Source organism: Tsukamurella serpentis, from assembly GCF_054780975.1.
This window is the reverse complement of record NZ_BAAGVH010000009.1, coordinates 115,344-171,240: the sequence shown is the minus strand read 5'-3', so window position 1 is coordinate 171,240 and position 55,897 is coordinate 115,344. Positions and strand designations below refer to the sequence as shown.

The following is a 55,897-nucleotide window of genomic DNA, read 5'->3' as shown; positions in this document are numbered from 1 at the left end:
ACGACGGCGCGATGTACCGCAACGTGACCGCACCGGCGAAGGATCAGGTGGCGCAGACGCTGGAGCAGTTCCGCGGCAACTACGCCTACAACCTCACCGACCAGCACTACCGGCGGTTCGCCGCGAACGTCCCGCAGTTGATCCAGTGGGACGATCACGAGATCGTCAACAACTGGTTCCCGGGCGAGTCCCTGGCCGGACAGAATCGCAAGGGCTACACCGAGACCGATGTGAACAAGCTGGCCGATTTCGGTTATCGGGCGTGGCGCGAGTGGCAGCCGGTGCAGCCCACCGAGGCCGCCGACGGCCGGCTGTACCGCAAGATCTCCTACGGTCCGTTGCTGGACGTGTTCGTGCTGGACATGCGCTCGTACAAGGATCCGAATCCGAACGCCTGGGCCACCGCCAACGACGGCGGCATCCTGGGTGAGAAGCAGACCCAGTGGCTGATCGACGGACTGAAGTCGTCGACCGCGGTGTGGAAGGTGGTGGCCAACGACCTGCCGTTGAGCATCGTGGTGCCCGATTCCTCGACGAACCCGCCCAACGGGCCGAAGTCGATGGAGGCGATCGCGCAGGGTGACGCCGGTGCCCCGCTGGGGCGGGAGATCGCGTTCTCCCGCATCCTGTCCCAGACCAAGGGGGTGCCGAACATTGTGTACCTGACCGCTGATGTGCACTACACCGCCGCGATCTCGTACCACCCCGATCGGGCTGGTTTCCAGGACTTCTCACCGTTCTGGGAGTTCGTCTCCGGCCCGCTCAACGCCGGGGCCTTCCCGCAGAGCCCGCTCGACGGGACCTTCGGCGCCCAGTACGAGTTCGTGCGCGCCCCCGACAAGCCGAACGTCTCGCCCGCCGAGGGTTTCCAGCACTTCGGACAGGTGACCATCGACGCCGGCACCCGGGCGCTGACGGTGAACCTGCGCGATGCGAAGGGCGCCGTGCTCTACACCAAGGAGCTCACGCCGGCGTAGCCACCGGACTCCCCCTCCGCGGCCGGCGGCGCGTCACGGCAGGTTCAGCTGCCAGGACACGCCGAACCGGTCGCCCACCCAGGCGAACGCGGTGGAGAAGCCGTAGTCACCGAGCCGCATGTAGGTCGGACCGTCGGCGCCGAGTTCAGCCGCCAGTCGTTCCAGCTCGGCCCGGTCGTCGCACTCGACGAACAGTGAGGTCGACGGAGTGAAGTCGAAGGCGTGATCGACCGCGCTGTCACTGACCAGTACGTGCTGGCCCTTGAGGTTCAGCTCGGCGAGCTGGATGCCCTGTGCGGGCGCCTGGTGCGGCACCGATGACAGCACCGACCCGCCGAAGGCACCGGTGTACAGATCGATCGCCTGGGCGGCGACGCCGCCCTGGAACATGAGGAAGGGCCGGATCGAGGTCATGCCGTCACCCTACGGCGGCCGGCGACCGTAGGGTGCGGGCATGACATCGGTGGTCGTGGTGGGCAGCGTGAACCTGGACGCGGTCACCGTCTGCGAGCGATTCCCGGCCCCGGGTGAGACGGTGGCCGGCCGATCGGTCTCGTTCGGCCAGGGCGGTAAGGGCGCCAATGCGGCCCGGGCCGCGGCGCGGGCCGGTGCGCGGACGGTGTTCGTCGGCGCGGTCGGTGACGATGCCGCCGCCGAGACCGTGCTGGCCCCGCTCGCCGCGGCATCGGTGGACCTGTCCCTGGTGGCCCGCACCCGTGGTAGCACCGGCTTCGCGAACGTCACGGTGGACGCATCCGGCGAGAATCACATCGTGGTGGTGCCCGGAGCGAACGACGCGGTCACCGTGGACGACGGCGCGCGCCGCGCGATCGCCGACGCCGACGTGCTGTTGCTCCAACTGGAGATTCCGCAACCGGTCGTACTCGAAGCGGCCCGGGCCGCGCGGGAGGCGGGCACCGTCGTACTGCTCAACCCGTCACCGGTGGCACCGCTACCGGACGAACTGGTGGATCTGGTGGACGCCGTGATCGTCAACCGCGCCGAGGCTCGGGCCCTCGCCGACATCCTCGGCCGGGTACCGCGAGTGGTCACCACGCTCGGCCCCGACGGTGCCCGCGCCACCGGCCCGGAGGGTGAGTGCACCAGCCCGGGTCTACCGGTGCAGGTGGTCGACACCACCGGAGCGGGCGACGCCTTCACCGGAGCACTGGCCGCGAACTGGCATCTTCCACCGTCGGAGCGCCTGCTCCGGGCGAACGCCGCGGGCGCTCTGACCGCAACCGCACCGGGTGCCTCCGCGGCACCGTCGGTGCAGCAGGTCGAGGCCTTCCTCGCCACCCGTGCAGCGCAACCCCCACACGCTTTGTGAGCCATCTCACATCGGCCCGGCTCGCTGGGGATACTCAGCGCTTCGAAGCTCCCTTTCCCGAGCTCGGGTGACTTCCGCATTCGCCGTTGTTAGCGTCGTATCCGATGAGCCCGTCTCCTAAGAGCGATCCCATTACCACCGCCGATGCGGTGGTCACCACCCGCCGACCGTCCATCGAGGACGGCGTCAGACTGTGGGAGATCGCGCGAGACACCCAGGTTCTGGACGTCAACTCGACGTACGCGTACACGCTGCTGTGCCGTGATTTCGCCGCCACCTCGATCGTCGCCGAGCGCGACGGCCGGATCGGCGGATTCGTCACCGGCTACCGCCGGCCCGACCGCCCGGACACCCTGTTCGTGTGGCAGGTCGCGGTGGACGCCGCTCACCGCGGGCACGGTATCGCCTCACGCATGCTCATCGACCTGTTGGACCGGCTCGCGCCGGACGGCGTCTCACGCCTCGAGACGACTATCACCGCATCCAACACGGCGTCCCAGGAGCTGTTCGGCTCCGTGGCGAAGAAGCGCGGCTCCACCCTCGTGGTGAGCGACCTCTTCTCGTCGCAGAACATCTCCCCCACTGATTCCGAGCCCCACGAGCCCGAGCAGCTTTACACCATCGACCCCGCCTGACGCGGGAAGCTGCCGGCCGATTAGGAGGATCACCATGTCGACCGTGACGAACGAGAACACCAGCGATCAGACCAGCACCACCGATTTCGAGCAGCCCTCGATCTTCACCACCCGCGAATCGCAGGTGCGCAGTTACTCGCGCGGATGGCCGGCGCTGTTCGACCGCGCCGAAGGGTCGTGGCTGATCGACGCCGACGGCAAGCGTTACCTCGACTTCTTCGCCGGTGCCGGTGCCCTGAACTACGGGCACAACCACCCCAAGCTCAAGGACGCCCTGGTCCAGTACATCTCCGAGGGTCACATCACCCACTCGCTGGACATGTCCACCGTGGCCAAGGGCGAGTTCCTGCAGACCTTCGAGGACAAGATCCTGCGGCCCCGCGGACTCGACTACAAGGTTCAGTTCCCCGGCCCCACCGGTACCAACACCGTGGAGGCTGCGCTGAAGCTGGCCCGCAAGGTCAAGGGCCGCGAGTCGATCATCAACTTCACCAACGCCTTCCACGGCATGACTCTGGGTGCGCTGTCGGTCACCGGTAATTCGATGAAGCGCGGCGGCGCCGGCATCCCGCTGGTGCACGCCACGCCGATGCCCTTCGACAACTACTTCGACGGGGTCGCGCCGGACTTCCAGTGGTTCGAGGCCGTGCTCGACGACTCCGGCAGTGGCCTGAACAAGCCGGCCGGTGTGATCGTCGAGACCGTGCAGGGTGAGGGCGGCGTGAACGTGGCCCGCCCCGAGTGGCTGCGCGCACTGGCCGATCTGTGCGAGCGGCACGACATGCTGCTCATCGTCGACGACGTGCAGATGGGCTGCGGCCGCACCGGCCCGTTCTTCTCGTTCGAGATCGCCGGCATCACCCCGGACATCGTCACCCTGTCGAAGTCGATCGGCGGCTACGGCCTGCCGATGGCGCTGACTCTGATGAAGCCGGAGCTGGACGTGTGGGGCCCGGGCGAGCACAACGGCACCTTCCGCGGCAACAATCCCGCGTTCGTGACCGCCAAGCACGCGATCGACGAGTTCTGGTCGGACGACGTCCTGGAGAAGGAGACCCTCCGCAAGGGTGCACGCATCGAGGAGCGCTTCGAGCAGCTGTGCGCCGAGTTCCCCGAGCAGGTGACGCACCGCGGCCGCGGCATGGTCCAGGGGCTGGTCTTCGCCGACGCGGAGAAGGCCGGTGAGGCCTGCGCCGCCGCCTACCAGCAGGGACTGCTGGCCGAGACCTCGGGCCCGTCGGACGAGGTGGTCAAGCTGCTGCCGCCGCTGACCATCAGCGACTCCGACCTCGACCTCGGCCTGGACATCCTGGCCACCGCTACCCGGAAGGTGCTCGCATGATCGTCCGTACCACTGACGAGATCACCGGTACCGAGCGGGACGTGGCTGCGGGCAATTGGCGCAGCAAGCGGATCGTCCTCGGCGGCGACCGGGTCGGCTTCTCGTTCCACGAGACCACGATCGAGCCGGGCACGGTGAACGAGTTCCACTACGCCAACCACGTCGAGGCGGTCTGGCTGGTCGAGGGCGAAGGCACCCTGCTCGACCGGGAGACCGGGGTCGAGTATCCGCTCGCGCCGGGCACGATGTACCTGCTGGACGGGCACGAGCGGCACACCGTCACCACGCGCACCCGCATGCGGATGCTGTGCGTTTTCAACCCGCCCGTCGTCGGCACCGAGGTGCACGACGAGAACGGCGTGTACCCGCTGGTGCCCGTTCCCTGACGACGCGCGTTCACCCGACGATGCCTCCGCCCGCCCGGCCATGCCGGGCGGGCGGTGCGCTCAGCGCGCCGTTCCGGCACCGTCCGGGATGAAGGCGCTGCCGCGCTCCCGGTCCAGGAAGGTCTCGGACTTATTGCGCAGCACGAACACGTACACCGCCAGCGAGATCGCGATGGTCACGGTGACGTAGACGATGAACCAGCCCACGTTTCCGGACTTCTTGGCCGCCTCGTAGATCAGCGGTGCGGTACCGCCGAACACCGAATTGGCCAGGGCGTAGCCGATCCCCACACCGAGCGCGCGGATGTGCGACGGGAACAGCTCCGCCTTCACCAGCGCGTTGATCGAGGTGTACCCCGAGATGATGATGTAGCCCACGCACACCATGGCCAGCGAGCCGAGCGCGTAATCGATCGTCGGCAGGTAGGTGATAAGGAAGTACGTGTAGAGCACTCCGCCGACACCGAAGAACACCAGCATCGGCTTGCGACCCACCTTGTCGCTGATCATGCCGCCGACCGGCTGGATGACCATCAGGAAGATCAGGCCGATCAGGTTGACCCAGGTGGCGGTGACCGCGTGCTCGGCGTACGTGGACTTCACGATCGCGGGCGCGTTCACGCTGTACACGTAGAACGCGAGAGTGCCGCCCATGGTGATCAAGAAGCACAGCACCAGTTGACGCCAGTACCCGCTCAGCAGCTCACGCATCGTGCCCGACGAGGTGTCCTCACCATCACGCACGGCCTTGAGCTGCTCCTCGGAGAGCGACTCGTCCATCGTGCGGCGCAGCCAGAAGACGACGATGGCCGCGATACCGCCGACGAAGAAGGCGATCCGCCAACCGAAGTCGGAGACCTGCGCCTTGGACAGGAAGCTGAGCAGCAGCAACAGCATGAACTGCGCCAGCACATGTCCGCCGACCAGGGTCACGTATTGGAACGAGGAGAAGAAGCCGCGGCGTTCCCGGGTCGCGGCCTCCGACATGTAGGTGGCGGAGGTGCCGTACTCGCCGCCGGTCGCGAAGCCCTGCACCAGCCGGCACAGCACCAGGATCACCGCTGCGGCGGCGCCGATGGTCTCCCGTCCGGGCACCACGGCGATGATGAACGAACAGGCCGCCATCAACGACACGCTCACCGTCAGCGCCGCGCGCCTGCCGCGACGGTCGGCGAACCGGCCGAAGTACCACGATCCCACCGGTCGCATCACGAAGGTCACCGCGAAGATCGCGTAGACGTACAGGGTCGAGTTCTTATCGGCCTTGTCGAAGAAGTGACTTTCGAAATAGGCGGCGAACACCGTGTAGATGTACACGTCGTACCACTCGACGAGGTTTCCACTGGAACCTCGCAACGTGTTCCAGACGGCGCGGCGGGTCTCCGCCCGCGACGACGCGCGCGCCCGCTTCCGCACCGCCGAACTCGATTCGGTCATGGTCACCTTCCCTGCCGGCATCCCGGCGTCAGCACATCGGGACATGGTAATCGAGGTCGGGGAGCGGAAATATCGGACACCGATATGCGTCGATCAGCGCTAGCCTGAACTGGTGCAGACCGCTGTACCCGCGTGGGAACCCGCGCTACCCACCTCCCCCGATCCGGATTTCGGAGACCGTCTGGCGCAGGCCCGGCGAGTGCTGCGCGGCCGCCGAGTGGTGGCGCTGACCGGCGCCGGGATCTCCACCGCATCCGGTATTCCGGATTACCGCAGCCCAGGAGCGCCGCGCCGGACTCCGATGACGCTGCAGCAGTTCCTCGGCAGCGCCGAGTTCCGGCGCCGGTACTGGGCCCGCAACCACCTCGGCTGGCGGCACATGGACTCCGCGGTCCCGAACGCCGCCCACCGCACCCTCGCGGCCTTTCCGGAGGTGGCCGCGGTGATCACGCAGAACGTGGATCTGCTGCACCTGAAGGCGGGCTCGGTCGGCGTGATCGACCTGCACGGGAACTACGCGCAGGTTCGGTGCCTGGGCTGCGAACGCCGGATCAGCCGGCACCGTCTGCACGAACGGCTCGCGCCGATCAACGCCGGTTTCGTGGCGCGGATCGCCGGGCGCGGCGCCCTCGAAGTGGCGCCGGACGCCGACGTCGTGGTCGAGGACACCACCGACTTCACCATGGTCGACTGCGACACCTGTGGCGGCATCCTCAAACCCGACATCGTCTACTTCGGCGAATCCGTGCCCAAGCCGCGTGTCGCCCGCGCCTTCGAGGTGGTCGACGGTGCCGACGCGCTCCTCGTGCTGGGTACCTCGCTCACCGTGATGTCCGGGCTGCGCTTCGTGCGGCAGGCTCACAAGCGCGGTACCCCGATCGTGATCGTCAACCGGGGTCGCACCCGCGGCGACGACCTGGCCACCGTCACCGTCGACGTGGACGTGGCGGTGGCGCTCGACGCCCTGCGCCGGTGACCGGCCCGCGCCGGGTGTACGCCTGTCGAATCCACGTCTGCTCATTCCCCCAGCCAGCCGTGTCCGGACGACGCGGAGGCCGCCCCGGAGACCTCAGTGAAATGTCCGTTTGGTGAACAGTCTCAGTGCACCGGCACCAGATCGTCGGCGTGCACCACCGGGCGGCGCATGTCCGGCGGCAGCACTGTGGTGTCCCGGCCCAGCATGGCTTCCAGTTCGGAGTGGTCGTAGGCCACCACGCCCCGGGCTCGGACGGTTCCGCGCAGATCGCGCAGGTTCACCACGTCACCACCGGAGAAGGATCCGACCGCGGCGGTGACACCCGCGGGGAGCAGCGAGCGACGCCGGTCGACCACGGCGGCGACGGCACCGTCGTCGAGGGTGAGATCACCGTGCACATCCGCCGCGTGACGCACCCAGAACCGCCGCGCGGACAGCCGCACCGCCCGGGGCCGGAACACGGTGCCCACGTCCGCGGCGTCGAGCGCCAGGTCGGCGCGCGCGGCAGCGGTGAGCAGTACCGGCACTCCGGCGTCGGCGGCGAGCCGGGCCGCGGAGAGCTTGGAGGCCATCCCCCCGGTGCCGAGCGCTCCGCCGGAGCCCGCGACCACACCGTCGAGGTCCTCCGGTCCGTCGACGGCGTTGATCAGCGACGCCCCGCCCTTGCGGGGGTCGCCGTCGTAGAGACCGTCGACGTCGGAGAGCAGCACCAGGGCATCGGCGCCGGTCAGGTGCGCGACCAGGGCGGCGAGTCGGTCGTTGTCGCCGAAGCGGACCTCGTTGGAGGCCACCACGTCGTTCTCGTTGATGATCGGCACCGCGCCGAGGGTGCGGAGCCGGTCCAGGGTGCGCTGGGCGTTCGCGGCGTGTACCCGCAGGCCGATGTCGTGCGCGGTCAGCAGGACCAGTGAGACGGTGCGCCGGTACCGGGCGAACGATGCGCCCCAGGCATTGGCGAGCTGCAGTTGCCCCACCGATGCGACGGCCTGCTTGGTGGCCAGGTCCGTGGGCCGGCGCTTGAGCCCGAGCGGCGCCATTCCGGCACCGATCGCGCCGGACGAGACCACGATGACCTCGGTACCGCGGTCCAGTCGGGCGACGATCGCATCGGTCAGCGCATCCAGCCGATCGGAGGCGAGACCGTGTTCGAGATCGGTCAGCGCGGAGCTGCCGATCTTGACCACCAGTTTGCGGGCGCCCGCGACGAGTGCGCGGATGTCCCCGTCCAGGAGATCGCCCGCGATCGCCCCGGGCGCCTCGGTCACTGGTCGTCCTCGTCGTCGTCGGCCAGGCCCCGTCGCACGTCGTGCTGGTGGCGGCGCTCGGCGGCACCGACGCGTTCGTTGCGTTCGAGCCGGATATCGGTGCCGCGGCCGGTGACCGGGACGTCCTCGATGGTGCCGAGCGTGGGCTCCCAATCGAAGCAGACGGTGCCGATGGTGACCGGGCAGCCGGGCTTGGCGCCCAACTTGACCAGCTCCGCTTCGACACCGAGCCGATTGAGCCGGTCCGCGAGATAGCCGACGGCCTCGTCGTTGTCGAACTGGGTCTGCTTGATCCACCGCTCGGGCCGGGGGCCACGGACGATGAATCCCCCCGGCTGATCAGGATCGGAGATGACCTCGAAACCGGATTCGTCGATCGGCAGCGGACGGATGACGGGGCGCCGCGCGACCGGGGTGCCGCGCTCGGCGCGGTACTTCTGCACCAGGTCCGCCAGGGCGAACGTCAGTTCCCGCAGACCGGTATGGGCGACCGCGGAGATCACGAACACCGGCCAGCCCCGGGCCTCGAACTCGGTGCGCACCATCTCGGCCAGTTCCTCGGCGTCCGGCACGTCGGACTTGTTGAGGACCACGATGCGGGGACGTTCGGCCAGGTCACCGAGGCCGGTGTCGGCGGCGAGCGCCGGCTGGTAGGCGGCCAGCTCGGCTTCGAGAGCGTCGACGTCGCTGACCGGATCACGACCGGGCTCGAGGGTTGCGCAGTCCACCACATGGGCGAGCACCGCGCAGCGTTCGAGGTGACGCAGGAAGTCCAGCCCCAGGCCGCGACCCGACGAGGCCCCGGGAATCAGTCCGGGCACGTCGGCGACGGTGAAGGTGGTCTCCCCCGCCGAGACCACGCCGAGGTTCGGGGCGAGCGTGGTGAACGGGTAGTCGGCGATCTTCGGCTTGGCCGCGGACAGCACCGAGACCAGGGAGGACTTACCCGCGGACGGGAAGCCGACCAGCCCCACATCGGCCACCGATTTCAGCTCCAGCACCAGATCGCGGGTCTGCCCCTCCTCGCCGAGCAGGGCGAATCCGGGTGCCTTGCGGGCCTTGGAGACCAGTGCCGCGTTGCCGCGGCCACCGCGTCCGCCCTGGGCGGCGTCGAACCGGGTTCCGGCGCCGACCAGATCGGCGAGCATCCGGCCGTCGGTGTCCAGCACGACGGTGCCGTCCGGAACCTTGAGGATCAGGTCCTGCCCGGACTTGCCCTCGCGGTTGCCGCCCTCGCCGGGCTTGCCGTTGGTGGCTCGCAGGTGCGGGCGGAAATGGAAGTCGAGCAGGGTGTGCACCTGCGGATCGACCTCGAGGATCACCGATCCGCCGCGGCCGCCGTTACCGCCGTCCGGGCCACCGAGCGGCTTGAACTTCTCCCGGTGGATCGAGGCGCAGCCGTGGCCACCGTTACCGGCCGTGACGTGCACCGTCACCCGGTCGACGAACCTGGACATGGGGAACCTCTTTCTACCGTTGTGCCCGCCGGAGGGCGGAAAGACGAAAGCGGGCGGGTCTCACAGTTGAGGAGACCACGCCCGCCTTCGCGAAGATGTCGTGCTGCTGCCGCGGACTAGGCCTCCGCAGCGACCGGCACGATGTTGACCGTCTTGCGGCCACGCTTGGTGCCGAACTCCACGGCGCCCGCCGCGAGAGCGAACAGCGTGTCGTCGCCGCCGCGGCCGACGCCCACGCCCGGGTGGAAGTGGGTGCCGCGCTGGCGGACCAGGATCTCACCGGCGCTGACCTTCTGGCCACCGAACCGCTTGACGCCCAGTCGCTGGGCGTTGGAATCACGACCGTTGCGCGAGCTGGACGCGCCCTTCTTGTGTGCCATCTGGCTACTCCTGTTACTCGGGTGTTGAGTGGTCTGGTTCGCCGATCAGGCGATCGCGGTCACCTTGAGGACCGTCAGGTTCTGCCGGTGGCCCTGACGCTTGTGGTAGCCGGTCTTGTTCTTGAACTTGTGGATGCGGATCTTCGGGCCCTTGACGTGCTCGACGACCTCGCCGGTGACGGCGAGCTTCTCCAGTGCGGCGGCATCCGTGGTGAGGTTCGCACCGTCGACGACGAGCGCCACGGGCAGCTTGACGCTGCTGCCGGGCTCTCCGTCGATCTTCTCGACCTTCACCAGGTCGCCGACGGCGACCTTGTACTGCTTGCCGCCGGTCTTGACGATCGCATACGTGGCCATCTTCGGGCTTACCTCTTCTTACACTTCTCGTAGTTCAGCGCGCGCCAGGTGCGCGGCTCGTCTTCAACGCGGGTAGTCCGGTGCCGCGCACGCACGAGCGCGCCGCCGGAAAAGCGACCTTCCCAGGTTACGGGAAGGCCACCAACACGGTCAAACCGGCTGGTCCGCCTTGTCGGCACCGTCACTGTCTCCACCACCGGCGGCCGGGCCCGCGGGGCGCGCCGCCGCACGGCGCCGGGCCCGCTTGCGCGCAGGTTCCGCGGCGGACTCCCCTCCCGCAGCACTCACCGAGGGGGGCGCGGGCTCGGCGACCGGAACCGTCATATCGACGACGATCGTCTGCGCCGACGCCGACGTGGTGGTGGGCGCCTTGCGGGCGACCCGCCGCCGGCGGGTCGACGGAGCCTTCTCCTGGTTCGCCGCCTTCGCCGCCCCGGCAGGCTTCGCCTCGGGTTCAGCCGCGGGCTCGGCCTGACCAGGCTGCTCCGCCGGCTCGGCCTGCGCCGTCTGCTCGGCGGCATGCTCGGCTGGCGTCGTCTGTTCGGCGGCAGGCTCGGCCTGCGCCGTCTGCTCGGCGGCCTCGCCCTCGTCGTCGTGGTGCGCGGCCATGGCCTTGAACATCGGGTGCTCGCCCTTGTGCGCGGGCTTGTCCTCCTTAGGGGCCGGCTGCGCAGGCGCCGCCGACTGGCCACCGTCGGACTTGGAACGCTTGCGCTTCTTGCGACCGCCCTCCGGCTTGTCGCCCGAGCGACCGCCCTCCTCGCCGCCGCCACCGGACTCCACCGGCGCCTCGTGGACGATCAGGCCGCGTCCGCCGCACGCCTGGCACGGGGTGGAGAACGCCTCCACCAGGCCAGTGCCGATCCGCTTGCGGGTCATCTGGACCAGGCCGAGCGAGGTGACCTCGGAGACCTGGTGGCGGGTGCGGTCCCGGCCGAGCGCCTCGGTGAGCCGGCGCAGCACCAGGTCACGGTTGGACTCGAGAACCATGTCGATGAAGTCGACCACGATCATGCCGCCGATGTCGCGCAGGCGCATCTGCCGCACGATCTCCTCGGCCGCTTCGAGGTTGTTGCGAGTGACCGTCTCCTCGAGGTTGCCGCCGGCACCGGTGAACTTGCCGGTGTTGACGTCGACCACCGTCATCGCTTCGGTGCGGTCGATCACCAGGGTGCCGCCCGAAGGCAGCCACACCTTGCGGTCCATCGCCTTCGCCAGCTGCTCGTCGATCCGGTACGTGGCGAACACGTCCGGAGCATCGGCATGAGCCCTCTCGAACCGCTCCACCCGCGACATCAGATCGGGGGCCACCGTCTCGACGTACTTCGAGGTGATGTCCCAGGCCTTGCTGCCCTCGATCACCAGCTTGCTGAAGTCCTCGTTGAACAGGTCACGGACCACCTTGACCAGCAGGTCGGGCTCCTCGTAGAGCGCCTTGACGCCCTTCTGCGAGGACGCGGCCTCGATCTGCGCCCACTGCGCCTGCAGCCGCGCGACGTCACCCGCGAGTTCCTCGGCGCTCACACCTTCGGAAGCGGTGCGGATGATCACGCCGGCCTCTGCGGGCACGATCTCCTTGAGGATCTCCTTCAGACGCTTGCGCTCGGTGTCGGGCAGCTTGCGCGAGATGCCGGCCGAGCCGCCACCGGGCACGTACACCAGGAACCGTCCGGCCAGCGAGATCTGCGTGGTGAGCCGGGCTCCCTTGTGCCCGACCGGGTCCTTGGAGACCTGCACCAGCACCTGATCGCCGGGCTTGAGCGCCTGCTCGATCTTGCGGGCACTGCCGTCGAGTCCGGCGGCGTCCCAGTTCACCTCACCGGCGTAGAGAACACCGTTGCGGCCACGGCCGATGTCGACGAAGGCGGCCTCCATCGAGGGCAGCACGTTCTGCACCCGGCCCAGGTAGATGTTGCCGACCATCGACGCCGAACTCGACGAGGTCACGAAGTGCTCCACCAGAACGCCGTCCTCGAGGACGGCGACCTGGGTGTAATCCGACGGGTGCGCGATGGTCTGGCCGTCGTGGCCCTGCGACGGGGTCACACCGGTCCGCTCGCGGACCACCATCACCCGGTCGAGGGCCTCACGGCGGGCGAGGAACTCCGATTCGGTGAGGATCGGCGGGCGGCGGCGGACGGTGTCGCGCCCGTCACGTCGACGCTGGCGCTTGGCCTCGAGCCGGGTGGAACCGCTGATGCCGCGGACCTCGTCGCGACGCGACTTCTGCCGCGGCTCACGCTCGTGCACCACGGTGTTCGGCGGATCGTCCGACGAGCCCGCCTCGGCGGCGTCGTCGCCGGATCCGGCACGACGGCGGCGACGGCGCCGGCGCCGGCGGGAGCCGCCGTCGGTCACGTCCTCGACGTCATCCTCACTCTGATCCTCGGCCTGATCCGAACCCCGGTCCGGCGATGCAGTGGCGGAACCGGCGGAGCCATCGGCACCGTTGCCCTCGGCGGACCCGCCGCCGTCACCGGCGCGCTCGGCGGCCTTGTCCGGCTTCTCGCCCGAGTCCTGACCGTCCTGATCGTCGGCGTTCTCACCCCGGCCGCGACCGCGGCCCCGGCGACCACGCCGCCGGCGACGGTTACCGGTGGATTCGTCGTCGGTGGTGTCGTCCTTGGGCTGAGCCTGCGGCTCGGCCTGCTCGGCGTCACCGGACTCATCAGCTCCAGAAGCAGCACCGTCACCGGCGGTAGCGGAAGCCGCCGTCGCATCGGCACCGGATTCAGTGGCGGTATCCGGCTCGGTCTCGTTCTCCGTCTCGGCCTGAGCCCGGCGGGTGCGCCGGCGCTTGGGCGGCTGCTCGACCTGCTCGGGTTGCAGGAACAGCGGCATCACCGGATCGACGGCGGCGGCCGGCTCCGACACCGGCGCGGGCGGAGCCGACGCGGAGAACAGCGACGGCGTCGGGTCGGCTTGCGCCGCAGGTTCCGCAGCCCCTTCGCTCTGAGCCGCTTCGGCCTGAGCCGGCGCCGCCTCAGCGGCCTCGGTCTGCTGTGCGGTGCCCGCAGAGAGTTCGGCGAGGCGGTCGCGAACCCGCTCGGCGGCGCTGCGATCGATGCTCGAATGCGCACTGCGTGCCACGAAGCCGAGTTCACCGAGATGCGCCAGCACCTCTTTGCTGGTCAGCCCCAGCAGACGAGCCAGCGCGTGAACGCGCAGCTTCTGCGGGAACTCCTCCCGAGCTTCGTTGTTCTGTTCTTCCGGCGACGTGTTGTCGGCCACTCAATCTCCTACCGACCCCCGGGCGCGATCACAGATACGGTCGCGGCCACGCGAGGGCGTGTCGTGTGGTGCGGGCTTCAGTCTCCTGCCGCCCCACGTTTGTCAAGGTCTGCACGTTTCTCGTGCGTGGCGCACGCCCACTCGAAGTTCTACCGAGCGAGCCGGGCCGGTCGGCAGCACGCGGTTTGCGCGCGCCGACGTGCGTCGGTGCCATTGTCCCACACCGGGGCGCCGGGTCGGAAAAGGGTCTGCAAAGCCCTGGAGAGTCTGGAAGGGACTCGAAGGATTGGAAGGGACGGGAATCGAACTGGGCCCGCACCGCGCGTCTCGCGCGGTGCGGGCCCAAGGATCAGATCTCGGTGCAGCTCAGGACAGTCCGGGGAACCACAGGGCGATCTCCCGCTCGGCGGACTCGGGCGAGTCCGAACCGTGCACCAGGTTCTCCTGGGTCTGGAGACCGAAGTCGCCGCGGACGGTGCCGGGGACGGCCTTCTCCACCGGGTCGGTACCTCCGGCCAGCTGCCGGAACGCGGCGATCGCGCGGGGTCCCTCCACCACCGCGGCCACCACGGGCCCGGAGGTGATGAACTCGACCAGGGAGCCGAAGAAGGGCTTCTCCCGGTGCTCGTCGTAGTGGCTCTGCGCCACCTCGTTCGAGACGTGCTTGAGCTCGAGGGCCGCAAGGGTGAGGCCCTTGCGCTCGATGCGCGCCAGGATCTCTCCGGAAAGGCCGCGCCGCACGCCGTCGGGCTTGATCAGAATCAGAGTCCGCTCAGTCACGGCAACAGACTAGCCGCTGCCCTCGATCGGCTCCTGCCCGGGCAGGCGTCCCTCCGCCATCCGCTTACGCACGTCGCGCTCGATGAACACGATGTAGGCCCAGACGATGCCGAAAACGATGCCGACACCACCGATTCCGGGGTGCACGATCCACCCGGCGATCACGGCCACCTGGAGCACGCAGAATGCGGGGATGGCCCAGCTCTTCTTGACCACCATGCACCCGGCGAAGCAGGCGGCCGCCAGCAGCAGGACGTAGCTCACCTTGAGCCAGGTCAGGCCGGGCGAGAGGCGGAAGACCACCGGCAGCGCCAGCAGGATCACGATCATCTCGAGGATCAGGGTGCCGGAGAGGATGCCGCGGAAGCTCTTCCACGGGTCCTTCGTGGGCGGAGTGAACCGCTGGGGCGCCGTCACTGGGGTTCCTTTCCGAACAGCGAGCGCGCCGCGCCCGCGGTGACCACCGATCCGGTGATCAGCACACCGACGCCGGAAGCGGGTCCGGCGGTGTCGAAGCCGTCGTCGGCCTCCTGGTCGGCCAGGGCCACGGCGGTCTCCACCGCGTCGACCATGGTCGGCGAGGTGGCCACCCGGTCCTCACCGAAGATCTCCTCGGCGATCGCGGCGAGCCGTTCGACCTCCAGCGCGCGGGGTGAGCCGTTGTGGGTGACCACAACGGTGTCGAGGACCGGTTCGAGGGCGGTCAGCAGTCCGACGGCGTCCTTGTCGGCGAGCACCGAGACCACTCCGATCAGCTTGTGGAAGCCGAACTCGGTCTCGATGGTCCGAGCCAGCGCCTGTGCGCCGTGCGGGTTGTGCGCGGCGTCGATGAGCACCGTCGGCGCACTGCGGACGCGTTCGAGCCGGCCGGGCGAGGCCGCCTTGGCGAATCCCTCGCGGACGGTGTCGACGTCGAGCTGCTGCTGCGAGCCGGCGCCGAAGAAGGCCTCGACCGCGGCGAGCGCGACGGCCGCGTTGTTGGCCTGGTGCTCACCGTGCAGCGGCAGGAAGATCTCGTCGTAGACGCCGCCCAGGCCCTGCAATGTGAGCTGCTGCCCGCCGACGGCGACGCGGCGTTCGATCACCGCGAACTCGGAACCCTCGCGGGCCACCGCGGCGTCGGCCTCCACCGCCCTGCGCAGCAGCACCTCCATCGCCGCCGGCTCCTGCTTGCCCACCACCATCACGGTGTCCTTCGGGATCAACCGCTCGGGGCCGCGTTTGACGATGCCGGCCTTCTCCTCGGCGATGGTCGGGATGTCCGGTCCCAGGATCTCCACGTGGTCCAGGCCGATCGGGGTGATCACGGCGACCTCCGCGGTGATCACGTTGGTCGCGTCCCAGGTGCCGCCCAGGCCCACCTCGACCACGGCCACGTCCACCGGAGCCTCGGCGAAAGCGGCGTAGGCCATGGCGGTGAGCACCTCGAACTTGCTCATCCGGGGTCCGTCGGCGGCCTCGGACTGCCTGTCGACCAGTTCGATGTACGGCTCGAGTTCGCGGTAGACCTCCACGTACCGCTTGGCCGGGATCGGCGCACCGTCGATCGCGATCCGCTCGGTGGCCAGTTGCAGGTGCGGGCTGGTGATCCGTCCCGTGCGTCGGGAGAACGCGAGCAGCAGCGAGTCGATCATCCGCGCCGTCGACGACTTCCCGTTGGTGCCCGCGACCTGGATCGACGGATAGGCGTCCTGCGGGGAGCCGAGCAGTTCCATCAGCGCCGAGATGCGGGTCAGCGAAGGCTCGATCCTGGTCTCGGGCCACCGCTCGTCCAGTTCGGCCTCGACCTGGGCCAGTTCGGCCAGGTCATCGGGGTCGGCGGCGAAGACGGGAACGCTCACGCTCCCCCACCCAGCTGCGCGATCCGCGCGGTGAGACGCTCGACCTCGTCGCGCGCGACGGCCTGCCGGGCCCGGATCTTGTCGACCACGTTGTCCGGCGCCTTCGCCAGGAAGGCCTCGTTCCCGAGCTTGGCGGAGGTACCGTCGAGCTCCTTCTGCGCGGATTTGAGGTCCTTCTCCAGTCGCGCCCGCTCGGCCCCCAGGTCGACGGTGCCGGAGGTGTCCAGTTCGACGGTGACGTTCCCGCCGGTGAGCCGCACCTCCAGCGAAGCGGTGGCGGCGAAGCCCTCCTCGGGCGGAGTGAGGCGGCACAGGTTCGCAGCGGCGCCGGCGAGTGACGTCAGGCCCGCCCGGTCCAGGCCGATCAGGCGGGCGGCGACCCGCTGGCCCGGTTTGAGCAGTTGATCGCTGCGGAACCGCCGGATCTCGGTGACCAGGCGCTGCAGGTCGGAGAACCGACGAGCGGATTCGACGCCGTCGACGGGGATCTCGGACGGCGCCCAGTCCCGGGTGGGCCAGTCGGCGGTGACCAGCGTGGTCTCACCGGTCAGCGCCTTCCACAGCACCTCGGTGACGAAGGGCATCGTCGGGTGCAGCATCCGCAGCACCGTGTCCAGGGCCTTCCCCAGCACCAGGCGGGTGTTCGCGGCGCGTTGCGCGGCGGCCGGGTCGCCGTCGTCCTGCAGTTGCAGTTTGGCGACCTCGAGGTACCAGTCGCACAGCTCGTCCCAGGCGAAGTGGTACAGCGCCTCGCAGGCCTTGCCCAGCTCATTGGCATCGAACGCGGCGTCGGCCTCGGCCTGCACGGCGGCGAGCCTGTCGAGGATCCAGCGGTCGGCATCGGTGAGGCCGGAGCGGGCGGGCAGGTCACCGACGTGTGCGTCGTTCATCAGCGCCAGCTTGGTGGCGTTGAACAGCTTGGTGGCGAACTTCTTGCTGCTCGCGGCGGCGTCGGCGCCCACGTTCAGATCGGAGCCGGGGATGGTGCCGCGGGCGAGGGTGAAGCGCAGCGCGTCGGCGCCGTACTCGTCCACCCAATCCAGGGGGTCGATACCGTTGCCCTTGGACTTGCTCATCTTCCGGCCGAACTCATCGCGCACCAGGCCGTGCAGGAGCACCTCACGGAACGGGACCGGTCCGGGGGAATCCTGCTGCGCGCCGATGAAGGTGCCGAACATCATCATCCGGGCGACCCAGAAGAAGATGATGTCGTAACCGGTGACCAGCGTGGACGTCGGATAGAACGTGTCCAGGTCGGCGCTGCGATCGGGCCAGCCCATGGTGGAGAACGGGAACAGACCCGAGCTGAACCAGGTGTCCAGAACGTCCGGATCCTGCTCGTAACCTGGCGGCGGGGTGTCGTCCGGGCCGCAGCAGATCACGTCGCGGTTGCCGTCTGCGTCGGCCGGGCCGTACCAGACGGGGATGCGGTGGCCCCACCAGAGCTGGCGGGAGATGTTCCAGTCGTTGAGGTCGTCGACCCAGTCGAAGAACCTGGGTGCGAGATGCTCGGGGACGATGGTGGTGTCGCCGTCCCGGACCGCGTCACCGGCCGATTTCGCGATCGAATCGACCTTCACCCACCACTGCATCGACAGCCGCGGCTCGATCGGCTCTCCGGAACGCTCGCTGTGACCGACGCTGTGCCGGTACGGTCGCACCTCCTTGACGATGCGCCCCTGCTCTGCCAGTGCGTCGCGGATGGCCTTACGCGCGGCGAATCGGTCCATGCCGTCGAACTGCGTACCGGTGCCGGTGATGTGCGCGGTCTCGTCCATGATGGTCGGCATCGGCAGCGCGTGCCGCTGACCGAGCGCGAAGTCGTTCGGATCGTGCGCAGGCGTGATCTTCACTGCGCCCGAGCCGAATTCGGGATCGACGTAGTCGTCGGCGACCACCGGGATCCGGCGATCGAGGAAGGGGTGCTCGAGGCTGCTGCCGACCAGGGCGCGGTAGCGCTCGTCCTCGGGGTGGACGGCGATCGCGGTGTCGCCGAGCATCGTCTCCAGGCGGGTGGTGGCACAGACGATGTGCGGCTCGGAATCGTCGAGGGAGCCGTACCGGAAGGAGACCAGCTCACCGTCGACCTCCTTGTGGTCGACCTCGAGATCGGAGATGCCGGTCTGCAGCACCGGCGACCAGTTCACCAGCCGCTCGGCGCGGTAGATCAAGCCGGCGTCGAAGAGCTGCTTGAAGATGGTCTGCACGGCGCGGGAGAGCCCCTCGTCCATGGTGAAACGCTCGCGCGACCAGTCGATTCCGACGCCGATCCGGCGCATCTGGCCGGTGATGTTGCCGTGGCTGGCGTCCTTGAACGCCCAGGCCCGCTTGAGGAACTCCTCGCGGCCGATGGTGCGGCGATCGGTGCCCTCGGCGGCGAGTTGCTTCTCGACCAGACTCTGGGTGGCGATACCGGCGTGGTCGGTGCCGGGCAGCCACAGCACCTCGTACCCCTGCATCCGCTTACGGCGGCACAGCGCGTCGGTGATCGTCTGGTCCAGCGCGTGGCCCAGGTGCAGGCTGCCGGTCACGTTCGGCGGGGGCAGCACCACCGAGAAAGCGGGCTTGGTGGAGGTGTTGTCGGCGGTGAAGTAACCGGCATCGACCCAGCCGTTGTAGATCTCGCTCTCCACCGCGCCCGGTTCCCATGCGGAGGGAAGGCGGTCGGTGGCATGTCCCGGCTGAGCCGGGGCGGCGTTCTGCGGCTGAGTAGTCACTCCCCGATTCTAGTCAGTGCCCGCGGGCACTCCGCGCCGGTGGTCAGGCGCTCTTGTTGCGACGCTCGTCGCGGGAACGCTTGCGCGGGACGATGGTGGGCAGCACGTTGTCGCGCACCGTCTCCCCCGTGACGACGACCTTGGCGACGTCGTCCCGCGAGGGGATGTCGAACATGACGGGATTGAGGACTTCCTCCATGATCGCGCGCAGGCCGCGGGCGCCGGTGCCGCGCAGGATGGCCTGATCGGCGATCGCACCGAGCGCGTCCTCGTCGAACTCGAGCTCGACGCCGTCCATCTCGAAAAGCCGCTGGTACTGCTTGACCAGGGCGTTCTTCGGCTCGGACAGGATCGAGACCAGCGACTCCTTGTCCAGGTTGGACACCGAAGCGATCACCGGGAGACGGCCGATGAACTCGGGGATGAGGCCGAACTTGATCAGGTCCTCGGGCAGCACGTCCGCGAAGTGATCGACGGTGTCCACCTCTGCCTTGGAGCGCACCTCGGTACCGAAGCCCAGGCCGCGCTTGCCGATGCGGTCACCCACGACCTTCTCCAGTCCCGCGAACGCGCCCGCCACGATGAACAGCACGTTCGTGGTGTCGATCTGGATGAACTCCTGATGCGGGTGCTTGCGGCCGCCCTGCGGCGGGACGCTGGCCTGCGTGCCCTCGAGGATCTTCAGCAGCGCCTGCTGCACGCCCTCACCCGAGACGTCGCGAGTGATCGACGGGTTCTCGCTCTTGCGGGCGATCTTGTCGACCTCGTCGATGTAGATGATCCCGGTCTCGGCGCGCTTGACGTCGTAGTCGGCGGCCTGGATCAGCTTGAGCAGGATGTTCTCGACGTCCTCACCGACGTACCCGGCCTCGGTCAGCGCGGTTGCGTCGGCGATGGCGAAGGGCACGTTGAGCATCTTCGCCAGAGTCTGCGCCAGGTAGGTCTTGCCACAGCCGGTGGGGCCGAGCATGAGGATGTTCGACTTGGCCAGCTCGACGGCCTCACCGCGGGCGTCCTTACGCTCGCCGGCCTGGATGCGCTTGTAGTGGTTGTAGACGGCCACCGCCAGGTTGCGCTTGGCCGAGTCCTGGCCGATGACGTAGTTGTCGAGGAAGTCGCGGATCTCGATCGGCTTGGGCAGCTCGTCCAGCTTCACATCGCTGGATTCGGCGAGCTCCTCCTCGATGATCTCGTTGCACAGGTCGATGCACTCATCGCAGATGTACACACCCGGTCCGGCGATCAGCTTCTTGACCTGCTTCTGGCTCTTTCCGCAGAAAGAGCACTTCAGCAGGTCTGCGCCGTCCCCGATCCGTGCCATGCCCTGTGCCCTACTTCCCTTGACGGTGGCCCGCCCGCTGGATTCTCATCCGCGTCGATGCCTGGTAACGACGGTACCCGCGAACCGAAGTCCCGGCGACCGATATGAATAGCTTGCTGCAGCCGACTCCGGGGGCCACGGAACCCGCTCACGCGGCGTGTCGCGCCCCCGGAGACCAGTGCGATCCGTGGTGACTACTTGCTCGACTTCTTGCGGTACGGGAAGACGGTGTCGACGATGCCGTACTCCTTGGCCTGCTCTGCCGTGAGGATGCTGTCACGGTCGGTGTCCTTGCGGATCTTCTCCACGCTCTGCCCGGTGTGCCCGGCGAGGATCTCGTCGAGCTTGTTGCGCACGCGTTCCATCTCTGCTGCCTGGATCTCCAGGTCGGAGACCTGTCCGCGCATCGAACCGCCGGTCCGCGGCTGGTGGATGAGCACCGTCGAGTTGGGCAGCGCAGCGCGCTTGCCGGGAGTGCCTCCGGCCAGCAGGATGGCCGCGGCCGAGGCCGCGGTACCCAGCACCACCGTCGAGACGTCGCAGTGCACGTACTGCATGGTGTCGTAGACACCGAGCGCGTCGTACAGGCTACCGCCCGGCGAGTTGATGTACATGGTGATGTCACGGTCCGGGTCCTGCGACTCCAGCACCAGGATCTGCGACATCACGTTGTTGGCGGTCGCCTCGTTGATCTCGGTGTCGAGGAAGATGATGCGTTCCTCGAAGAGCTTCGTGATCGGGCTCTGCACCCGCTCGCCGTTCGCGGTGCGCTCGACGTACTGCGGGATGTGGCGCGCCGCCGGACGCGGGGCCTCGTAGCCGTAGGTGGGGTATTCGTACATGCTCTTGGTTTCCCTCTCGCTACTTGACGGAGCTCGCGCGGCTGACGACGTGATCGACGAAGCCGTAGTCACGGGCCTCCTCGGCGGTGAACCACTTGTCGCGATCGGCGTCGGCCTCGATCTTCTCCAGCGGCTGACCGGTGAACTGGGCGTTGAGCCGGTTCATCTCGATCTTGGTCTTACGGAACAGCTCCGCCTGGATGGCGATGTCGGCGGCGGTACCCCCGATGCCGGCCGAGGGCTGGTGCATCATGATCCGTGCGTGCGGCAGCGCGTATCGCTTGCCCTTGGTACCGGCCGCGAGCAAGAACTCACCCATCGATGCGGCCATGCCCATCGCGTAGGTGGCGACATCGCACTCCACGAACTCCATGGTGTCGAAGATCGCCATGCCCGCGGAGATGCTGCCGCCGGGCGAGTTGATGTACAGGTTGATGTCCTTGTTCGGGTCCTCCGCGGACAGCAGCAGCATCTGCGCACACAGCTGGTTCGCGATGTCGTCGTTGACCTCGCTGCCGAGGAAGATGATCCGCGATTCCAGGAGGCGGCTGTACACCGAATCGTTGAGGTTCAGGCCGGCAAATCCGGCCCGCATTGTGGGGTTGGAGGTCATCCGCTGCTTCCTGCCTTTCTTTACTGACATCGACACTAACGAACGGCGCCGGGCGAACGGTCCCTGGGCGCGCCCGGCTCCGCTGAGGGCAGAACGCCCCGCAGCCGAATACGGCTGCGGGGCGTTCCCCAAGGGGTGATTACTTCTCGTCCGCCTCGGCGGTCTGCTCGGCGTCGGCCTCGCCCGCCGGTGCCTCCTCGGCGGCCTCGCCGTCCTGGGCGTCACGGTCGAACAGCGCCTTGGTGTCGACGGGGTTGCCGTCGGTGTCCTTGACCGTCACCTCGAGCACGACGTCCGCGAGGCCCTTGCCCCGTCGGACCTCCTGGAAGAGGGCGGGCAGCTGGCCGGCCTGCTGGATCTGCTGGATGAACTCCTGCGGCTGCATACCGTAGCGCTGCGACTGGAACAGGATGTGCTCCTGCAGTTCCTGCTGATCGACCTGGACGTCCTGCGCGTCGGCGATGGCGTCGAGCAGCAGCTGCACCTTCACCTGCTTCTCGGCGGACTCGCGGGCCTGCTTCTCGAACTCCTCGCGCGTGGTGCCCTGCGCCTTGAGCGCGGTCTCCAGCAGTTCCTCGTTGTGACCGACCTGCTGCAGCACGTCCTGCACGTTGGCGTCGGACTGCTCCTTGACCACGGCCTCGGGCAGCGGGATCTCGACGGCCTCGAGCAGCTTGTCGAGCACCGCGTCACGGATCTCGGCGGCCTGGCTGAGCTTCTTGTTCTGCTCGACCCGTCCGCGCAGGTCGGCACGCAGCTCCTCGACCGTGTCGAACTCGCTGGCCAGCTGAGCGAACTCGTCGTCCAGCTCCGGCAGCTCGCGCTCCTTGACCGAGCCGACGACGGCGGTCACGTCCGCCTCCTTGCCGGCGTGCTCGCCGGCCACCAGCGTGGTCGGGAAGGTCTTCGACTCGCCGGCCTTGAGCCCGACGACCGCCTCATCCAGGCCGTCGATCAGGTTGCCGGAGCCCACCTCGTGCGAGAGGCCGGTGGTCTTGGCGTCCTCGACGTCCTCACCGTCGACGGCGGCGGACAGGTCGAGGGTGACGAAGTCACCGGTCTGCACCTCGCGCTCGACGCCCTTGAGGGTGCCGAAGCGGGCCTGCAGGCCCTCGATCTGCTCGTCGACATCGGCGTCGGTGACCTCGAGCGAGGGCACCTCGACCTCGATCGAGGAGTAGTCGGGCAGGGTGACCTCGGGGCGCACGTCGACCTCGGCGGTGAACGAGAAGGTCTCGCCGTACTCGAGCTTGTCGATGTCGATCTCCGGCTGGCCCAGCGCCTTGACGTCGGCCTCCAGCACGGCCTGGCTGTACTTGCCGGGCAGCGCCTCGTTGATCACCTGCGAGAGCACCGCGTCGCGGCCGACGCGCGCCTCGATCAGCTTCGCCGGGGCCTTGCCCTTGCGGAAGCCGGGGATGTTGACCTGCTGCGCCAGCGCCTCGTAGGCGCGATCGAAATCGGGCGCGAGCTCGTCGAAGGGAACCTCGACGCTCAGGCGGACGCGAGTCGGGCTCAGCTGCTCGACGGTGCTCTTCACTCGTTCTCCTCGGGTTTGTAATCGGCAGCAATACCGCGTGGATGTGCGATGTTCCTGCGGGCAGCACGAGACCCCGTCGGGCCTACGGCACTCGAATAAGCGTACGCGACGGCGCCGCGGCCCAGTGACGCCGGTCGACCGGGGCGGCCGCACCTTGATGATCGAACCCAGCGCGGCATAGCGTGAGGTCCATGACCGTCCAGCTGCGCGCCCTCGAGCGCACGGACCTGCGGTTCGTACACGGCCTGTTCAACGACCGAGCAGCGATGACGTACTGGTTCGAGGAGCCGTTCGACGCACTGGCCGAATTGGAGGACATCTACCAGCGGCACATCCACGACGACCGCGAGCGACGGTTCGTCATCGAGGCCGACGGTCAGCCGGTGGGACTGGTCGAATTGGTGGAGATCAATTTCATCCACCGCAACTGTGAGTTCCAGATCATCGTCACACAGGCCTCTCAGGGGCGAGGCTACGCCGGTATCGCCACCCGCAAGGCGCTCGATCACGCCTTCCGCATCCTCAATCTGCACAAGGTGTACCTGTACGTGGACGTGGCGAACGAACGCGCCGCGCACATCTACCGTAAGGCCGGTTTCGTGCAGGAGGGGCTCCTACGGGAGGAGTTCTTCGCCAACGGTGGTTACCGCGACGCCTCCTTGATGGCGATCTTCCAACGCGATTTCCTGCACCCGGAGAAGTCTCCCCATTTGTCCGATTCCCCAGGTCCGGTGTCAATTTCAGAAGCATGAAGGTGAGCCGTGTCTCACCTGATCGACGATTGTGAATCTTTACCACCGAGAAGCGACCGACCGTTCCTTCCGGTAACAACGGGGAATGACCACGAAGACGGAGCCGCAGCCCACTACGACTGAGCCCCGCCCGGTCGTCTCCCGCGAGACCGCCATCGGTGCCGACGCCCGACTGTCCTGGCTACTGGCCGGCGTGGCCGGAATGGTCGGAGCAGTCGCCTTCCTCCATTCCGCCGGCTATTTCGTCACCTTCATGACGGGCAACACCGAACGCGCGGTGCTGACCTGGTTCAAGGCGTCGGACGCGCAACAGGTGGCCGGCGCCGGCGCCCTCGCAGCCACGGCACTGATCGTCGCCTTCATCTCGGGCGTGACCGTCGCGTCGGTCTGTCGGCGCTACTTCTGGGCAGGTCACCCGCACGGTCCGACGGTGCTCACCACCGGCGGCCTCCTGTTCGCATCGGGCACCGACTTCCTGCTCGACGGCTTCGCCGAACCCGAGGTGCGGTTCGTCCCGATCCTCATCATCACGTTCTCCCTGGGCGCGCTGAACACCTCGTTCACCAAGAACGGCGAGGTCTCGGTGCCGCTGTCGTACGTCACCGGCACCCTGGTCAAGCTGGGGCAGGGCATCGAACGGCACGCCACCGGCAACGGCACCGTCTACGACTGGCTCGGCTACGCGCTGCTGTACGCGGGCTTCCTGGTCGGGGCCGCGGTCGGCGGAGTGATCGGTTCGTTCGTCACCGGCCCGCAGGTGATCCTGGTCGCCGGCGTCCTGTGCGGGATCACCACGTTCGTCACGTTCTTCCACTCGGACAAGCGCACCCTGCTGGGTTGACCCGGGTTCGCGTCAGCGCGAGCACAACCGATGACAGCGCGGCCGGACCGCGGTTGACTTCCGCGGGTGAGCACAGCCACCGTCGAACCCGTCCCCGGTCCAGCTGCGCCTGATCGCACCCAGTTGCGCCGGGTCGTGGCGGCGTCACTGCTGGGTACCACCGTCGAGTGGTACGACTTCTTCCTCTACTCGACCGCGGCGTCACTGGTGTTCAACAAGCTGTTCTTCCCGGACACCAGCTCCTTCGTGGGGACCATGCTCAGCTTCGTCACCTTCGCCGTCGGCTTCGTGATGCGACCGATCGGCGGTCTGGTCTTCGGGCACATCGGTGACCGGCTGGGCCGGCGGCAGACGCTCGCGCTGACCATGTTGCTGATGGGTGTCGCAACGGCACTGATGGGCGCATTGCCGACCGCGGCACAGGTCGGGATGCTCGCGCCGATGCTGCTGCTGGTGCTGCGCATGGTCCAGGGGTTCGCGCTCGGCGGAGAGTGGGCCGGCGCCGTGCTCCTGGCGGTCGAGCACGCCCCCGCCGGGCGCAAGGGCCGGTTCGGTGCCATCCCCCAGATCGGGCTGGCGCTGGGCCTGGGCCTGGGCACCGCGGTGTTCGCGCTCCTTCAGACGGTCTTCGACGACGAGCAGTTCTTGAGGTTCGGCTGGCGCATCGGCTTCGCCGTATCGATCGTGCTGGTGGTGATCGGCATCGTGGTGCGGCTGGCGGTCGATGAGACGCCCGCGTTCGTGACCGCTCGCGCCACGATCGACACCACGCGCACCCCGCTGCGGCAACTGCTCGCGGATCCGACGCTGCGCCGCAACACGATTCTCGGCTGCCTCGCCCGGTGGGCCGAGGGCAGCGCGTTCAACACGTGGGGCGTCTTCTCGATCACCTACGCCACGGCCACGCTCGCGATGAACAAGGTGGACGTGCTGCTCGCGGTGACCGCCGCCGCGCTGGTGATGGCGGCGGTGATCCCGTTCGCCGGGGTGGCCGCGGACAGGTTCGGACCGGGGCGGGTGTACGGCACCGGCGCGCTGCTGTACGGAATCGCGGTACTGCCGGTGTTCGCGATCTTCAGCACCGGCTCGATCCTGTGGTTCACCGTCGGGCTGATCGTGGTCTTCGGGCTGATCCACGGCGTTTTCTACGCCGCGCAGGGCACCTTCTTCGCGAGCCTGTTCCCCACTGAGGTCCGGTACACCGGGTTGTCGGTGGTCTACCAGTTCTCCGGCATCTACGCCTCGGGGCTGACGCCCTTGATCCTGACCGCCCTGATCCACGAGGCCGACGGTGCCCCGTGGACCGCGGCCGGTTACCTCGCCCTCACCGCGGCGATCTCGGTGGCGGCGACCGTCTGGATCCGGCGGGTGGCGCGCCTGCCCTGACACCCGCCTGATACACTGGTCTCAAGTTCGTGAGCGTGACTGTAAACCGCTCAGTGAAACAGAGGCCGGGGCGCATTACAGGTGCCGCCGGCCTCGCCCATATCCGGTGCCCGCGCCGGCTTCCGTTTCGTCTGCCGTGACCTGCGGCGTCAGCGCGAAGACGATGAGGTACGCCAGTCCGAAGAACGCGGCGACGGCGAGTGCCACCCCGGTGGATTGCACATAGGCCAGCGGTGAGCTGACCCAGTCGAAGGTCGCCGCGACCACCGCGTCCGGCCGGGTCACCAGATCCCACGAGTTCCACCGCTGGAACCGGCCGATCACCACGCCGATGGCGCACAGGCCCACTGACAGTGCCACCGCGAGCCATCCCCACAGTGCACCGAACTCCCGGTCCAGGCGGCGATGCACCGCCAGCATCGAGACCACACCGAGCAGGATCCCGGTCCAGGCGGCGAACCCGTACTGCAGCACGTGCCGCCACAGGTTCTCACCGTCGCCGAGGTGCACGAGGTCGGTCACCAGGTACGGCGAGTTCGGGAGGAACGCCAGCCAACCGATTCCCAGCGGCACCAGCGGCCAGCGCCGCCGCACCACCGCGAAGCCGACTGCGCAGACCATCGGGATCCAGGCGAGGAAGAGGTTCCAGATCAGGAAGCGGCTCGGATACGACAGCGGTGCGGCCGGATCGGTGGTGCCGAGGACCACTGTCAGCGCAGTCGTGGCGAGAAGCGATGCCAGCAGCATCGCGGCGCGAGTCGTCGTCATCAGATCAGTTTGCCAGTCTGCACGAGATGATGAGCCTGGCTCACTTTCTGCGGGGCGCGTGGCACGCGGGCGCGGTGTGCACCACGGTGGCGGGTACGCTCTACCTGATCGTCGGCGCGATCACGGGATGTGGCGCAGCTTGGTAGCGCATCCGCTTTGGGAGCGGAGGGTCGCAGGTTCGAATCCTGTCATCCCGACCATCATCACAGCAGGTCAGGCGGATCAAGCTGTCCGCTTGCTCAGCGTCAGATGCACCACGATGCCCACCACCAGGGCCCAGAACGCCGCGCCGATGCCGGCCACCGCGGTGCCCGAGGCCGCGACCACGAAGGTCACCGCAGCCGGAACACGCGAAGGTTCGTCGGCCATCGCTCCGGCGCAGGCCGCCGCGAACGCACCCACCAGCGCAACCCCGGCAACGGCCTGAATCACCCCGTCGGGCGCGGCGAGGACCACGGCCGTGAGCCCGGTACTGAACACGCCGAGCACCAGGTTCACCGCGCCCGACGAGACACCGGCGATCCACCGCCGCGAGGTGTCCGGACCTGCGTCCGGGCCCGCTGACAGTGCCGCGCTGATCGCCGCGAGGTTGATCGCGTGCCCACCGAACGGGGCGCCGAGCACACTGCCCACCCCGGTCACCGCGAGCGCGGGACGCCACGGCACCGAATAGCCGTAACTCCCCATCACCGCAGCTCCGGGTATGTTCTGCGAGGCCATGGTGACGATGTACAGGGGTAGCACCACCCCGGTGAGCGCCTGAAAGGTGAACGATGGGGTGGTCCACTCCAGCTGCGGCGCGAGGGCGGCCAGCGCGGGTACGGCATCGTCGCGGATCAGGGCGACAACGATCACCAGCAGTGCCACCACGAAGGCCGCCGGAACGGCCCACCGCGGCCGCAGTTTCAGCAACACAAGCCACACCAGCAGCACCGGCGCGACCGCCCCCGGGTGCTTGGCGAGTGCGGTCACCGGTGCGATGCACAGCGGCAACAGCACCCCGGCCAGCATCGCCTGTGCAATCGGCGTGGGTATCCGCTGCACCCACCGGGCGAGCGCCGGCCACAGGCCGGTCAGCACGAACAGCACACCGCACACCGCGAACGCCCCCACCGCCGCGGGCCATCCACCGGCCACGGCACCTGTGGTCGCGAGCAATGCGGCACCGGGAGTCGACCAGGCACTGATGATCGGCATACGGTAGCGCCAGGACAGCAGCGCCGAGGCCGCGCCCATGGTCACCGTCACCGCGAGCAGTCCGGACGCGGCCTGCCCGGGGGAGGCTCCCATCGCCCGCAGTCCGGCCAGCACCACCGCGAACGCGGAGGTGTAGCCGACCAGCGCGGTGACGACGCCGGCACCGATGGGCACCCACGTTCCGTTCTCAGAACGTTCCATGAACAGAACGTATCATGGCGCCATGTCGCTCCCCGATGTCGGCGGTCGCCTCCGCGACCTGCGCCTCGAACGCAGCCTGAGCCTGTCCGAACTGGCCCGGCGGGCGGGTGTGGGCAAGGGGTCACTGTCGGAGATCGAGGCCGGCGGCCGCAATCCGACCATCGAAACGCTCTACGCCCTGTGCGGCCCGCTGGATGTGCCGCTCACCGCACTGGTCGGCGAGACGCCCGGCGCGCACAGCGTCTCCGAAGGCGGAATGCGCACGGTGCTGCTCTCGGCACGACGGCTGCCGGACGTCACCGTCGAGGTCTTTCGGCTCGAGTTCCCCGGCGGTGCCGATCACGTCTCCCCCGGACACGGTCCGGCCGTGCGGGAGCACCTGACCGTGGTCGACGGCGCCCTGCGCGTGGGGCCGGTGGGGGCCGAGACGATCGTCCGGCGCGGGGATGCGCACTCGTGGACCAGTTCCGGGCCGCATCGGTTCGCCGCCGTCGACGGACCAGCCGAAGCGGTGGTGGTCATCACCACACCGCGGTGAGGCGCCCGCAGCAGTCCGGTGCCGCACCGGTTCGGCGCGCCGGACCGGTCAGAAGGCGCGGGCGCCGTAGATGTTGACGATCATCCCGTGGCCGGTGCGCTGGTTGGTGAAGGTGGTGGCCTCCTCGGTCGCCACGATGGTCCAGCCCCGCGCGGTGTAGGTCCGGTAATCCAGCGTCACCGGGTCCGCCACTCCGATATCGCCGAGTACGTAGGTGAGAACCCCGTCGCTACCGACGTTCACCCCGTTGGCGCCGTCGCCGGATTCGGTGCGCGGCACCGGCTGGGCGAACTGCAGTTGGCATCCCGCCCCGGTCTCGCTGACTCGGCACCGGGCCTTCCCGCTGCGGGTCTGCATGAAGGTGTAGCCATTGCCGTTGTCTTCGATCGCGACCGGACTCCCCGCTGTGGGTGTCGCGCTGGACGTCTCCGTCGAGGACGGTGCCGGCGGCGCGGATCCCCCACCCGGTGGGAATGCGCTCGCCGATGGAGCCGGCGGGACCGTGGTCACCTGCACCCCGCCGGGAACCACGGTGACCCCCATCTCCGGGTTTCCCGAGACCGTTGCCGAACAGCCTGCGAGCAGTACCGCCGAGCAGGCGAGCAGCACCGCACCGCCGGATCGTGTGCGCACGCGTACCTCCGCATCGTCGTCACTATTACCCCAAGGGTAACTTCCGTATCAGCTTGGTGCACTGACGGGCCTCCGGAGCGGACGTAGCATGGCGGTCGTGAACCTTCTGCTGCTCTCCCTTCACGCCGGGGCCCTGCCCGCCTTCCTGCGGCGTCACACCGGCCGGGAGCCCAGCGAGCTGCGCATCGGTTTCATCGATGACGCCGCCAAGCCGTACGCGGACAAGCCGTTCACCACGTTCGAGTGGAATCAGCTGACCGACCTGGGTTTCCGGCTGACCAGGATCACCGCCCGCGATTACCGCGACGCTGCCGACTTCGAATCAGACCTGCGCGGAGTCGATGCGGTGTACGTCGCCGGCGGCCACACCTTCGTGCTGCTCGACGCCCTGCAGAGCAACGGCACCGGCGCGGCTCTGCAGACCGCGGTGGCGGCCGGGCTGCCCTACGTGGGACTGAGCGCGGGGTCGGTCGTGGCCGGACCGAACATCGAGCCGGTATCGCCACTCGACGATCCCGCCGACGCCCCGGAGATCACCGACTACACCGGTCTCGGACTGGTCGACACCGTGGTGATTCCGCACGCCGACGGCGCCCTGCCTCCGTACCCACCGGCGGTCATCGACGAGGTGGTGCGCACTTACGGGGAGCGCTTCCCCCTGACTCGGGTGAACGACGACCAGGCGCTCCTGGTCGAAGGCGGGAGCGCCACGCTGATCGCTTCGCCTGCTCCCTGAGCATGCGATTCGATCCTCCTGTCCGCCCGGTCGGCGGGCGATACGATCGACCGGTGTCCGGCATGCTCTGCGATGTCATGCCGTCGGTGTGTTCAGCGTTCGGCGTCGACGGCCCGAACCCGCTGGAACTGGTGGTACAGCGCGATGCGGTGCTACTGCTGATCGACGGGCTCGGCGCCGAACTGCTGCGCGCCCACAGCGACGATGCCCCGAACCTCGCAGCGCATGTGCGCTCGACCCTGCAGGCAGGCTTTCCCGCCACCACCGCGACCAGTCTGTCCAGCCTCGCCCTGGGGGCGCCGTGCGCGGCGCACGGCATCGTCGGATACAGCTTCGGTGTACCGGACGAGCACGGCCGGCGACTGTTCAACCCCCTGCGGTGGACGATCGACGGCGCCAGCGGACCGGACGCACGGGCGTCCCATCCACCCGGCGAGATGCAGCGCCTGCGCAGCCGGCTCCAGGTACTCGGCGACGCCGGTGTCGAGATCCACTACGTGATGCCCGGATACCAGGACGGTTCCGGGCTGACCCGGGCGTCGTTCCGGGCGCCGGGGGTGCTGCATCCGGCGTCGCATCTGGACGAACTGCGTGAGGGCGTGCTCGCGGTGGCGGGGCACGACGGATCGGTCCGGCGGTTCGGGTACGCCTATTTCGGCCAGCTCGACGCCGCCGGGCACCTGCACGGCCCGGGTTCGCCGGAGTGGCGGCACGTGCTGCGATCGGTCGATGCGGTGTTCGCGGACATCCTGACCGATCTTCCCCCGACCTGCACGCTGTTGACCACCGGCGATCACGGAATGATCACCGCCGAGGCGTTGGTGAACCTGGACGCACTGCCGCAGTTGCACGAGGGGGTGCGCCTGATCGCCGGTGAGGCCCGGGTACGGCAGGTGTACCTGACCCGGGGGCACCGCGACCACGAGGTTGCCCAGCGCTGGTCCCAGACGTTGGGGACCCACGCTCGGGTGGTCACCCGCGAGCAGGCACTAGACGAGCACTGGTTCGGCCCCACTCCCCCGAATCCGGTGATCGCGCACCGGATCGGTCACGTACTGGCGGTCGCTGAGGGCCGGTCGGTGCTGGTGTCGCCGAGCCAGGAACCGTCGGAGTCACGGATGCTGGGCCACCACGGGGCGTGGAGCGTCGAGGAGCAAGCCATCCCACTGATCGTCTCGCCGTCGGATTGACCTTGCGGTGACCTCAGGTTGATCCGCGGGCCCGTTCGCGGGTTCGTTCGCAGGTGGATCCGCGCCACGCCCAGCCACCCTTGTCTTTCCGTCAGATGAAAACCGGTAGAATCGCGAACAGCCAGTTCATGAGATCGGGGTAGACGACAGCCCTGTGAACAACAGGGTGGTGACACCATCGAAACCAGAGAAGCAGCGGTCACAACGCAGCGGGAGGCCACGGTCGAACGCGCTCGAACCGCAGACCTGACGCGCGTACTCCTGTTCCTCGGAGTGGTGATCGCGCATTGCGTGACCACCATCAACTACACCCCGGAGGTGGCGCAGCCGACCGGCCTGGTCTCGGCGATGCTGCACGTGACCCGCTACGGCTTCGTCGCAGTGACGCTGTTCGTGCTGGCACTGAGCATGCAGGGCCGGCAGATGAACGCCCGCGAGTTCTGGCGCAAACGGTTCGGGTTGGTGGTGGGCCCGTACCTGGTGTGGACGCTGATCTACTCGCTCACCAACTACCTGCTGTTCCCGGACTACCCTTTCCCCTCGTTCGGCCGGTGGGTGGGCGACTTGGTGCGCACCAGCTTCACCGGTGACGCGAAGTACCAGCTGTACTTCCTGCTGATCTCGATGCAGATCTACCTGTTCTTCCCGTTGCTCTCGCGCCTGATGCAGCGGACCGCCGGCCATCCATGGTTGGTGCTCTTCGGCGCCGGGCTCATCCAGCTGGGCGCGTTCGCCTTCTACCAGTACGTTCCGCAGCCGGACGGGCCGCTGTGGACGACGCTGTTCAACCACATGTGGAAGCTGCTCCCCATGTACGCGCTGTTCATCGCGATAGGGATGCTCGCGGCTCAGCACCATGCCGCGATCTCGGCATGGCTCCGGGCACGAGCGGCGCTGGTCGTCGGAGTGTGCCTTGCTGCGTCGGCGTTCAGCCTGACCGCCTATCTCCGGGCCACCAGCCCTGGTGAGGTCCCCGAATCCGCCTCGACGGCATGGAATCCACTGAACCTGCCGTGGTACGTGGGCGGGGTGATCCTACTGTGGCTAGGTGCGATGAAGTGGGACGATCTGCGGGCATCGGGCCGCGCGGTCGGACAGCGGATCGTCGCCAAAGCAACGGTGCGCGCGTTCGGGGTGTTCGCCGTGCATCCGCTGATGCTCGACATCCTGGGCACCCTCGGCTTCTTCGAGCTGCTCGAAAGCTGGTTCCCCACCTCCGCCATCGCGCGGACGGTAGTGCTGTCGGTGTTGGTGATGGCGATGTCGCTGCTGTTCGTCGATGTGGCTCTGCGGACGCCGTTGAGCAAGTGGTTGGTGGCTCGCGACCGAGTTCCGGTCGGTCGGGCTGCGTAGGCGTCGACATCGAGGCGCCGCCCCGCCACCGACAGTGGCCGCCGATCAGCTCCGCGTGCGGAAACGGGCTTCGACGCTGTACTCGATGGTGATCTCGCGCGGCGTCTGGTCGATCTGCGAGTCGCCCGACGGCGCGCCCATGACCGCGAATCTCGTCTCCCCGCTTTCCGAACCGCGCTGCGGCACCAACATCCCAGGATCGCCGACCGCGACCGGATGAATCTCACCGAGGTCGAGGGCATTCGCGTACACCTGCGCCCGGTTCCGGGCGTCGCGCACCGCAGCCGCCCGAACCTTCGCCTCCAATGCGTCCCGGCTCTTGGCAGTGAGTGTCCACGTGGTGCGGTCCAGTTCTGCCCCGCTGAACTTCGGGATCCGGGCGGCGAACCGGTTCAGCTCGTCGAAGTCCGAGAACTTGACCTCAAACGTGACCCGCGCCCAGTACTCCAGCGGGAGCTTGATCCCGGCGTCGTTCCACGGCCGCCGGGAGCCGGTGCACAGGCGCTCCGACGCCCACCAGGTGACCGGCCCGGAATCCGGCCGGTGCAGTGCCTCGACGTCAGCTGTGAGGGACTTCGCCGATGCCGCAACGGCAGCGAACACAGCGGTGGGCTCAGGCCCCTCCATACCGATCGTCAAAGCGATGGTGCCGCGCTCGGCGGGCACGTGGATGCGGTGACTGCCCCGGACGGTGAACTCGACTTCGCTCATACCACCGAAGCTAACGCGCAGCACCGACAAGTCCGCGCGGCATTGAGCCACTTCCCCACGACCGTGGGCGTAAGCACCGGGTGCACAGGTAATGGTTCAGGGCCGGTCCCCTGAATGGAAACCGGCCCTGACCTGCGGAGCGGGCGACGGGAATCGAACCCGCGTAGCTAGTTTGGAAGACTAGGGCTCTACCATTGAGCTACGCCCGCGTGCATCTCGCGATGCTCGCAACATGCTACGGCATTACGCCGGAACCGCGAAAACAGGCCCGGCACCGTCGGGCTCGCGCACTAGGCTCGGCGCCATGACCGCTCCCCTGTTGATCGAGCGCGACGGCCCCGTCGTCACCTGGACGCTCAACGATCCCACCTCCCGCAACGCCGTCTCCGACGACGCGATGATCGAGGCCATCGAGCAGGCGGTGGCCGAGGTCAACCAGGACGAGGGAGTGCGGGTCGCCATCCTCACCGGCGCCGGCCCCGCGTTCAGTTCCGGCGGCAACATCAAGCACATGCGCGACCAGGAAGGGATGTTCGGTGGCACCGCCGCGCAGCTTCGCCAGGGTTACCGCCACGGTATCCAGCGCATCCCGCGAGCGCTGTACCACTGCGAGGTCCCCACGGTGGCAGCCGTCAACGGTCCCGCGATCGGCGCGGGCTGCGATCTCGCCATGATGTGCGACCTCCGCGTCGCGTCCACCCGCGCCGTGTTCGCCGAGAGTTTCGTGAAGGTCGGCCTCATCCCCGGCGACGGTGGCGCGTGGCTGCTGCCGCGCATCGTCGGCATGGCCCGCGCCACCGAGATGGCACTCACCGGCGATGCCGTCGACGCCGAGACCGCATGCGCGTGGGGCATGGTCTCCAGCGTCGTCGAACCCGACGATCTGCTCACCGCTGCCCGCACCCTCGCGGACCGCGTCGCGGCCAACCCACCGCAAGCGCTGCGGATGACGAAACGGCTACTGCGAGAGGGGCAGCACCAGAGCCTCGACGCCCTGCTCGAACTCTCCGCCGCCATGCAGACGATCGCCCATTCCACCCGCGATCACCACGAGGCCGTCGCCGCGATGCTCGACAAACGAACACCCTCCTTCACCGGCACCTGATACCGGCGTAACACGCCTGGCCAACAGGGTCTTTGCCCAGGGAGACCTGAGTTGACAATTCGGTCATGCTTCCAACACGATGTGTTCCGCCCCGCAAGCGCAGCCCGTGCGAGAGGAACATTCAGCCGTGCCAGTAGTACCCCCGCCCAGCGGACCGGTTGATGCCGCATGAGCCGTTTCAGTACGGCGCTGCTCGCCCGTAAGCCCGTCGACCGCGTCGTCTCCGACAGCATCGCCGAAGACGGTGGCCCCGCGCTCAAACGCACCATGGGCCTCGGTCACCTCACCGCCCTGTCCATCGGCGCCTCCCTCGGCACCGGCATCTTCGTCATCCTCGGTGAAGCGACGCCCGACGCCGGCCCGGCAGTGATCATCGCCTTCGTCCTCGCCGCGCTCACCGCGCTCTTCTCAGCCCTGTCGTACGCCGAGATGGCCGGCACCATCCCTGTCTCCGGCAGCTCCTACTCGTACGCCTACGCCACCATCGGCGAACTCTTCGCCTGGGTCTGCGGCTGGTGCCTCATGCTCGAGTACGGGGTGTCCGTGGCCGCCGTCGCCGTCGGCTGGGGCGAGTACATCAACGAACTGCTGAGCACCGTCTTCGGCGTCACCCTGCCCATGGCGATCACCGCACCCCCGGACGACGGTGGGATGGTCAACATCCCCGCCATGGTGATCGTGGCCCTGGCCTGCCTGGTGCTGATCGGCGGCACCACCGAGAGCGCGCGCCTGAACACCGCGATGGTGTTCCTCAAGATCTGCATCCTGGTGTTCTTCTGCGTGATCGCGTTCACCGCCTTCGACGCCGGGAACCTCACCCCGTTCATGCCCTTCGGCGCTGCTGGAGTGACCACCGCGGCGGCCCTGGTGTTCTTCTCCTACATCGGCTTCGACGCCGCCTCCACTGCCGGTAACGAGGCCAAGGACCCGCGCCGCGACCTCCCGCGAGCGATCATCCTGTCCCTGGTGATCATCACCGTCCTCTACTGCCTGGTGGCACTGGTCGCCGTCGGCGCTATGCCGTGGCAGGAGTTCGGCGGCAGCAAGGCGTCCCTGGCGAAGGTGCTCACCGACGTCACCAACAGCACCTGGCCCGCGGTGGTGCTGTCCATCGGTGCCGTGATCGCCATCGCCAGCGTGGTACTGGCCGTCATGTACGGGCAGACCCGCATCCTCTACACCATGGGCAAGGACGGCCTGGTCCCGCCGGTCTTCTCCACCATCAGCAAGCGCAGCCGGGTGCCGGTGCGCAACATCGCGATCGTCGGTGTCGTCGTCGCCCTCCTGGCCGGCCTGGTGCCACTGGGTGAGCTCGCCAATGCCACCTCGATCGGTTCTCTGTTCGCGTTCGCGCTGGTGAACGTGGGCGTCATCGTGCTGCGCAATACTCAGCCCGATCTGGACCGTCGGTTCGTCACACCGCTCACCCTCCGCGCGACCATCAGCGGCCGGCTCTGGCACCTGCCGCTGATCCCGGTGATCGGTGTGGGACTGTGCACCATGCTGATGTTCGAGATGAAGGCGCCGACGTGGATCGCCTTCGGCCTGTGGACCGCATTCGGCCTCGGCGTGTACTTCGCGTACGGCTACCGTCATTCGCGGTTGCGCCGGACGGGCGTCGTGACCCCTTCCTGACGGAGCCGACGGTGCCGCACCCGACGAGCAGGTCAGCTCCGGGCCAGCGCCGTCACCAGGCCGCCGTCGCCCGGGATCATGGTGACGTTGCGGTGCCGCGGCCGCTCCGGCGGCGCGTCGGTCATCGCCAGGTCCACCCGGAGCAGGATCTGCGTCAGCACGGTGCGCAACTCGGCCAACGCCAGCGTCGCACCCAGACAGCGCCGGTTTCCGCCGCCGAAGGGCATCAACCGCTGCGGTGACGGGCGCGCGCCGAGGAACCGCTGCGGGTCGAAGGCGAAGGGCTGCGGGTACAGGTCCTGACGGTGGTGCAGCATCAGGATCGACACCAGCGCGACGATCCCCTTCTCGGCGACGTACGGACCGAACTGCCAGTCCGAGAGCAGTTCCCGCGCCACGGCCGGGACCACCGGCCGGCTGCGCATGGACTCGCTGATCAGCGCCTCGATGTAGTCCTCGTCACCGCTGCGGGCCGCCTCCACCGCCTGCCGGTACACCTGCGGGTACCTGGTCAGCCGCTCGAACGTCCAGGCCACCGAGTTCGACGTGGTCTCGTGCCCGGCGAGCACCAGCGTGAGCAGTTCATCGCGGATCTCGCCGTCACGCAGTGGCTCGCCGTCGTCGCCGCGGGCGGCCATCAGGACCGTCATGATATCGGTGCGGCCGGCCCCGTCGGCGCCGTCGGCACCCTCCCGGCGACGTTCGGCGATCACCGCATGGATGGACCGGTCCAGGGGCCGAAGCACCATCTTGAGCACGCCGCGCGGCTCGCGGCTGCGCGCATTGCTCAGCTGGACCGCCGTGGCGATCGGATGCGTCGACAGGTGCAGCAGCCGCACCATCGACTCGCGCACGGACCGCTCAGCGGGGGTGGCGCCGGTCTCGTCCTCGATCCCGAAGACGGCAGACATGATCACGTCCAGGGTGATCTGCTGGCCGACATCGGCGAGTGCGACCTGCTCCCCCGGCTGCCACTCGTCGATCCGGCGGCAGGTGGCATCGTCGATCCGGCGCTGGTAGTCGGTGATGGCCCGACCGTGGAACTGCGGCAGCAGCAGCCGGCGCTGCTGCTTGTGCCGACTGCCGATCGAGGTCAGAACCGAGTCGGGTCCGATGATCGGCCGCAGCGGCGAGAACCGCGTCGCCGACGGAGCCGTTTCCGGGGCGCCCATGATCGAGGCGATGTGCGAGGGGTTCGAGAGCATCACGAAACGGCCCGGCCCACCGGAGAACGCACCCTGGTACACCTCCCCGTGTTCTTCGACGTCGCGGAACTTCGCATCGCCCTCACGCAGCGTGTAGGTCAGTGAGGCCAGCACCGGTCCCTGCCGCAACCGCGGCGGGGTCCGCAGCTGCGCGGCCTCCTCGGGCCCGACGGGACCGGCTGCATCGTCGGACTCGCATTCGATGCCCGGCTGGTCCGGACCGCGCAGGTGCCAGCCGCTCGCCGGGAGCGACAGCGACCGGGTGACGGTGCCGCCGAGTCCGGCCCGCACGCCGGTCCTCAGGCCGGTCCGCGCTACTCGTGTGATCGTCGTCATACCTGACCTCCTACCACGATTGTGCCCGGTGGATGTCCCGGGCGCGGAAGTCCATACCGTCTCTGTCGTGTGTGGCCCACGCGAGGACGACGAAAAGGCCGGCGAGGGCGAGTACCGAGATCATCGCTATCTCCTTGATCGCTCGAATTCCGTTCAGGACACCTTTCACGCTATGAGCGCCGTCACACCCGGTCAGCGCCCCCAGGAAGGAATCGCCGACCCGCCCTGAGCAGGGACGGAGATCCTCCCCAGGACGGACGACGGCGGCCGCGCACCCGGCTAGGATCGCCTGCATGCCTTGGCTGCGATGGTTGGAGGCGCGGTACCGGCGGCATTTCGAACTGCTCGGATACGAGTACCCGCCGTACTACATGTCGATCACCGAAGCGGCCATGCTCGCACTGGTCGTCGCCGCCGCCGTTCCCCGTTTCCTGGCGGGCCCGAACCAATTGCAATTGGCCTGCTTGGTCGGTGCCCTGGCGCTGTCGTCGATCCACACCGCCGCGAGCATGGTCCGGACGTTCCCGGTGTCGCTGACCGTGCACTCGATCGCCACACTCACCGCCGCCGTGCTGTTCTGGTGCGCCCCGGCGTCGTTCGACGTGGTACCGCTGATCGTGACGTTGGGGATCACCCAGATCGCGGCGGTCAGCACCTCCCGGGTCACGGTGGTGCACTTGGTGGTGTACGAGGCGGTGGTGATCACCGCGGGCGCGCTGGGGGTGATCGAGCAGGCCTGGATGGTGGCGCTCACCCTGTGCTTCGGGGCCGCGCTCGGCCAGCTCCTGCAGAACCAGTTGCTGCTGCTGCGCGCCGAGCGGCGGGCCCAGTCCGATCGAGCCGCGCTGGACCGCGCGGCGATCGCCGGCGAAGTGCACGATGTGGTGGCGCACTCGCTGGCGGTGGTGCTGCTGAACGTGACCGCGGCCCGCCACTGCCTCGAATCCGACGACGACCGGTCCGATGCGATCGCCGCGCTCCGCGACGCCGAGACCCAGGGGCGTACCGCCATGCAGGACATCCGGCGCACCATAGAACTACTGCGCACCGAAGGGCCGGGGGAAGCACAGCCGGGCCTGGCCGAGATCGGCGAGCTGGTCGACTCCTTCCAGCGGGCCGGGCTCGCGGTGCACCTGGAACAGCGGGCACCGTCGACGGCACTGTCCGGCGCCGGCGGGCTGGCCGCCTACCGCGTGGTCCAGGAGTCACTGGCCAACGCCGTCAAACACGCGCCCGGCGCGAAGGTCGCGGTCACCGTCGAGAACCGGGGCCCGGGCACCGTCGCGGTGCGGGTCACCTGCCCCGTGCCCGACGGTGCCCGCCGCGCCCCCGGCGGCTCCGGGCTACCGGGTATGCGGGCCCGGGTGGAGAGCTCTGGCGGCACGCTCACCGCGGGCCCGGTCGGCGGGTGGTGGCTGGTCGAAGCCCTGCTCCCCACGGAGAACCGCCCTGCCGGAGTCACCGAAGGAGAACAGTCGTGACCGATACCCCGATCCGGTTGCTCCTGGTGGACGATCAGGACCTGGTGCGTCTGGGACTGCGCCGGATCCTGCGGCGCCGGGACGGCTTCGAGGTGGTGGCCGAGTGCGCCGACGGTGACGAGGTGGCCGCCGCGGTCGCGGCGTCGGCGCCGGACGTGGTGCTGATGGACCTGCGGATGAAACGGGTGAGCGGGATGGACGCCACCCGGCAGCTGACCCGCCGCGACGACGCCCCACCCGTCCTGGTTCTGACCACCTTCCGTGACGACGATCTGCTCTCCGCCGCACTGCGCGCCGGGGCCTCGGGCTTCGTACTCAAGGACTCCCCCGCTGAGGAACTGATCCGCGCGGTGCGCCTGATCGCCGCCGGTGAGGCCGTGCTCGATCCGTCGATCACCGGCCGCGTGCTGGAGGCCTACCGGGCCACGCCGGCCGCGACACCGTCGACCCGGCTCGATCGCCTGACCTCCCGGGAGATCGACGTGCTGGCACTGGTCGGGCGGGGATCGTCCAATGACGAGATCGCCGCCGAGCTGGTCATCTCGATCGTGACCGTCAAGAGTCACATCGGGTCGATCTTCACCAAGCTCGACGTGCGCAACCGTGCCGAGGCCATCGTCTTCGCCTTCGACCACGGCGTGGTCCGGCCCCGGCCCGACTGACGCCCGTCACTGCCGCTCGACGAACTCCGGCTTCTCCTTGGCGATCGCCGCGGTACGGGCGATCGTGTGGTTGCGGCCCCGGATCAGCCCCAGCTGCAAGGCCTGCTCCACCGGGAACGACAGCCGAGAGCCGCTGTACCAGGTGTTCTCGAACAGCGCCTTCGAGGCGGCGACCGCATCGGGCGAGCGCTCCTTGAGCTTGTCCACCAGCGCGAGTGCGTCCTTCATCGGGTCCGCGGACACGCCCGTCACCAGCCCCCACTCCAGGGCCTGCTTCGCGGTGAACATCTCACCGGTCATGGTGAGCCGCTTGGCCACATCGATCGTGGTGAGCTGAGCGATCGACGCCGAGATCGACATGTCCGGGATCAGGCCCCACTTGGCTTCCAGGATGGAGAAGTCGGCCTCGGACGACGAGTAGCGGAAGTCCGCGCCGAGCGCGATCTGCAGTCCGCCGCCGTAGCAGTGACCGTGCACCACGGCGATCACCGGTGCGGGTACGCCCCGCCACGCCCAGGCGGCGGCCTGGAAGTTGTTGGCAGCGGAGATCCGCTTGGGCACGAAGTTCATCAGCAGCCGGCGCTGCTCCTTGCCGGCGGAGGCGAAGTCCAGGCCGGAACAGAACGAACTGCCCTCTCCGGAGAGGATCACCGCCCGCAGCGAATGGTCCTGCTTGGCGCGATCGGCGGCCCGGGCCAGATCGTCGATCATGTCCAGCGTCAGACCGTTGTGCTTCTCCGGTCGATTGATCCGTACGTGGGCGACCTCGTCGCGCACCTCGTACTCGATGTTCGACATTCGCTGCTCCTCGTTCCCGTCGCCGTAGGCCTTCCCATGCACCCTATCCGGCGCGCTGCGTACCGGAAGGGAAGGCGCGGCTGAAGTAAAGTGGCCCACATGGCGGTCACCTTGCACATCACGGGGGAACCCGAGTCGGATGCAGTGCTCTCGGAGCACCCGTTCGCGCTGCTCGCGGGCATGCTTCTGGATCAGCAGTTCCCCATGGAGCGGGCCTTCGCGGGCCCGTGGAAGGTGCTCGACCGGTTCGGCAGCATCGATCCGCGTGACATCGCCGTCGCGGATCCGGAGCGCTTCGAGCAGTTGTGCACCACCCCACCCGCGATCCACCGGTACGGCCGCGCGATGGCCGCCCGGCTGCAGGCGCTGGCCGCGATCGTGGTCGACGAGTACGACGGTGACGCCGAGCGGATCTGGACCGAGGCATCGTCGGGAGCGGATCTGGTCGCGCGGATCGAGGCCCTGCCGGGCTTCGGCGCGCAGAAGGCGAAGATCTTCGCCGCGCTGGTGGGCAAGCAACTCGGTGTCAAGCCGCGCGGCTGGTCCTCCGCGGTGGGCGATTACGGCAAGGCCGGTTTCCGGTCCGTCGCAGACGTGGTGGACGGCGCATCCCTGCAGAAGGTGCGCGACCACAAGAAGCTGATGAAGGCTCAGGCCAAGGCCGGGACGGGCGCGAAGGAGGCGCGAGCATGAGTGAACCGGGGCAGTTCGGCGCCCACGATCCGACAGAGCGCGCCCAGGCCTACTCGCAGGCGATCCCGCTGCCGTCGCCGCCGCGCGGTCCGGTCCCCGGGCCGATGCCCGGCCCGCCGCCCCCTCCGCCGCCGCCCCCGAAGTCGGGCCGCAATCTGATCCTGGCGCTGGTCGCCGTCGCCTCCGTGGTCGCACTGACCGCGGCGATCGTGGTGGCCGCACTGCTCAGTGACTCGGAGGGCGCCGACCCGGGCAAGAGCTCCACCCAGGCGACCACCGGAACCAACAACGCGGTCTTCCGGATCAACGACTGCCTGTACGACGTCCCCGAGGCGCCCAAGGTGGGCAACTGCGACGACGGCGGATCGCCGTACAAGATCACCCAGGTGATGCCGGAGGGGCAGAAGTGCCGCCCGGAGCAGACGTCCATCGCGCGCGGCCGCTGGTACTGCCTGACTCCGAATCTGAACATCAACTACTGCTACGCCGCGCCGGTGCAGGGCACCTGGATCAAGCCTGCCGCGCAGTGCGGGGCGCCGGGCACCATCACGGTGATCTCGGTGGTCGCCGGGCTCAAGGACTCCTCACGCTGTTCGGGGGCGTGGGACCGGAGCTACTTCTTCGACGATCCCGTGTACACGATCTGCGCCAAGTCGTACACGTAGATGAGGGCGGCGCCGGTGCACGGCGCCGCCCTCATCGAAGAACTGGGATCAGATCGAGATCCTGCCCTCAGCGAGGGCCTTGATGATCTGCTTCTCGCGACGGCCGCGCTTGATCCGCGAACCGATCACCAGCACTGCCAGCAGGGCCACTCCGGCGGCGGCGGCGATCACCGGCGGCTTGGTCACGGTGGTGAGCACCGACTGCTGTGCCTGCTCGGCGAGCTTGCGCGGGTCGGCGCGCTCCCCCAGCTGATCCAGCGTTGCCGCCAGTTGTTCCCGGGCGCGCTCGATATCGCGCTCGATGCTCTCGGTGTCACGTGCCACGGGTTATACCTCCGGGTCAACCAGCCTGCTGATACGTCCCCGAGAATAGACCAGGTACACCTTCTTCACTGCGTCGCGGGGTCGGCACGGCCGGTCGCGGCGTCGTCGGAGCGGCGAACGTGGCCTGCACCTGCACCCACTGCGCCAGCACCTGGCACCCGGTGAGCTCGTAGTCCTCGTGGCGCAACCGGGCGAGCGGTTCGCTGGCGTAGGCCACGTGCCGGTTTCCGCGCCGGTTGTACACCCGCCCGCGGAACCGCACCCGCGGCAGGTAGCCGAGGATCTCGTCGCGGGCGGTGCGCAAGCGCGACACGTCGCGGCGCCACTGCCGCGAACCGAAGGCCGTGCGGGTGGCGTTCTGGAACGTGTGGCCCAGGTATCCGCCCGCTGCCCGAGGTGCCCACGCGGCGAGATCCCGCAGCGTCAGATAGGCGGTGGCGTCGGCGATGTCGCGGACGAAGGAATCGACGCTGGCGTTGCAGATCACATCCTGCGGGTGGGAGATCCACATGACCGGCAGACCGTCGGGCACCGTCGGACCGTCGCCGGCGACGCCGGAACCTCCCAGGGTGGGATCACTGCCGTGTGGGCGTTGCGGGTCGGAGACCAGGCCGGCGGCCATCACCTGCGGGGCGAGCACGGGACCGTCGGCCATCGCGCCGAGCACCCGCCGCACTACTGTGCAGCCCTGCGAGTATCCGATCAGCACCACCGGGCCGGGAGTCTGCGCCAGCGCCGCGAGCAGCCGCTCCACACCGATCGAGACCGACTCGGCGAACGAGATGCCGTCGCGCACCGGAACCGGTCCGTACGAGGCGGGGTACCCCACCCAGCGGGCGGAGAACCGGTCGTCGAGTTCGGCGACGACGTGGCTGAGCATTCCGGTGACTTCGGTGCGGGGATCGTCGATCCAGGACTCCCCGGTGCCCCCGACTGCGAGCACGGTGATCGCGGCCCGGCCGGCATCCGCCGATCGCCGGGCCGTCCTGCTAGGGACGGTCAGCGTGTTCATGGTTGAACTCTGGCGCGTTCACCTGACAGCGGACTGAAGACGCGGTTAAGAAAACCCCGGTGTGCGCGACGTTACAGTCGCGTCAGGTCTGGCAGACCCCACACCAGTAGAGATTGCGGTTCTCCATCACGTCCGTCCGGACGGGGGCGCCGCACAGCCGGCACGACTCACCGGTGCGCCGGTAGACATAGGTGCGAGGCCGGTTCTTCGCGTACGACGGTGCCCCGTGGTCGTGCTCGGGACGCACCACGTGCATCCGGCCGCGCTGCACGCCGATCGGCATGAGCTCCACCAGGTCGGTCCAGATCGTGTCGAATTCGGCGCGGGAGAGCGCGCGCCCCTCCCGGTGCGGGTCGACGCCCGCCCGGAACAGCACTTCGGCGCGATAGACGTTGCCGACTCCGGCCATCACCTTCTGGTCCATCAGCAGCGCGCCGATCGCCCTTCGGGATCGGTGGATGCGGTTCCACGCGCCGGCCGGGTCGGCGTCCGGGCGCAGCGGGTCGGGTCCGAGGCGGGCCAGTAGCGCATCGACCTGTTCCTCGCTGACCAACTCGCACGCCGTCGGACCGCGCAGGTCGGCGCCGCCGTGCGGTCCGATGAGCCGCATCCGCACCTGGCCGATCGGGGCGGGTGCGCAGCCTTCCACCAGCTCGAACTCGGTGAACGATCCGTAGAGCCCCAGGTGCACATGCACGATCGCGCCGTCGGCGTAGTGGTGCCAGAGGTGTTTGCCCCAGGATTCGGCGCGGCCGAAGACCTTCCCGTCGAGCCGCTTCGCCTCGGCGGCGAAGCGGCCCTGCGGGCTCGAGACGCGGACGCCCTCACCCGCGAACAGGTCGTCGTGAGTGAGGGCGAGCCGGTGGAGTGTGTGCCCTTCGGGCATGGAAGGTGTGCCGGGCCGGGACTCAGGCCTCGGGAGCGCCGGGGACGGCCGGGGCGACGCCGGTGCGCTCGTACTCGGCCAGGATGTCGATCCGGCGCTGGTGACGGGGCTCCTCCGACCAGGGCTGCGCGAGGAACGCATCGACGATGGCCAGCGCCTCCTCCTTGCTGTGCATACGACCGCCGATCCCGATCAGCTGAGCGTTGTTGTGCTCGCGCGCGAGCTTGGCGGTCTCCACGCTCCAGGCCAGGGCACAGCGGGCGCCGGGCACCTTGTTCGCGGCGATCTGCTCACCGTTGCCGCTGCCGCCGAGCACGATGCCGAGGCTGCCCGGGTCGGCGACGACACGGGTCGCGGCGTCGATGCAGAACGCCGGGTAGTCGTCGAGGGCGTCGTAGGTGTGCGCCCCGCAGTCGACCACCTCATGGCCCGCGGCCGTGAGGTGCTCGATGATCTGGGACTTCAGTTCGAATCCGGCATGGTCGCCGCCGAGGTAAACGCGCATGGACACAAGTCTGACACGCGTCGCGCGCGCATCGATGAGCGGCACAGCCTACATTCGATGGCATGGATGACAGCACCGAGCAGACCCCGGGCTCGGAGCCGCAGGACGGCTCCACCCCGACCGCGTCCGCCCGCAGTGGCGCCTTCAGCTCCGAACCGGACGAGACGACGATGCCGAAGACCGGTTTCTTCCCCGTCGTCCAGCCGGAGGATCTTGAGAACGAGCACTCGTCGTCGAGCGGAAAAGTGATCCCCGTAGGCGACTTCCCCACTGAGCAGCACCGCACCGGTGGACACCACGCACTGCCCGAGCTCGGCGATCACAGCCCGGCGGTGATGTCCGCCGCGGGCGCGCAACAGAGCGCCCCCTACGGTGCGGGCCCGTACGGTGGCGGTCCGCAGTTCCCGGGCGGTCCGGTGCCACCGGCCCACCAGCCGCCCGCGTACGCGGGCGCCCCGCGGCGTCATCCGTGGGAGATCCCACTGCTGGTGGTGGTGATTCTGGTCACCGCGGGCATCTACATCGGTGCACTCACCCTCGCCTTGTTCGGGGTGATGGACACCTACCTGCTCATCGTGCTGGCGGTGCCGATCATCATCTGGTTCGGCCGTGGCACGATCTGGGCCAAGCCGCGCGTGCAGGGCGTCCAGATGACTCCCACCCAGTTCCCCGAGGGATACCGCATGGTCCGGGAGGCCGCGGCGCGATACGGGATGCGGGAGGTGCCCGACGCCTTCGTCGTGCGCGGCAACGGGCAGATCAACGCCTTCGCCTCCGGTCACGGCTTCCGGCGCTTCGTGGTGGTCTACAGCGATCTGTTCGAGATCGGCGGCAAAGCCCGTGACCCGGAGGCGCTGTCCTTCATCATCGGCCACGAGGTGGGCCACATCGCCGCTGGTCACGTCTCCTACTGGCGACAGGTCGGATCGTTCGCCATGAACTACGTCCCGGTGATCGGCTCGGCGCTGTCGCGCTCGCAGGAGTACACCGCCGACAACTACGGCTATTTCAATCAGCCCTCGGGCGGTCCCGGCGGCATGGGGGTACTGGGCGCCGGGAAGTACCTCGGCAAGGAGGTCGACTTCGATCAGCTCGCCGACCGCGCTGCCACCGAGAAGGGGTTCTTCACCTGGCTGGCGAACCTCACGTCTTCGCACCCGGTGCTCACCTGGCGCGCGGCGGCGCTGCGCAACCGCACCAGGGCGGGCTCGCTGTTCTTCCCGCCGAGCCGGCCCGAGCGCGGCATCGGCGGCGGCGCGGTGGCTCCGGCCGGTCCGTTGCCGGTGTTCAACAAGCAGGAGGTGCTGATGCCCGCACCCGGTGAGGCCCCGCAGGTTCCCGGACCGGTTCCGCCGCAGGTGCCGCCGCCGTTCCTCGGCAACTGACACCGTTCGGCTGACGCCCGCCGTCCGGCGTCAGCCGACCGTCAGTCGAACTCGGGTTCCTCGGTGCGGGTGCGTTTGAGTTCGAAGAAGTGCTCGTACCCGGCCAGCAGTACCGCCCCGTCCCACACCTTTCCGGCGGCCTCGCCGCGTGGGATGCGCGAGAGCACCGGGCCGAAGAAGGCCACGCCGTTGATGTGAATCGTCGGCGTGCCCACATCGTCGCCCACTGCGTCCATCCCGTTGTGGTGGCTGACTCGCAGTGCAGCGTCGAAGGCGCCCCGCCCGGCGGCGTCCGCCAGGTCGGCCTCCAGGCCGGTCTCGGCGAGCGATTCGGCGATCACCGCGGTCAGGTCCTGATTCCGCCGGTTGTGGATCCGGGTACCCATCGCGGTGTACAGAGCCGGGAGCACTCCGTCGCCGTGCCGCTCGGCGGCTGCGATCAACACCCGCACCGGTCCCCATGCCCTGGTCATCAGCTCGGCGTACTTCTCCGGCAGGTCCCTGCCCTCGTTGAGTACGGCGAGGCTCATCACGTGGAAGCGGACCTCGATGTCGCGGACCTTCTCGACTTCGAGGATCCACCGCGAGGTGATCCAGCACCACGGACACACCGGGTCGAACCAGAACTCGACGAGATCCTTCGGCGCTGCACTGTCAGTCACTCCGGCTCCTGTTCTCAGTGATCGCTCTCCCCCGGGACCCGACGTGCGCCGCGCCCCCCTGATCGTGCACCCGCCGGCGCCGCGGCGCACGGGTATGGGCATCGGATCCGGTTCCCGCTCGGACACGACGGGGCGACGGGTGGCATTGTGGAATGCGTCGAACCAGCCGCAACCGGCCACCGTCGGGTGCGCCGTCGCCGAGCCCGAAGGAGCGTCCCTTGTCCGCGCCCAATCTCACCCAGGTCCAGGCCGCCGAGCGTGCCGGCATCGTCGACGTCTCTCGGTACGCGATCGACCTCGACCTGACCGACGGTGCGGATGCGCCCGGCGAGAAGACGTTCCGCTGCACCACGACCGTCGTCTTCACGGCCACCGAGGACGCGCAGACCTTCATCGATCTGATCGCCGAGGACGTCACCGCCACCCTCAACGGCAGCCCGGTGGACGTCTCCGGCTACACCGAGGAAGGCGGCCTCCGGTTGACCGGCCTGGCGGCCGAGAACGAGCTGGTGATCTCCGGCCGGTTCTCCTACTCCAACACCGGTGAGGGCCTGCACCGCTTCGTCGACCCGATCGACGGTGCGGTGTACCTGTACTCGCAGTTCGAGACGGCCGACGCCAAGCGCATGTTCGCCTGCTTCGACCAGCCGGATCTCAAGGCCGTGTTCGACGTGGCGGTGAGCGCACCGTCGGAGTGGACGGTGGTGACCGGCGGCGCCGAGGCGACCCGCGAGCCCCTTCCCACCGGCGCGCACCGCTGGACCTTCGTCACCACCGAGCCGATGTCGACGTACCTGGTGGCCCTGATCGCAGGACCGTACGCGAGCTGGTCCGATGCCTACACCGACGAATACGGCACGATCGATCTGCGGCTGTTCTGCCGGGCCAGCCTGGCCGAGTTCATGGACGCCGAGCGATTGTTCACCGAGACCAAGCAGGGTTTCGGCTTCTACCACCGCAACTTCGGCATCCCCTACGCCTTCGGCAAGTACGACCAGCTGTTCGTGCCCGAGTTCAACGCCGGCGCAATGGAGAACGCGGGTGCGGTCACCTTCCTGGAGGACTACGTCTTCCGGTCGAAGGTCACCCGGTACCTCTACGAGCGGCGCTGCGAGACGGTGCTGCACGAGATGGCGCACATGTGGTTCGGCGACCTGGTGACGATGCGCTGGTGGGACGATCTGTGGCTGAACGAGTCCTTCGCGACCTTCGCCTCGGTGCTCAGCCAGGCCGAGGCCACGGAGTACACCTCCGCCTGGACCACGTTCGCGAACGTGGAGAAGTCGTGGGCGTACCGGCAGGATCAGTTGCCCTCCACCCATCCTGTGGCCGCCGAGATCCCCGATCTGCAGGCCGTCGAGGTCAACTTCGACGGCATCACCTATGCCAAGGGAGCCTCTGTGCTCAAGCAGCTGGTGGCGTACGTGGGGCTCGAACCGTTCCTGGCCGGTCTGCGGGCGTACTTCGCCGAGCACAAGTTCGGCAACGCCACCTTCGACGATCTGCTGCGCGCACTGGAGGCCTCCTCGGGGCGCGACCTGTCCGGCTGGGGCGCGCAGTGGCTCAAGACCACCGGCATCAACATCCTGCGCCCGGACTTCGAGCTCGACGACGCCGGTCGCTTCACCCGGTTCTCCGTGGTCCAGGAGGGCGCTGAGCCGGGCGCCGGGGAACTGCGCACGCACCGCCTGGCGGTGGGTGTCTACTCCGACGAGGACGGCAGACTGGTGCGCTCGCACCGGGTCGAGCTCGATGTCGACGGCGCGCGCACCGAGGTTCCCGAGCTGGTGGGGGTGCATCGCGGAGAGCTGGTGCTGATCAACGACGATGACCTCACCTACTGCTCGGTGCGCCTGGACCCGCACTCCCTGCGGACCGTCACCGAGCGGATCGCCGACATCGCCGATTCGCTGCCGCGCACGCTCGGCTGGTCGGCCGCCTGGGAGATGACCCGTCAGGCCGAGATGCGCGCCCGCGACTTCGTGGAGCTGGTGCTCGGCGGTATCGGCGCGGAGACCGAGGTGGGCGTGGTGCAGCGGGTGCTGCTGCAGGCGCAGACGGCGGTCGAGTCGTACGCCGATCCCCAGTGGGCCGAGGCCGAGGGCCGGGCCCGATTCGCGGCCGGCCTGCTGCAGCTGGCACGGGACGCACAGGCCGGCTCCGACTTCCAGCTCGCGTTCGTCAACGCGCTGGCCGCGGCGGCGCTGGGGCCGTCGGAGGTGGAGGTCTTCACCGCGCTCCACAGCGGCGCTGAGCCGGCGTCGGTCGGCCTGGACGGTCTGACCGTCGACACCGATCTGCGGTGGCGCCTGGTGACGGCCCTGGCGCGGGCCGGTTCGGCCGGTAGCGCGGAGATCGAAGCGGAGGCGCTGCGCGACAGCACCGCGGCCGGTGAGCGCGCAGCGGCGACCGCTCTGGCAGCCCGCCCCGACGCGCAGGTCAAGGAGGACGCCTGGACCAAGGTCTTCGACGACGATTCGCTGTCGAACACCATGACCCGGGCCATCACCGCGGGGATCGGCGGACCGGGCCAGGGAGCATTGCTGGCACCGCTGACGCAGCGCTACTTCGACTCGATCGACGCGGTGTGGGCGCGCCGCTCCTCCGAGGTCGCTCAGACCGTGGTGGTGGGCCTGTACCCGGACTGGGACGTCTCCGACGATGCGGTGGCGGCCGCGGACGCCTGGCTGGCCGGTGAGCGGCCGTCGGCGCTGCGCCGACTGGTGCTCGAGGGTCGGGCGGGCGTCGTCCGGTCACTGGCGGCCCGCGCCTTCGACGCGAGCTGACCGTGGATCGAGAGCAGCCGCGCACCGCAGAGGCGCTGATGCGCTCGCGGTTCGCGGCCTTCCGCGACGGTGACCGGGACTGGCTGCTCGCGTCGTGGCACCCCGAAACCCGCCCCGCGGACCTGGTGATCGACGAGGGCGTCACCTGGCGTGGTCTGCAGATCGTGGACACCGTGGCCGGTACGGAGTCCGACGAGGCGGGGGTGGTGGAGTTCCGGGCGACCTTCGTCGCCGGCGGTGAGCACGGAGTGCTGCACGAGCGGTCCCGGTTCGTCCGGGAGGACGGCCGGTGGTTGTACGTCGACGGTGACTTTCCCTGACCGGGAACGACGAAGCTCCCCGGCCCGGGGTACCGGGCGCGGGGAGCTTCGTGTGGTGCGCTGAGGCTACGCCGTGGGCGGCTTGACCGCCGAGGACATCACACGCAGGGCGGCGATCAGTCCGTCGATCAGGTCACCGCGCTGGAACGGCGGGATGGCGGCGGTCACGCCGAGCTGCGCCACCTTGTCACCGAGGCGATCGGCGACGGCGCTGCCGGTGACCACCACGACGTCGCGGCTGTTCGGCGAGACCGCGATCAGTGCGCCGTGTGCAGGCTCGGGGGCCTGACGCAGCACCGCCTCCGCGGAGGCGAAGACGTCCTCGCCGAGGTCGCCGATGTACACCGAGAAGCGGGCGTTCGCATCGCGGGTGGCGCGGATCAGCGCCTCGTCGAGGCCGATCAGCTCCTCGCGAGTGAACGGGGGGTTGACCGGGCTGTCCGATGCCTGACGGGCCGCCGAAATGCGGCCGCTGGACGTGATGGCCGTTCCGATGGGCAGCTCGCCCGCGGGGACGGCGACCGTCCGTGCATGATCACCACTTGCCACTTGCGGCACCTCCGATCAGGTTCTCGTTCTCGTCGTCGTGGCCGTGGCCGGCGCCGTGCGGCGCGACCGGCGCCTCGTCGACCGCGCTGAACAGCATGGGCTCGCGAGTCCACGGATCACCGAGCTTGTATTCACCCGGCTGCTGGTACTTCTCGTTACGACCGGTGGCCATCGAGAAGATGCACAGGAGAACGACGACGATCGTCGCGATCACCGTGATCCCACCGACGATGTTGAGCACGCTCACTGCGGACCCCTTTCCTGCAGGTTCCAACCGCCCGCGGGGCAGTCGATCAGTCTCCGATCAACTTATCCTATGCCGCATCGGTGTCCAGATACCGACTCCACATCGGGTCGACCTCCTTGAGCGTGGACAGCAGCCGCCAGTGCCGGCCCCGCGGTGCCCGCAGTTCCGTGCGCAGCGTCCAACCGAGCTCGGAGAGCAGTCTGTCGGCCTTGCGGTGGTTGCACGAGGCGCAGCAGGCCACGCAGTTCTCCCAGCCGTGCGCGCCGCCGCGCGATCTGGGCTGCACGTGGTCGATGGTGTCGGCCTTGGCCCCGCAGTACCCGCAGCGGAAGCGGTCCCGGTGCATCAGCGCGGCGCGGGTCATCGGGACCTGGGCGCGGTAGGGAACCCGCACGTAGGTGCGCAGCCGGATCACCGAGGGCACAGACAGCGAACGGTCCGCTGAATGAACCAGCGGACCGTTCGGATCGTCGTGGACCACATCGGCCCTGTCCCTGAGCATGAGGACTATCGCCCTCCTCATCGAGATCGCGGTCAGCGGCTCGTAGGTGGCATTGAGCAGCAGCACCCGGCGCTTGCCCCAGGCCGAACCCGCAGTCCGGGAATCGTCGGCGAGCGCGGTCACCGCGGGAGCACCCGCGCCGTGCGTTCGCTTCATCGATTCTCCTCGCGCTCGTGCCGGCCCACCTCTCGGGGAGCGGGCCGGGCACTAGTAGTGCACCACGGACGTCGATGATCCGCACGGTGATTTCGGAGCATTTCCTGCGGCCAGTGGGCGGATATCGGGTGAACACGCGGTGACACGGGCCGCCGTGACCGGCCCGGGTGGCACCGTCGGCCCCGCTCGCGCGTGCAAGACTGGACGGTGTGAGCACGCCCGACACGCAGAGCTTCTACGACGCCGTCGGCGGCGCGGACACGTTCGCCGAGCTGATCCACCGCTTCTACCAGGAGGTGGCGCGGGACGAGCTGCTGCGCCCGCTGTACCCGGAAGCCGATCTCGGACCCGCGGAGGTACGCCTGCGGATGTTCTTCGAACAGTACTGGGGCGGCCCGCGCACCTACTCCGAGCAGCGCGGACACCCGCGCCTGCGGATGCGGCACGTGCCCTTCCGGATCACCGATCTCGAGCGTGACGCCTGGCTGCGCTGCATGGATGTGGCGATCGCCTCGATCGACGATGCGCGGATGAGCCCGGACCACAAGCAGCAACTGAGGGCTTACTGTGAGATGGCAGCGCAAATGCTGGTCAACACCCCGATGGGCGCATGAAACAGGAGTGAGATGACGCCACCGGTTCGCACCCCCCGCTCGTCCGATGCACCGTGGTGGAAGGACGCGATCTTCTACCAGGTCTATCCCCGATCGTTCTCCGATTCCAACGGCGACGGTGTGGGTGACCTGCGCGGAGTGATCGACCGGTTGGGCTATCTGGAACTCCTCGGTGTGGACGCCCTGTGGCTCTCGCCGGTGATGCGCTCACCGATGGCCGATCACGGCTACGACGTGAGCGATCCCCGCGACATCGATCCCCTGTTCGGGACCCTCGCGGACATGGACGAGCTGATCCGGGCCGCGCATGCGCACCGGATGCGGGTGACGATGGACCTGGTGCCCAATCACACCTCCGATCAGCACCCGTGGTTCCAGGCGGCGCTCGCCGCCGGGCCGGGCAGCGCGGAGCGGGCCCGGTACGTCTTCCGGGACGGGCGTGGACCGCGCGGCGATCAGCCGCCGAACAACTGGCCGAGCATCTTCGGCGGACCGGCCTGGCACCGGGTCACCGAGCCGGATGGGCGCCCCGGTCAGTGGTACCTGCACATCTTCGCACCGGAGCAGCCGGACCTGAACTGGGCGAATCCGGAGGTCTTCGAGGATCTGGCGGCCACGCTGCGATTCTGGCTCGAGCGTGGGGTCGACGGTTTCCGGATCGACGTGGCGCACGGGATGGCCAAGCCCGCGGGGCTGCCGGACATGGATCTGGTGAACAACCAGATCATGGACAACGATGAGAACGATCTGCGGTTCAACGATCCGGGCGTGCACGCGATCCACCGCCGTATCCGGCGGGTGATGGACGAGTTCCCGGGGCGGGTCACCGTCGGGGAGATCTGGGTCCGCGACAACGAGCGGTTCGCCGAGTACATCCGCCCGGATGAGCTGCACCTCGGTTTCAATTTCCGTCTCGCGGAAGCGGAATGGGATTCCCGGGAGATTCGCGGCGCGATCGAGAACTCCCTGATCGCGGTGGAGTCGGTGGGTGGCACGCCCACCTGGACGCTGTCCAACCACGACGTTCCCCGGGAGGTCACGCGGTACGGCGGGGGCGACCTCGGGGTGGCCCGGGCTCGGGCGATGATCCTGGTGGAGCTGGCGCTCCCGGGCACCGTCTTCCTGTACAACGGTTCCGAACTCGGCCTGCCGAACGTGGACCTGCCCGACGATGCGCTACAGGACCCCACCTGGGAACGGTCCGGGCACACCGAACGCGGACGTGACGGTTGCCGGGTACCCCTGCCCTGGCAGGGATCGGAACCGCCGTACGGCTTCTCGACCGATCCGGACACCTGGCTTCCGATGCCGCAGGGCTGGCAGGACCTGACCGCCGAATCCGAGCTGGAGGATCTGCGGTCGACGCTCACGCTCTACCGCACGGCCATCGAGTTGCGCCGGATGCGACCGGAGTTCGCAGGAGACTCGATCGAGTGGTTCGGTGCACCACGGCCGGGCGTGATGGCCTTCCGCCGGGTGGGCGGCCGGTTGGTCTGCGTCCTGAACGCCTCGGATCGGCCGGTCGAACTGCCCGCCGGCGAGGTGATCCTCGCCAGCGCGAAGCTCGACGGTGCGCTGCTCCCACCGAACGCGGCCTGCTGGCTGGCCTGACCGGCCGCTCAGGCGCCGAGACGTTCCCGCGAACTGACACCGCGGCCGCCGATCGGCTGCGTCCCGACCGCGGACCCGAGCCCCACCGGGGCCGGCAGATCGGCGTAGATGGATTCGTGGGCGCCGGCTGACACCCGGTAGGTCTCGTGCCAGAGCCCGACGCGGGACCGACCGGCGGCATGGGTGATCGAATAGAACCGGAGCCATGCCGGACGGTGCCGCAGATCGGTTGCGTGTGAGTAGCTTTCGAGATCGTCGTAGCTGCGCCAGTACTGCACCAGCATGGGGCCGCGCGGAGTGAGGGCGTTGAACCCGCCCAGGTACCCGAGGGCCGCGCCACGCCGGCGGTCGCGCTCGAGTTCGCGGCGCATGCCCAGGAGTGCGCGGCCGACGAAGATCGACTGATCGAGCCGCCAGGTCCGTCGGGGACTCATGCCGAGGAGGAAGACGACCATCTCGCCGTCGTGGGTATCGGTTCGCTTGTCGTGCTGCATGACAACTCCCACCGGGAAGGATTGGATAGTTCCACTCCCCATATTGGAGAGTGAACCTATCCTATGTCAAGATCGAACAATGAGATTGTCGGAGTTGTCCGAGCAGACCTCGGTGAGCACTGCCTCCCTCAAGTACTACCTCCGGGAGCAACTGCTGGCCCCGGGCGAGCCGGTCACCCGCACTCAGTCCGAGTACAGCGAGCACCATGTCGAGCGTGTCCGCCTGATCCGGTCCCTGGTGGAGTACGGCGGCCTCTCGCTGGCGCAGGTGCGACGCGTGATCGAGGCCCTCGACAGCCCCACCGTTCCCCGGCACGACCTGCTGGGAACCGCCCAGCGCACCCTGATCGGCGACGCCGCCGCGCGCGCCGAGGCCGACGCCGACCCGGACTGGACCGCCCTCGCCGCCGAGTTCATCGCCGAGCGGCACTGGCGCGTGGAAGCCGACGACCCCCTGGTGACGATCCTCGGCGGCCAGCTCAAAGCACTGGTCCTCGCCTCCCCCGACACCGGGGATCGGTCCACCCTGGACCGCTGGGCGGACGCCGCCGAGCTGGTCGCCGATGCGGACCTCGACACCATCACCGACGACGATTCGGCGAGTCTGCGCACCGCGATCGTCGGGCTGGTGCTCTCGGACCGGGTACTGGGAACGCTCCGCAAACTGGCTCAGCAGGACCGCAGCGCGCGCCGGTTCACCGGCGCGATCGACGGCACCGGAGTCGAGACGGGCAAGGCCCCTGGCGATCAGACCGACAGCGACAATCCCGACGACTCCCGGCGCTGATACAACGATCCGTACCGCGCGTCGACCCGCACCCAGGTGGCCGATGCCGAGACCCGCACCGGCTCGTCGTCGCCGTCCCCGGCGAAACCCATCGCCTCCAGGGCGAACGCGGTGCGCAGGCTCACCGGCACCGTCTCGTCCCCTGCGCTCACGCTCACCACTTCCGAGTCAAGCAGCGACTGCGGTGGTCCGGCCGGCCCTCCGGTCTCCCGCCCCACCTGCACTCCCCGTTCGGCGACCGAGCGCAGCGCGCGGGCGGGAACGTCGTCGATGTGCGCGAAACCGGTCACCGCCGGTAGCGCTCCTCGCCAGGCCGAATCGAGCGAGAAGCCCACGTCCACGTAGCCGGACTCGTCCGCCGGATCGGTGCGCACGCCATCGAGCACCGTCGATGCGCTGCACACCAGGGATTCGGGGGAGACGGTTCCGGTGAGCACCCGTACCGCGAGCACGCCGAATCCGGTCCGCCCCCATACCTCCACCCGATCGGCGTCGCGACGGCGCACCCGGATCACCGCGGAGTCGTCGGTGCGCAGCAGCCGCGTGACGAAAGCGCCGAGATCGGCCCGGTGCGCTGCGCCCGCGACGGTCAGGCGGCGCTCGCTCATCGGGAGAAGGACTTCACGTAGTCGCGCTGCTCCCCCGTCAACCGCCGCACCCGCTGCTCCTCGACGTCGAAGGCCGCGAGCCGGACCTGGGCGGTGACGGCGGCCGGGGAATCCGGTGCCGATCCGGCGGCCCGGA

The 55,897-nt window shown here is 68.7% G+C and carries 57 protein-coding genes and 2 tRNA genes (2 of these 59 only partly in view); 26 read left to right on the top strand and 33 right to left on the bottom strand.

The features are described 5' to 3' along the window. Positions 1-977, top strand: the 3' portion of a protein-coding gene (locus ACYVHG_RS15680) for an alkaline phosphatase D family protein (RefSeq protein ID WP_461168403.1). Its footprint begins 625 nt before the window's first position; only the last 977 of its 1,602 coding nucleotides appear in the window; its start codon lies beyond the left edge, outside the window; it ends in the stop codon at positions 975-977. A 33-nt stretch (positions 978-1,010) separates the two neighbouring features. Here the strand turns inward: ACYVHG_RS15680 and ACYVHG_RS15675 are convergent, their stop codons facing one another. Continuing rightward, positions 1,011-1,391 carry a VOC family protein gene (locus tag ACYVHG_RS15675; protein WP_461168402.1) on the bottom strand — a complete coding sequence of 127 codons (381 nt, stop codon included), beginning with the start codon at positions 1,389-1,391 and terminating at the stop codon, positions 1,011-1,013. Positions 1,392-1,431: 40 nt separating this feature from the next. On the opposite strand from ACYVHG_RS15675, the gene ACYVHG_RS15670 reads away from it, so the two are divergent. The 4 genes from ACYVHG_RS15670 (at position 1,432) to ACYVHG_RS15655 (ending at position 4,670) form a co-directional block, all read left to right on the top strand. Next, entirely contained in the window at positions 1,432-2,307 is an 876-nt protein-coding gene (locus ACYVHG_RS15670) for a PfkB family carbohydrate kinase (protein ID WP_461168401.1), read from the top strand. Positions 2,308-2,411: 104 nt separating this feature from the next. Then, positions 2,412-2,942 carry a diaminobutyrate acetyltransferase gene (gene ectA, locus ACYVHG_RS15665; RefSeq protein WP_461168400.1) on the top strand — a complete coding sequence of 177 codons (531 nt, stop codon included), beginning with the start codon at positions 2,412-2,414 and terminating at the stop codon, positions 2,940-2,942. 34 nt (positions 2,943-2,976) lie between these two features. After that, entirely contained in the window at positions 2,977-4,284 is a 1,308-nt protein-coding gene (gene ectB, locus ACYVHG_RS15660) for a diaminobutyrate--2-oxoglutarate transaminase (protein ID WP_461168399.1), read from the top strand. Then, on the top strand, positions 4,281-4,670 hold the full coding sequence (locus tag ACYVHG_RS15655; protein WP_461168398.1) for an ectoine synthase: 390 nt from the start codon (positions 4,281-4,283) through the stop codon (positions 4,668-4,670). Before ectB ends, ACYVHG_RS15655 begins: the two co-directional genes overlap by 4 nt. Before the next feature lie 60 nt (positions 4,671-4,730). On the opposite strand, the gene ACYVHG_RS15650 is transcribed toward ACYVHG_RS15655, so the two are convergent. After that, positions 4,731-6,107 carry an MFS transporter gene (locus ACYVHG_RS15650; RefSeq protein WP_461168397.1) on the bottom strand — a complete coding sequence of 459 codons (1,377 nt, stop codon included), beginning with the start codon at positions 6,105-6,107 and terminating at the stop codon, positions 4,731-4,733. Positions 6,108-6,219: 112 nt separating this feature from the next. Here ACYVHG_RS15650 and ACYVHG_RS15645 point away from each other — a divergent pair, with 112 nt between their 5' ends. Next, complete coding sequence (locus tag ACYVHG_RS15645; protein WP_461168396.1) at positions 6,220-7,083, top strand: Sir2 family NAD-dependent protein deacetylase; 864 nt, start codon at positions 6,220-6,222, stop codon at positions 7,081-7,083. Positions 7,084-7,205: 122 nt separating this feature from the next. On the opposite strand, the gene proB is transcribed toward ACYVHG_RS15645, so the two are convergent. From proB to tig, 13 genes are all read right to left on the bottom strand, one after another. Further along, positions 7,206-8,348 carry a glutamate 5-kinase gene (gene proB, locus ACYVHG_RS15640; RefSeq protein ID WP_461168395.1) on the bottom strand — a complete coding sequence of 381 codons (1,143 nt, stop codon included), beginning with the start codon at positions 8,346-8,348 and terminating at the stop codon, positions 7,206-7,208. Further along, on the bottom strand, positions 8,345-9,805 hold the full coding sequence (gene obgE, locus ACYVHG_RS15635; RefSeq protein ID WP_461168394.1) for a GTPase ObgE: 1,461 nt from the start codon (positions 9,803-9,805) through the stop codon (positions 8,345-8,347). Before obgE ends, proB begins: the two co-directional genes overlap by 4 nt. Positions 9,806-9,921: 116 nt before the next feature. Further along, positions 9,922-10,185 carry a 50S ribosomal protein L27 gene (gene rpmA, locus ACYVHG_RS15630; RefSeq protein WP_146433193.1) on the bottom strand — a complete coding sequence of 88 codons (264 nt, stop codon included), beginning with the start codon at positions 10,183-10,185 and terminating at the stop codon, positions 9,922-9,924. Between the two features lie 45 nt (positions 10,186-10,230). After that, entirely contained in the window at positions 10,231-10,542 is a 312-nt protein-coding gene (gene rplU / locus ACYVHG_RS15625; RefSeq protein ID WP_461168393.1) for a 50S ribosomal protein L21, read from the bottom strand. A 150-nt stretch (positions 10,543-10,692) separates the two neighbouring features. Then, the gene (locus ACYVHG_RS15620) at positions 10,693-13,773 is read right to left on the bottom strand and encodes a translation initiation factor IF-2 N-terminal domain-containing protein (protein WP_461168392.1); all 3,081 of its coding nucleotides are present in this window, start codon (positions 13,771-13,773) and stop codon (positions 10,693-10,695) included. 366 nt (positions 13,774-14,139) lie between these two features. After that, the gene (gene ndk / locus ACYVHG_RS15615; protein WP_461168391.1) at positions 14,140-14,553 is read right to left on the bottom strand and encodes a nucleoside-diphosphate kinase; all 414 of its coding nucleotides are present in this window, start codon (positions 14,551-14,553) and stop codon (positions 14,140-14,142) included. Between the two features lie 9 nt (positions 14,554-14,562). Beyond that, positions 14,563-14,970 carry a DUF4233 domain-containing protein gene (locus ACYVHG_RS15610; protein WP_461168390.1) on the bottom strand — a complete coding sequence of 136 codons (408 nt, stop codon included), beginning with the start codon at positions 14,968-14,970 and terminating at the stop codon, positions 14,563-14,565. Next, positions 14,967-16,394, bottom strand: a complete 1,428-nt coding sequence (folC, locus tag ACYVHG_RS15605; protein ID WP_461168389.1) for a bifunctional tetrahydrofolate synthase/dihydrofolate synthase — start codon at positions 16,392-16,394, stop codon at positions 14,967-14,969. The genes ACYVHG_RS15610 and folC overlap by 4 nt, the downstream gene beginning before the upstream one ends. Beyond that, entirely contained in the window at positions 16,391-19,111 is a 2,721-nt protein-coding gene (locus ACYVHG_RS15600; RefSeq protein WP_461168388.1) for a valine--tRNA ligase, read from the bottom strand. The genes folC and ACYVHG_RS15600 overlap by 4 nt, the downstream gene beginning before the upstream one ends. Positions 19,112-19,154: 43 nt before the next feature. Next, positions 19,155-20,432: an ATP-dependent Clp protease ATP-binding subunit ClpX gene (gene clpX, locus ACYVHG_RS15595; protein WP_461168387.1), complete on the bottom strand. Its 1,278-nt coding sequence runs from the start codon at positions 20,430-20,432 to the stop codon at positions 19,155-19,157. Between the two features lie 194 nt (positions 20,433-20,626). Next, positions 20,627-21,274, bottom strand: coding sequence for an ATP-dependent Clp protease proteolytic subunit (locus ACYVHG_RS15590; protein WP_461168386.1), 648 nt, complete (start codon positions 21,272-21,274; stop codon positions 20,627-20,629). 19 nt (positions 21,275-21,293) lie between these two features. After that, positions 21,294-21,887: an ATP-dependent Clp protease proteolytic subunit gene (locus ACYVHG_RS15585; RefSeq protein ID WP_461168385.1), complete on the bottom strand. Its 594-nt coding sequence runs from the start codon at positions 21,885-21,887 to the stop codon at positions 21,294-21,296. A 139-nt stretch (positions 21,888-22,026) separates the two neighbouring features. Next, positions 22,027-23,427: a trigger factor gene (gene tig / locus ACYVHG_RS15580; protein ID WP_461168384.1), complete on the bottom strand. Its 1,401-nt coding sequence runs from the start codon at positions 23,425-23,427 to the stop codon at positions 22,027-22,029. A gap of 191 nt (positions 23,428-23,618) precedes the next feature. Here tig and speG point away from each other — a divergent pair, with 191 nt between their 5' ends. From speG to ACYVHG_RS15565, 3 genes are all read left to right on the top strand, one after another. Beyond that, complete coding sequence (gene speG, locus ACYVHG_RS15575) at positions 23,619-24,179, top strand: spermidine N1-acetyltransferase (RefSeq protein ID WP_461168383.1); 561 nt, start codon at positions 23,619-23,621, stop codon at positions 24,177-24,179. A gap of 85 nt (positions 24,180-24,264) precedes the next feature. After that, positions 24,265-25,020 (top strand): YoaK family protein, encoded by a 756-nt coding sequence (locus ACYVHG_RS15570; protein WP_461168382.1) that lies wholly within the window; start codon positions 24,265-24,267, stop codon positions 25,018-25,020. A 66-nt stretch (positions 25,021-25,086) separates the two neighbouring features. Continuing rightward, on the top strand, positions 25,087-26,406 hold the full coding sequence (locus tag ACYVHG_RS15565; protein WP_461168381.1) for an MFS transporter: 1,320 nt from the start codon (positions 25,087-25,089) through the stop codon (positions 26,404-26,406). Between the two features lie 75 nt (positions 26,407-26,481). On the opposite strand, the gene ACYVHG_RS15560 is transcribed toward ACYVHG_RS15565, so the two are convergent. Next, positions 26,482-27,174, bottom strand: a complete 693-nt coding sequence (locus ACYVHG_RS15560) for a DUF1361 domain-containing protein (RefSeq protein ID WP_461168380.1) — start codon at positions 27,172-27,174, stop codon at positions 26,482-26,484. 123 nt (positions 27,175-27,297) lie between these two features. Here ACYVHG_RS15560 and ACYVHG_RS15555 point away from each other — a divergent pair. After that, positions 27,298-27,374 (top strand) — tRNA-Pro (locus tag ACYVHG_RS15555). A 22-nt stretch (positions 27,375-27,396) separates the two neighbouring features. Here the strand turns inward: ACYVHG_RS15555 and ACYVHG_RS15550 are convergent. After that, positions 27,397-28,572 carry a benzoate/H(+) symporter BenE family transporter gene (locus ACYVHG_RS15550; protein ID WP_461168379.1) on the bottom strand — a complete coding sequence of 392 codons (1,176 nt, stop codon included), beginning with the start codon at positions 28,570-28,572 and terminating at the stop codon, positions 27,397-27,399. 22 nt (positions 28,573-28,594) lie between these two features. Between ACYVHG_RS15550 and ACYVHG_RS15545 the strand changes: the two genes are divergently transcribed. Beyond that, complete coding sequence (locus ACYVHG_RS15545; protein WP_461168378.1) at positions 28,595-29,110, top strand: helix-turn-helix domain-containing protein; 516 nt, start codon at positions 28,595-28,597, stop codon at positions 29,108-29,110. 48 nt (positions 29,111-29,158) lie between these two features. On the opposite strand, the gene ACYVHG_RS15540 is transcribed toward ACYVHG_RS15545, so the two are convergent. After that, positions 29,159-29,743 carry a hypothetical protein gene (locus ACYVHG_RS15540; protein ID WP_461168377.1) on the bottom strand — a complete coding sequence of 195 codons (585 nt, stop codon included), beginning with the start codon at positions 29,741-29,743 and terminating at the stop codon, positions 29,159-29,161. Between the two features lie 88 nt (positions 29,744-29,831). Between ACYVHG_RS15540 and ACYVHG_RS15535 the strand changes: the two genes are divergently transcribed. The 3 genes from ACYVHG_RS15535 (at position 29,832) to ACYVHG_RS15525 (ending at position 33,022) form a co-directional block, all read left to right on the top strand. Then, on the top strand, positions 29,832-30,479 hold the full coding sequence (locus ACYVHG_RS15535) for a Type 1 glutamine amidotransferase-like domain-containing protein (protein ID WP_461168376.1): 648 nt from the start codon (positions 29,832-29,834) through the stop codon (positions 30,477-30,479). A gap of 62 nt (positions 30,480-30,541) precedes the next feature. Continuing rightward, on the top strand, positions 30,542-31,669 hold the full coding sequence (locus tag ACYVHG_RS15530; protein WP_461168423.1) for an alkaline phosphatase family protein: 1,128 nt from the start codon (positions 30,542-30,544) through the stop codon (positions 31,667-31,669). A 291-nt stretch (positions 31,670-31,960) separates the two neighbouring features. Continuing rightward, the gene (locus ACYVHG_RS15525; RefSeq protein WP_461168375.1) at positions 31,961-33,022 is read left to right on the top strand and encodes an acyltransferase; all 1,062 of its coding nucleotides are present in this window, start codon (positions 31,961-31,963) and stop codon (positions 33,020-33,022) included. A 45-nt stretch (positions 33,023-33,067) separates the two neighbouring features. Here the strand turns inward: ACYVHG_RS15525 and ACYVHG_RS15520 are convergent, their stop codons facing one another. Beyond that, positions 33,068-33,733 carry an SIMPL domain-containing protein gene (locus tag ACYVHG_RS15520; RefSeq protein WP_461168374.1) on the bottom strand — a complete coding sequence of 222 codons (666 nt, stop codon included), beginning with the start codon at positions 33,731-33,733 and terminating at the stop codon, positions 33,068-33,070. Between the two features lie 138 nt (positions 33,734-33,871). Then, positions 33,872-33,942, bottom strand: a tRNA-Gly gene (locus ACYVHG_RS15515). A gap of 95 nt (positions 33,943-34,037) precedes the next feature. On the opposite strand from ACYVHG_RS15515, the gene ACYVHG_RS15510 reads away from it, so the two are divergent. Both ACYVHG_RS15510 and ACYVHG_RS15505 read left to right on the top strand, forming a co-directional pair. Then, entirely contained in the window at positions 34,038-34,838 is an 801-nt protein-coding gene (locus ACYVHG_RS15510) for a crotonase/enoyl-CoA hydratase family protein (RefSeq protein ID WP_461168373.1), read from the top strand. Between the two features lie 168 nt (positions 34,839-35,006). Continuing rightward, positions 35,007-36,473, top strand: a complete 1,467-nt coding sequence (locus ACYVHG_RS15505; RefSeq protein WP_461168372.1) for an amino acid permease — start codon at positions 35,007-35,009, stop codon at positions 36,471-36,473. 32 nt (positions 36,474-36,505) lie between these two features. On the opposite strand, the gene ACYVHG_RS15500 is transcribed toward ACYVHG_RS15505, so the two are convergent. Beyond that, entirely contained in the window at positions 36,506-38,014 is a 1,509-nt protein-coding gene (locus ACYVHG_RS15500) for a cytochrome P450 (protein WP_461168371.1), read from the bottom strand. Between the two features lie 293 nt (positions 38,015-38,307). Between ACYVHG_RS15500 and ACYVHG_RS15495 the strand changes: the two genes are divergently transcribed. Further along, on the top strand, positions 38,308-39,495 hold the full coding sequence (locus tag ACYVHG_RS15495) for a sensor histidine kinase (protein WP_461168370.1): 1,188 nt from the start codon (positions 38,308-38,310) through the stop codon (positions 39,493-39,495). Continuing rightward, entirely contained in the window at positions 39,492-40,157 is a 666-nt protein-coding gene (locus ACYVHG_RS15490) for a response regulator (protein WP_461168369.1), read from the top strand. Before ACYVHG_RS15495 ends, ACYVHG_RS15490 begins: the two co-directional genes overlap by 4 nt. Positions 40,158-40,163: 6 nt before the next feature. Here ACYVHG_RS15490 and ACYVHG_RS15485 read toward each other — a convergent pair whose 3' ends face one another. Then, complete coding sequence (locus ACYVHG_RS15485; protein ID WP_461168368.1) at positions 40,164-40,955, bottom strand: crotonase/enoyl-CoA hydratase family protein; 792 nt, start codon at positions 40,953-40,955, stop codon at positions 40,164-40,166. Positions 40,956-41,054: 99 nt separating this feature from the next. Here ACYVHG_RS15485 and ACYVHG_RS15480 point away from each other — a divergent pair, with 99 nt between their 5' ends. Next, positions 41,055-41,648, top strand: a complete 594-nt coding sequence (locus tag ACYVHG_RS15480; RefSeq protein WP_461168367.1) for an HhH-GPD-type base excision DNA repair protein — start codon at positions 41,055-41,057, stop codon at positions 41,646-41,648. Continuing rightward, positions 41,645-42,313 carry a hypothetical protein gene (locus ACYVHG_RS15475; RefSeq protein ID WP_461168366.1) on the top strand — a complete coding sequence of 223 codons (669 nt, stop codon included), beginning with the start codon at positions 41,645-41,647 and terminating at the stop codon, positions 42,311-42,313. The genes ACYVHG_RS15480 and ACYVHG_RS15475 overlap by 4 nt, the downstream gene beginning before the upstream one ends. A gap of 48 nt (positions 42,314-42,361) precedes the next feature. On the opposite strand, the gene ACYVHG_RS15470 is transcribed toward ACYVHG_RS15475, so the two are convergent. From ACYVHG_RS15470 to ACYVHG_RS15455, 4 genes are all read right to left on the bottom strand, one after another. After that, complete coding sequence (locus ACYVHG_RS15470) at positions 42,362-42,637, bottom strand: DUF3618 domain-containing protein (protein ID WP_461168365.1); 276 nt, start codon at positions 42,635-42,637, stop codon at positions 42,362-42,364. Between the two features lie 16 nt (positions 42,638-42,653). After that, a complete protein-coding gene (locus tag ACYVHG_RS15465) occupies positions 42,654-43,649 on the bottom strand; it encodes a PE-PPE domain-containing protein (RefSeq protein ID WP_461168364.1) in 996 nt (331 codons plus the stop codon). Positions 43,650-43,731: 82 nt separating this feature from the next. Beyond that, a complete protein-coding gene (locus tag ACYVHG_RS15460) occupies positions 43,732-44,535 on the bottom strand; it encodes an Fpg/Nei family DNA glycosylase (RefSeq protein WP_461168363.1) in 804 nt (267 codons plus the stop codon). Positions 44,536-44,557: 22 nt separating this feature from the next. Further along, complete coding sequence (locus ACYVHG_RS15455) at positions 44,558-45,040, bottom strand: ribose-5-phosphate isomerase (RefSeq protein WP_461168362.1); 483 nt, start codon at positions 45,038-45,040, stop codon at positions 44,558-44,560. Between the two features lie 335 nt (positions 45,041-45,375). Between ACYVHG_RS15455 and ACYVHG_RS15450 the strand changes: the two genes are divergently transcribed. Continuing rightward, the gene (locus ACYVHG_RS15450) at positions 45,376-46,425 is read left to right on the top strand and encodes a M48 family metallopeptidase (RefSeq protein WP_461168422.1); all 1,050 of its coding nucleotides are present in this window, start codon (positions 45,376-45,378) and stop codon (positions 46,423-46,425) included. Positions 46,426-46,466: 41 nt separating this feature from the next. Here the strand turns inward: ACYVHG_RS15450 and ACYVHG_RS15445 are convergent, their stop codons facing one another. Continuing rightward, positions 46,467-47,087, bottom strand: coding sequence for a DsbA family oxidoreductase (locus ACYVHG_RS15445; RefSeq protein WP_461168361.1), 621 nt, complete (start codon positions 47,085-47,087; stop codon positions 46,467-46,469). A gap of 218 nt (positions 47,088-47,305) precedes the next feature. On the opposite strand from ACYVHG_RS15445, the gene pepN reads away from it, so the two are divergent. Both pepN and ACYVHG_RS15435 read left to right on the top strand, forming a co-directional pair. Then, positions 47,306-49,873 (top strand): aminopeptidase N, encoded by a 2,568-nt coding sequence (gene pepN / locus ACYVHG_RS15440; protein ID WP_461168360.1) that lies wholly within the window; start codon positions 47,306-47,308, stop codon positions 49,871-49,873. Between the two features lie 2 nt (positions 49,874-49,875). Continuing rightward, positions 49,876-50,193: a YchJ family protein gene (locus tag ACYVHG_RS15435; RefSeq protein ID WP_461168359.1), complete on the top strand. Its 318-nt coding sequence runs from the start codon at positions 49,876-49,878 to the stop codon at positions 50,191-50,193. Positions 50,194-50,259: 66 nt separating this feature from the next. Here ACYVHG_RS15435 and ACYVHG_RS15430 read toward each other — a convergent pair whose 3' ends face one another. The 3 genes from ACYVHG_RS15430 to ACYVHG_RS15420 form a co-directional block, all read right to left on the bottom strand. Next, positions 50,260-50,742: a DUF5130 domain-containing protein gene (locus ACYVHG_RS15430; RefSeq protein ID WP_461168358.1), complete on the bottom strand. Its 483-nt coding sequence runs from the start codon at positions 50,740-50,742 to the stop codon at positions 50,260-50,262. After that, positions 50,729-50,989, bottom strand: a complete 261-nt coding sequence (ctaJ, locus tag ACYVHG_RS15425; protein ID WP_461168357.1) for an aa3-type cytochrome oxidase subunit CtaJ — start codon at positions 50,987-50,989, stop codon at positions 50,729-50,731. Before ctaJ ends, ACYVHG_RS15430 begins: the two co-directional genes overlap by 14 nt. A 67-nt stretch (positions 50,990-51,056) precedes the next feature. Continuing rightward, positions 51,057-51,647, bottom strand: coding sequence for an HNH endonuclease (locus ACYVHG_RS15420; protein ID WP_461168356.1), 591 nt, complete (start codon positions 51,645-51,647; stop codon positions 51,057-51,059). Between the two features lie 209 nt (positions 51,648-51,856). Between ACYVHG_RS15420 and ACYVHG_RS15415 the strand changes: the two genes are divergently transcribed. Continuing rightward, complete coding sequence (locus ACYVHG_RS15415) at positions 51,857-52,261, top strand: globin (RefSeq protein WP_461168355.1); 405 nt, start codon at positions 51,857-51,859, stop codon at positions 52,259-52,261. A 12-nt stretch (positions 52,262-52,273) separates the two neighbouring features. Then, positions 52,274-53,872, top strand: coding sequence for a glycoside hydrolase family 13 protein (locus tag ACYVHG_RS15410; RefSeq protein ID WP_461168354.1), 1,599 nt, complete (start codon positions 52,274-52,276; stop codon positions 53,870-53,872). An 8-nt stretch (positions 53,873-53,880) separates the two neighbouring features. Here the strand turns inward: ACYVHG_RS15410 and ACYVHG_RS15405 are convergent, their stop codons facing one another. Further along, on the bottom strand, positions 53,881-54,366 hold the full coding sequence (locus ACYVHG_RS15405; protein ID WP_461168353.1) for a monooxygenase family protein: 486 nt from the start codon (positions 54,364-54,366) through the stop codon (positions 53,881-53,883). Here ACYVHG_RS15405 and ACYVHG_RS15400 point away from each other — a divergent pair. Next, the gene (locus ACYVHG_RS15400; RefSeq protein ID WP_461168352.1) at positions 54,305-55,153 is read left to right on the top strand and encodes a MerR family transcriptional regulator; all 849 of its coding nucleotides are present in this window, start codon (positions 54,305-54,307) and stop codon (positions 55,151-55,153) included. The genes ACYVHG_RS15405 and ACYVHG_RS15400 overlap by 62 nt on opposite strands. Here the strand turns inward: ACYVHG_RS15400 and ACYVHG_RS15395 are convergent. After that, positions 55,114-55,761 carry a hypothetical protein gene (locus ACYVHG_RS15395; protein WP_461168351.1) on the bottom strand — a complete coding sequence of 216 codons (648 nt, stop codon included), beginning with the start codon at positions 55,759-55,761 and terminating at the stop codon, positions 55,114-55,116. The genes ACYVHG_RS15400 and ACYVHG_RS15395 overlap by 40 nt on opposite strands. Further along, a protein-coding gene (locus ACYVHG_RS15390; protein ID WP_461168350.1) for an acyl-CoA thioesterase crosses the window boundary here: on the bottom strand, positions 55,758-55,897 show its end. 334 nt of this gene lie beyond the right edge of the window; 140 of the gene's 474 nt are visible here — the last part of the coding sequence; the start codon falls outside the window, past its right edge — the gene reads right to left on this strand; it ends in the stop codon at positions 55,758-55,760. The genes ACYVHG_RS15395 and ACYVHG_RS15390 overlap by 4 nt, the downstream gene beginning before the upstream one ends.

Coding starts and splice junctions, on each gene's coding strand:
- ACYVHG_RS15395 (WP_461168351.1), bottom strand. CDS start 55,761: ATGAGCGAGCGCCGCCTGACCGTCGCGGGCGCAGCGCACCGGGCCGAT.
- ACYVHG_RS15655 (WP_461168398.1), top strand. CDS start 4,281: ATGATCGTCCGTACCACTGACGAGATCACCGGTACCGAGCGGGACGTG.
- clpX (WP_461168387.1), bottom strand. CDS start 20,432: ATGGCACGGATCGGGGACGGCGCAGACCTGCTGAAGTGCTCTTTCTGC.
- ACYVHG_RS15675 (WP_461168402.1), bottom strand. CDS start 1,391: ATGACCTCGATCCGGCCCTTCCTCATGTTCCAGGGCGGCGTCGCCGCC.
- ACYVHG_RS15495 (WP_461168370.1), top strand. CDS start 38,308: ATGCCTTGGCTGCGATGGTTGGAGGCGCGGTACCGGCGGCATTTCGAA.
- ACYVHG_RS15475 (WP_461168366.1), top strand. CDS start 41,645: ATGAGTGAACCGGGGCAGTTCGGCGCCCACGATCCGACAGAGCGCGCC.
- ACYVHG_RS15410 (WP_461168354.1), top strand. CDS start 52,274: ATGACGCCACCGGTTCGCACCCCCCGCTCGTCCGATGCACCGTGGTGG.
- rpmA (WP_146433193.1), bottom strand. CDS start 10,185: ATGGCACACAAGAAGGGCGCGTCCAGCTCGCGCAACGGTCGTGATTCC.
- obgE (WP_461168394.1), bottom strand. CDS start 9,805: ATGTCCAGGTTCGTCGACCGGGTGACGGTGCACGTCACGGCCGGTAAC.
- ACYVHG_RS15510 (WP_461168373.1), top strand. CDS start 34,038: ATGACCGCTCCCCTGTTGATCGAGCGCGACGGCCCCGTCGTCACCTGG.
- ACYVHG_RS15550 (WP_461168379.1), bottom strand. CDS start 28,572: ATGGAACGTTCTGAGAACGGAACGTGGGTGCCCATCGGTGCCGGCGTC.
- ACYVHG_RS15585 (WP_461168385.1), bottom strand. CDS start 21,887: ATGACCTCCAACCCCACAATGCGGGCCGGATTTGCCGGCCTGAACCTC.
- ectB (WP_461168399.1), top strand. CDS start 2,977: ATGTCGACCGTGACGAACGAGAACACCAGCGATCAGACCAGCACCACC.
- ACYVHG_RS15485 (WP_461168368.1), bottom strand. CDS start 40,955: ATGTCGAACATCGAGTACGAGGTGCGCGACGAGGTCGCCCACGTACGG.
- ACYVHG_RS15400 (WP_461168352.1), top strand. CDS start 54,305: ATGCCGAGGAGGAAGACGACCATCTCGCCGTCGTGGGTATCGGTTCGC.
- speG (WP_461168383.1), top strand. CDS start 23,619: ATGACCGTCCAGCTGCGCGCCCTCGAGCGCACGGACCTGCGGTTCGTA.
- ACYVHG_RS15530 (WP_461168423.1), top strand. CDS start 30,542: ATGCTCTGCGATGTCATGCCGTCGGTGTGTTCAGCGTTCGGCGTCGAC.
- ACYVHG_RS15505 (WP_461168372.1), top strand. CDS start 35,007: ATGAGCCGTTTCAGTACGGCGCTGCTCGCCCGTAAGCCCGTCGACCGC.
- ACYVHG_RS15670 (WP_461168401.1), top strand. CDS start 1,432: ATGACATCGGTGGTCGTGGTGGGCAGCGTGAACCTGGACGCGGTCACC.
- ACYVHG_RS15405 (WP_461168353.1), bottom strand. CDS start 54,366: ATGCAGCACGACAAGCGAACCGATACCCACGACGGCGAGATGGTCGTC.
- ACYVHG_RS15535 (WP_461168376.1), top strand. CDS start 29,832: ATGGCGGTCGTGAACCTTCTGCTGCTCTCCCTTCACGCCGGGGCCCTG.
- ACYVHG_RS15590 (WP_461168386.1), bottom strand. CDS start 21,274: ATGTACGAATACCCCACCTACGGCTACGAGGCCCCGCGTCCGGCGGCG.
- ACYVHG_RS15560 (WP_461168380.1), bottom strand. CDS start 27,174: ATGACGACGACTCGCGCCGCGATGCTGCTGGCATCGCTTCTCGCCACG.
- ACYVHG_RS15460 (WP_461168363.1), bottom strand. CDS start 44,535: ATGCCCGAAGGGCACACACTCCACCGGCTCGCCCTCACTCACGACGAC.
- ACYVHG_RS15480 (WP_461168367.1), top strand. CDS start 41,055: ATGGCGGTCACCTTGCACATCACGGGGGAACCCGAGTCGGATGCAGTG.
- ectA (WP_461168400.1), top strand. CDS start 2,412: ATGAGCCCGTCTCCTAAGAGCGATCCCATTACCACCGCCGATGCGGTG.
- ACYVHG_RS15450 (WP_461168422.1), top strand. CDS start 45,376: ATGTCCGCCGCGGGCGCGCAACAGAGCGCCCCCTACGGTGCGGGCCCG.
- ACYVHG_RS15545 (WP_461168378.1), top strand. CDS start 28,595: ATGTCGCTCCCCGATGTCGGCGGTCGCCTCCGCGACCTGCGCCTCGAA.
- ACYVHG_RS15520 (WP_461168374.1), bottom strand. CDS start 33,733: ATGAGCGAAGTCGAGTTCACCGTCCGGGGCAGTCACCGCATCCACGTG.
- ACYVHG_RS15455 (WP_461168362.1), bottom strand. CDS start 45,040: ATGCGCGTTTACCTCGGCGGCGACCATGCCGGATTCGAACTGAAGTCC.
- rplU (WP_461168393.1), bottom strand. CDS start 10,542: ATGGCCACGTATGCGATCGTCAAGACCGGCGGCAAGCAGTACAAGGTC.
- ACYVHG_RS15420 (WP_461168356.1), bottom strand. CDS start 51,647: ATGAAGCGAACGCACGGCGCGGGTGCTCCCGCGGTGACCGCGCTCGCC.
- ACYVHG_RS15500 (WP_461168371.1), bottom strand. CDS start 38,014: ATGACGACGATCACACGAGTAGCGCGGACCGGCCTGAGGACCGGCGTG.
- ACYVHG_RS15465 (WP_461168364.1), bottom strand. CDS start 43,649: ATGAACACGCTGACCGTCCCTAGCAGGACGGCCCGGCGATCGGCGGAT.
- ACYVHG_RS15650 (WP_461168397.1), bottom strand. CDS start 6,107: ATGACCGAATCGAGTTCGGCGGTGCGGAAGCGGGCGCGCGCGTCGTCG.
- ACYVHG_RS15570 (WP_461168382.1), top strand. CDS start 24,265: ATGACCACGAAGACGGAGCCGCAGCCCACTACGACTGAGCCCCGCCCG.